Below are 57671 nucleotides of genomic sequence, written 5' to 3'. Positions count from 1 at the left end.
GCCAGGGCGCCCCGTACGACTTCGCGGTGCTGCATGTGACGCCGGAGAAGGGCGCGGGCGGCAAGTCGCTGGAGGAGACGGTCGGTTCGGCGCTGCCGGTCGAGTTCAACGCTCCCGCCGTGCCGGAGATCACCGGCATGACGGCCACGGGCTACCCGGCCGCGCCGCCGTACGACGGTCAGAAGCTGCTCCAGTGCAAGGACAAGCCGGGCCGGCTCTCCGTCTTCCAGGACCAGCCCACGATGTACCGCGTCGGCTGCACGATGACCGGCGGTTCCTCCGGCGGCGGCTGGGTCGCGGCGGGGCAGGACGGCAAGCCCGCCCTGGTCTCGAACACCTCGATCGGCCCGGTCACCGCGGGCTGGCTGGCCGGACCCCGGCTCGGCAAGGAGGCCGAGGGCATCTACCGCGCGGTGAGCGAGAAGTACGCGGGCCAGTAGGTCCCGGCCTTCGACGACGGGTCCTCCGCACGAGATCTCGATCGCGGCCCCCGGTACGGCAGTCGCCGGCCGGGGGCCGCGATCGGTCCCCGGCGTACCCCGGAGTCATGCATGACAAGCACATGACAGAATGCACGACCGCGCACGCGTACAAGCGCACGTCCGCGTAGGCGCACAACCGCACGACTCAGGTGTTCAGGGGGATCTCTTCCATGCGATCGATACGTCCGCTGCTGGCCGCTACCGGCCTCGTCGCGGCGCTCACACTGACGGCCACGGCCTGCGGACCGGACGAGGACGCCGCCGCTGCCAAGCCGTCCGCCACCGGCCCGGCAGCGGAGAAGGACCCCGCCGCCGGTCTTCCCGGTGATCTGGGCGACGCCCTGGAGAAGCACGGGGTGGACCCGGAGAAGTGGAAGGGCGGGGAGTGGAAGAACTGGGACAAGGACAAGTGGCTCCGCAAGGCCGAGGACTTCGTCAACCCGGTGATCGACGGCCTGTGGAAGCCGGACCGGATGGCCTCGGCCGACGAACCCGCCAAGACGATGGCGGCCGGTGACCTCTCCGCCGGGCAGGACGTCAGCGATCCGGAGCCGGCCCCGGTGCCCGCCAAGCCGGAGAAACTGCCCTACCACCGGCACGCCGCCCCGGTCGGCAAGGTCTTCTTCGACTCTCCCGAGGGATCCATGGTCTGCTCGGGCACGGTCGTGAAGGACCCGAAGAACCCCGGGCGGTCGAACCTCGTCTGGACCGCCGGACACTGTGTGCACGCGGGCGCGGGCGGCGGCTGGTACCGCAACATCGTCTTCGTGCCCTCGTACAACGACCAGGGCAAGAACGCGGCGCAGCTGCGGACCGCGCAGCCGCAGGAGATCGCCCCCTACGGCACGTACTGGGCCGACTGGGCCGCCTCGTCCGGCGCATGGATCTCCGGCGGCGGCCCGACCGGCGGAGCGGGCGCGCCGTACGACTACGCGATCCTGCACGTGAAGCCCGAGAAGGGCACGAAGTCCCTGGAGGAGACGGTGGGCAACGCGCTGCCGGTCTCCTTCGACGCTCCGGAGATCCAGCAGATCAGCGGCATGGGCGCCTGGGGCTACCCGGCCGGCCCGCCGTACGACGGCCTGCTGATGCACCAGTGCGTCGACCGGCCCGGGCGGCTCTCGATCGCCCCGGGCACCCCGACCATGTACCGGATCGGCTGCACGATGACCGGCGGTTCCTCCGGCGGCGGCTGGTTCGTCGCCGGGCCGGACGGTAAGTCGATGCTGGTGTCCAACACCTCGATCGGCCCGGTCACTTCGGGCTGGCTGGCCGGACCCCGGCTCGATGACGACGCCCGGCGCACCTTCACGATGATGAGCGACAAGTTCGCCGGCCGGTAGCTCCGGCCGCCGACCGCACGCCGAAGGCCCGGCCCCTCCCCACTCTCAGAGTGGGGAGGGGCCGGGCCTTCCGGTCGTCGTGCGGTCCCGCGTCCGTCAGTGCGCGGCGGGGACGAAGGTCCCGAGCTCCGCGGCCAGCTCCTCGTGGACCTGGGCCTTGAGCAGGGTGCCCTCGGCGGTGTGCTCCTCGGAGAGCACCTCGCCCTCGGCGTGCACCCGGGAGACCAGAGCCCCCTGGATGTACGGCACGAGCACCTCGATCTCGACGGACGGCCGGGGCAGCTCGGCGTCGATGAGCGCGAGCAGCTCGTCGATTCCGGCGCCGGTCCTGGCCGAGACCGTGATGGCGTGCTTCTCGTTGCGCAGAAGCCGCTGGAGGACCAGGGGGTCCGCAGCGTCCGCCTTGTTGATCACGACGATCTCGCGTACGTCCACCGCACCGACGTCCCGGATCACCTCGCGCACCGCGGCGAGCTGCTCCTCCGGCACCGGGTGGGAGCCGTCCACCACGTGGAGGATGAGATCGGACTCGCCGACCTCCTCCATGGTGGAGCGGAACGCCTCGACGAGGTGGTGCGGCAGGTGCCGGACGAACCCGACGGTGTCGGCCAGGGTGTAGATGCGGCCGCTCGGCGTCTCGGCCCGGCGGACGGTCGGGTCCAGGGTGGCGAACAGGGAGTTCTCCACCAGGACACCGGCCCCGGTCAGGCGGTTGAGCAGCGAGGACTTGCCCGCGTTGGTGTATCCGGCGATGGCGACGGAGGGCACCTTGTTGCGCTTGCGCTCCTGCCGCTTGATCTCGCGGCCGGTCTTCATCTCCGCGATCTCCCGGCGCATCTTCGCCATCTTCTCGCGGATCCGTCGCCGGTCCGTCTCGATCTTGGTCTCACCGGGACCACGGGTGGCCATGCCGCCACCGCCGCTGGAACCGCCGCCGCCCATCTGACGGGAGAGCGACTGACCCCAGCCGCGCAGCCGAGGCAGCATGTACTGCATCTGGGCCAGCGAGACCTGCGCCTTGCCCTCGCGGGACTTGGCGTGCTGGGCGAAGATGTCGAGGATCAGCGCGGTCCGGTCGACCACCTTCACCTTGACGACGTCTTCCAGGTGGATCAGCTGGCCGGGGCTCAGCTCACCGTCGCAGACGACGGTGTCGGCGCCGGATTCGAGCACCATGTCCCGCAGCTCCAGCGCCTTGCCCGAGCCGATGTAGGTGGCCGGGTCCGGCTTGTCGCGCCGCTGGTACACCGCGTCGAGCACCTGGGCGCCCGCCGTCTCGGCGAGTGCGGCGAGCTCCGCGAGGGAGATCTCCGCGTCGTGCACCGTCCCCGAGGTCCAGACGCCCACCAGCACCACGCGCTCCAGGCGCAGCTGCCGGTACTCGACCTCGGTGACGTCCTCGAGCTCCGTGGAGAGACCCGCCACGCGTCGCAGCGCGGCACGCTCGGAGCGGTCCAGCTGATCGCCGTCCCGCGCTCCGTCGATCTCCTGGCTCCAGGCGACGTCCTCTTCCATCAGGGCGTCGGCCCGAAGGCTCTCGGTGAGGCTCTCGGTGGTGTTCTCCGTGGCGCTCTGCGCGTCCTGCGCGTCCTGGGGAAGGGAAGAAGAGGAGGTCATTGGATCCTTACGTCGATAGAAGTCTTTACGTCAGTCACAACGTGTGATCTTCCCGGATGATTCCCTGCCGGGACCTCCGGTGCGGTCCGCCGCGCCGACGCGTCGATAGTGGCACGGCCCCACCGGGCCCGTCACGCGGGTTTCGCGCTGCTCCAGTCCGGGTGGCCGGGCATCGGCGGGGTCTTCTTCCCGTACAGCCAGCCGTCGAAGAAGGCGGACAGGTCCCGTCCCGCGATGCCGGACGCCAGTCGCGTGAAGTCCGCGGTGGTCGCCGTGGAGTCCCGGTGCACCCGGACCCAGGTGCGCTCCAGCCGGTCGAAGGCCGCCTCGCCGATCTCCTGGCGCAGGGCGTAGAGCACCAGAGCGCTGCCGTCGTACATGACCGGCCGGAACAGGCTGAGCTTCTGCCCCGGGGCCGGGCCGTCCGGGTGCGCCGGAGGGCCGCCGTCCGCGCGCCAGCCGTCGGAGAGCCTGTACGCCTCACGCATCCGCCGCACCAGGGTCCCGCCGCCGTTCTCCTCGGCGTACCGGGCCTCGTACCAACTGGCGTGTCCTTCGTTGAGCCACAGGTCGGACCAGCTCGCGGGCGAGACGCTGTCGCCGAACCACTGGTGGGCCAGCTCGTGGATCATCACCGAGTCGACGTACCACTCCGGGTAGCCGGGCTCGGTGAAGAAGGACTTCCCGAACAGGGACAGCGTCTGGGTCTCCAGGGCGAAGCCGATGGGGCTGTCGGCGACGAGCACCCCGTACGTCTCGAAGGGGTAGCGGCCGACCTGCTCCTCCATCCACTCCAGCTGGGCGGGGGTCTTCTTCAGCCAGGGCTCCAGCTTCTTCCGGTCGGCGGCCGGGACGACGTCGCGCACCGGCAGTCCGTGCGGGCCGGTGCGGTGCAGGACGGCGGAGCTGCCGATGGAGACCTGGGCCAGCTCGGTCGCCATGGGGTGCTCGGTGCGGTAGGTCCAGGTGGTCGTGGCCCCGCGCCGGGTCTTCCCCGCGGGCAGACCGGCCGCGACGGCCGTCAGCTTCTCGGGGGCGGTGATCCGGAAGGTGAAGTACGCCTTGTCGGACGGGTGGTCGTTGCCGGGGAAGACCCGGTGGGCGGCGTCGGCCTGGTTGGCCATGGCGAGGCCGTCGGCGGTGCGGACCCAGCCGCCGTCGTCCCCGGATCCGCTCGGGTCGCTGGTGTGCCGGACGGTGATGTTCAGCGGTACGCCCGCGGGGAGGCTGCGGGGGGCCTGGACGACCAGGTCCTCGCGCTTGCTGCCGAAGTCGGCGGCCAGCCCGTTGACCTCGACCCCGTGGACGGCGCCCCGGGCGAAGTCGAGGTTGATCCGGTCCAGCGGGGCGGTGGTGCGGGCCCTGATCTTCGTGACGGCGTCCAGGGGCTTGGTGTTGCTGCCGTGGTACGTGAACGCGATGTCGTACGCGAGGACGTCGTATCCGGGGTTGCCCAGCTCGGGGAAGAGCCGGTCGCCGATGCCCAGGGGCTCGGGGGCGGGCAGGGTGGCGGCGACGAGGGTGGCCGAGGCGGTCGCCAGCAGGGCGGCGCGCAGGCGGCGGTTGAGGAGCGGCATGGACTACCGCTATCAGCGCATCGCCGCCCGGCCGGGGAGCCGCGCGCCGCACCACTCGAACGAGAACGCCCCACCCGTGGGAGGAGCGGTTGGGCCGGCCGGGAGGCGCTCCTCGGGCCGGGCCGCATCCGGGGCTTCCGGGGCGGGCTCAGCCGGCGGGGGCCGGGTGCTGGGCGCGGCTGACGTCGTAGACCCCGGCGACCTCGCGCATGGCGCGCATCAGGGCGGGAAGGCCCGCGGCGTCGGGGAGCTGGAGGGTGTAGGTGTGGCGGACGCGCTGCTCGCTGGGCGGTTCCACGGTGGCGGAGACGATCGCCGCCTCGGCGGTGGCGATGGCCTCGGTGAGGTCGGCGAGGAGCCGGGGGCGGCCGAAGGACTCGGCGACCAGGGTGACCCGGCAGCCCGCGTCGGACTCCCGGCCGCCCGCGTCGGCCCAGCGGGCCCCGACCGGGGCGCGGCCGATCTCCTGCATGGCGGCCACGGCGGGGCACTCGCGGCGGTGCACCGTGACGGCGCCACCGCGGACGACGAAGCCGGTCAGCTCGTCGGGGGGCACCGGCGTACAGCAGCCGGCGAGGCGCACCGGCGCGTCCGGCCCGTCGACGACGACGCCGGTGGCGCGGGGGCCGGACCGGGTGCGTGCCGGTGCGGTGGCCTGGGCGGCACGCTCCGGGGCGGCGGGCTCGGCCGGGCCGGGTCCGCCCGGGTCCATGGACGTCATCGTCGAGGGGGTGGGCTTTGCCTCGTCGGGGTGGTCGGTGAGCCAGCCCGTGATCGCGATCCGGGCGGCGGGGGTGCGCGCGTGGTCGAGCCAGTCGGGCGAGGGACCGGATGCGGTGTCCTGGGCGAGCAGCAGCTGCACGGTGTCGCCGTCGCTGAGGACGGTGCTCAGGGTGGCGAGGCGGCCGTTGACCCGGGCTCCGATGGAGGTGTGCGCCCGGTCGCCGTACTGCGCGTAGGCGGCGTCGACGCAGCTGGCCCCGGCGGGCAGCCCGAGGGTGCCTCCGTCGGTGCGGAACACGGTGATCTCACGGTCCTGGGCGAGGTCGGCGCGCAGGGTGGTCCAGAAGGTGTCGGGGTCGGTGGCGGACTCCTGCCAGTCCAGCAGCCGGGAGAGCCAGCCGGGCCGGGTCGGGTCGGCGCGCTCGTCCGACGGCTCGGTCTGCGGGGCGGCGGCGTGGTCCTGGGCGTACGGGTTGCCCAGCGCGACGACGCCCGCCTCGGCGACCTTGTGCATCCGGTGCGTGCGGATGAGGACTTCGGCGACGGCGCCACCGGGGCCGACGACCGCGGTGTGCAGCGACTGGTACAGGTTGAACTTGGGGGCGGCGATGAAGTCCTTGAACTCGGAGATCACCGGGGTGAAGCAGGTGTGCAGCTCACCGAGGACGGCATAGCAGTCGGCGTCCTCGGTGACGAGGACGAGCAGCCGGCCGAAGTCGGTGCCGCGCAGTTCGCCGCGTTTTCTGCGGACCCGGTGCACGGAGACGAAGTGGCGTGGCCTGATGAGGACTTCGGCGCTGATGCCCGCGTCGCGCAGGGTGCCCCGTACGTTGTCGGCGATGGTGTCGAGGGGGGCGTCCGGGCCTGCCGCGGCGGCGATCAGGGCACGGGTCTGCTCGTACTCCTCGGGGTGCAGGATCGCGAAGACCAGGTCCTCCAGCTCGGTCTTGAGCGCCTGCACGCCGAGCCGTTCGGCGAGCGGGATGAGGACGTCCCGGGTGACCTTGGCGATCCTGGCCTGCTTCTCGGGGCGCATCACGCCGAGGGTGCGCATGTTGTGCAGCCGGTCCGCGAGCTTGATCGACATGACCCGGACGTCGTTGCCGGTGGCGACGAGCATCTTGCGGAAGGTCTCCGGTTCGGCGGCGGCCCCGTAGTCGACCTTCTCCAGCTTGGTGACGCCGTCGACGAGATAGCAGACCTCGTCACCGAACTGCTCGCGCACCTGGTCGAGCGTCACCTCCGTGTCCTCGACGGTGTCGTGGAGCAGGGAGGCGGTGAGGGTGGTGGTCTCGGCGCCGAGCTCCGCGAGGATCAGGGTGACGGCCAGCGGATGCGTGATGTACGGCTCGCCGCTCTTGCGCATCTGGCCTCGGTGCGAGGACTCCGCGAGGACGTAGGCCCGGCGCAGGATGGTCAGGTCGGCGTCGGGGTGGTGGGCGCGGTGCGCCTCGGCGACATGTCCGATGGCGTCGGGCAGGCGGTCGCGGGAGACCGGGCCGAGCAGTGCCACCCGGCCCAGTCTGCGCAGATCGATCCGGGGGCGGCTCCGCCTGCGAAGGGGAGCGCCCGGATCGGCGGCCTCTGCACTCATGGGCACCTCCGGCGACGTCGACCGGCGCTGGGGAGGAGCGGATGCCCCTCGGGGCCGGTGCTTGATGCTATCGACCCCACCACGTGGCGCAGTCCAGCTCTCGCCCAGCGTGAAACGGATCACCCATTCGAGCGAAGCTCGGGCCGGTCATCGTTTCGAGCCGGCCATTCCTCAGGAGGTTTCGAGCCAGACCGGGTCGATGACGCCCTCGGCGACGATCACCGCGGGTCCGGTCATGTCGATCGCGCCGTCGGGGTGCTCGGTGATGACGAGGGTGCCGCCGGGGAGGTCCACCCGGTAGGTGGCGGGGAGGCCGGTCCTCGCGGGGTCGGCGCCGTCCCGGCGGGCGGTGGCGACGGCGACCGCGCAGGCGCCGGTGCCGCAGGAACGGGTCTCGCCGGAGCCCCGCTCGTGGACGCGCATGCCGACGTGGCGCGGGCCCCGGTCGACGACGAACTCGACGTTGACGCCGTCGGGGTAGACGGTCCCGGGGCTGACGGGCGGGGCGGTGTACAGGTCGCCGGCGTGGTCCAGGTCGTCGACGAAGGCGACCGCGTGCGGGTTGCCCATGTTGACGTTGCGGGCGGGCCAGCTGCGGTCGCCGACGCTGACCGTGGCGCTCTCCTCGGGCAGCAGGGCGTGTCCCATGGAGACCGTGATGTCGCCGTTCTTGGCGAGGTGCACGCGCTTGGGGCCGCCCCGGGTGGCGACGGTGAGGTCGCCCTCCTCGACGAGGCCGGCGCGCTGGAGGTAGTGGGCGAAGACCCGCACGCCGTTGCCGCACATCTCGGCGATCGAGCCGTCCGCGTTGCGGTAGTCCATGAACCACTCGGCCGCGTCCGCCATGTCCCGGGCCTCGGGGTGTGCGGCGGACCGCACGACGTGCAGCAGGCCGTCCCCGCCGATGCCGGCCCGGCGGTCGCAGAGCCGGGCGACGACGGCGGCGGGCAGCGGGAGGGCGTTGTCCGGGTCCGGGACGATCACGAAGTCGTTCTCGGTGCCGTGACCCTTGAGGAAGGCGATCTGCGAGGTGCTCACACGCCAACTGTACGAGGCGGCGCCGACAACCCGCACGGGCGGACCCGGCGGCCCGGCCCGTGACCCGCGCGGGCGGACCGGGCGCAGCGCGGTCCGGCCGTCAGCGCAGCCGGGCCACGCGCCAGACGGCGAGGGCGACCAGGGCGGCGCCGGTCGCCACGTACAGCGCGATCACTCGCCAGTCGGGGCGGTCACCGGAACCGCGCGAGGGCAGTCCCGGCCAGGTGTGACCGACGCGGCGGGCGGCCATCATGCCCCAGCCGGCCGCGCAGCAGCTGATCAGAAGCCCCAGCATGGCGACGATGGCGCCGCCGTCGCCGAACTCGAAGGCGAGGGGGAAGGCGAACATCAGCGAGCCGACCGCGGCCAGCACGACGATGGGCGCGAGCTGCCAGATCCGCAGCTTGCGGGTGGGCCGCAGCTCGACCTCGACCTCGGGGGTCACGTCCTGCTCGTCGGGCCCGTCAGGACTCAGCCGTCCCGCGGTCTCCCGCGGTGACGGCACGTCGTGCTCTGTGTCGCGCTGCTCCGTGTCGCGAGGGCCGGCCTCCATCGCCACGCGCCCTCCCAACTCGGACTCCACTGGTGGATCGATGCTCGATGATGGCACGATCACGGGTGCCGAATTGACGGGCGGAGCTTCCCGATGCCATCACGTGATCAGGCTGTGACCGCTCGTTCGACCAACGTCAGCGCCCGGTGCGGGAGTTCCCCCCGGTCACGGTGTCCGCCGCCGAGCCACACGACACGCGAGTCACGGCGGAACCACGAGTCCTGGCGGCGGGCGAAGCGTTTGGTGGCGCGCACGGTCTCGGCCCGCGCGCCGTCCTCGGTGCACTCCCCCGCGAGCGCCGCGAGGATCTGCTGGTAGCCGAGGGCGCGCGCGGCCGTGAGGCCCTCGCGCAGCCCGGAGGCCTCCAGGGCGCGCACCTCGTCCACGAGCCCCGCCTCCCACATCCGGTCGACGCGCAGGGCGATGCGCTCGTCCAGTTCGGGGCGGTCCACGTCGACGCCGATCTGCACGGCGTCGTAGACCGGCTCGTCGCCGGGGAGGTTGGCGGTGAAGGGCTTGCCGGTGATCTCGATGACTTCGAGGGCGCGGACGATGCGGCGGCCGTTGCTCGCCAGGATGGACCGGGCGGCATCCGGGTCGGCGGCGGCGAGGCGTTCGTGCAGGGCGCCCGAGCCGCGCTCGGCCAGCTCCGCTTCGAGGCGGGCGCGCACCTCGGGGTCCGTACCGGGGAACTCCAGGGCGTCGATGGCGCCCTTCACGTAGAGCCCGGAACCGCCGACCAGGATGGGCGTGCGCCCCTCGGCGAGCAGCCGGTCGATCTCCAGGCGGGCCAGTCGCTGGTACTCGGCGACGCTGGCGGTCTCGGTGACGTCCCAGATGTCCAGCAGTCGGTGCGGCACGCCGTCGCGCTCGGGGAGCGTCAGCTTCGCGGTGCCGATGTCCATGCCCCGGTAGAGCTGCATGGAATCGGCGTTGATCACCTCGCCGCCGAGCCGCTGGGCGAGAAAGACCCCCAGATCCGACTTTCCGGCTGCGGTGGGGCCTACGACGGTGATGACGCGGGGGGCGGAAGCGGGAGGGGTCACCCGGACAGTCTCCCAAATATCCGGGACCTCCCGAACATGCCGGGTGTCCATGGGGACACGGCCGGAAGCGGAGAGCGACGTCAAGGATGCGCCGGGAAGCGTAATAAGGCGAGTAAAAACGGCAGGAACGGACAGGTGACGGACAATGGGGGCGGGAGAACGCTCCCGCGAACAGTCCTCACTGCACGGAAGGTGACCCAATGGGGTTCCTGGACAACCTGAAGGCCAAGCTGGGGCCGGCCAAGGACAAGGTCGGCGACCTCGCGCAGCAGCACGGGGGCAAGATCGAGCAGGGCCTCGACAAGGCCGCGCGCACGGTCGACCAGAAGACCAAGGGCAAATACAGCGACAAGATCGATTCGGGTACGCGCAAGGCCAAGGAGGCCGTGGACAAGCTGGGGAACAAGGACGGGGGCACGCCCGGTACGCCCGGCGCCCCCGGTACGCCCGGCACCCCTGGTACGCCCGGGGGTACGCCCGGCAACACTCCTCCTCCGCCGCCGCCCGCTTCCTGAGCACGGCGGCAGGGGACCGGCGGCGGGTACGGGGCCGAGCGCTCCGTACCCGCCGCCGGTCTGTTCAGGACCAGGCGGCCACGGTGTAGCCCACGCCGTACGGGGCGTCCTCGTACAGCAGCCGGCCGGCCAGCCCGGCGTCCCGCGCGGCGCCGCCGAGCAGCTGCCAGGGGGCCCGTCCGGCCGCCTTGAGTTCACGGGCGAGCGCCGCGTCGAGCGCCGCGAGGGCGTCGAGGTCCGCGGAGCCGAGCGCTTCGGTGGCGCGGGCGTCGAAGGCGGCGGCCCGCTCGTCGAGGTAGCCGGGGGCCTTGAGGGTGCGGCAGGCGCTGCCGTCGCCCATCACCAGGAGTGCGACCCGCTCGGCACGTCGGGCGAGGGAGCGTCCGGCCTCGGCGCACTCCCGGGTGGCCTCGCTCTCCGCCACGGCGAGCCCTTCGACGGGAGCGCCCGTCCATCGGGCCCGGCCCAGCAGCCAGGCGCCCACCGTGAGGGACTGCGGCAGCGGCCGGTCCGGGGCGGCGGCGTCCTGCGGTACGTCGCCGAGCGTCACGTCGAGGTCCACGCCGACGCCCCGGAAGGAGCCGCGCGCCCCCGCCGGGTGGGGTCCGGCGGACCGGTCGTCGCCCGGCCCCACGACGACGAGCAGATCCGGGCGCGAGGCGGCGAGCACTCCCACGGCGTCGAGGCACGCGTCCCGCGCGGCGTCGAGCTCGGGGGCGGCCCCGGCGGCGACCTCGGGCACCAGGAGCGGCGGGCAGGGGCACACGGCGGCGGCGACAAGCATGCCGGTCAGCGTACTTGCCGAAGGTCGGAGCGGGCGGGCCGGTCGGCCGCACGGGACCCTGGGACGAGGCCGGCCGACCGCGCGGGACCCGCGGGCCGGAAGCCGGGGCTGTCGGCCGCGCGGGGCCATGGAACGGAAGCCGGCGGCTGAGCACTCCGGGCCGTCGGCCTGCCCCGGCCGTCGGCACCGTCCGGCCGAGGCCGCTGCCCGGCCCCGAGACGTCAGCCGATGCCGCAGGCCGGGGCCGTGGCGGCCGGGAGCGGGTCCGGGGCGCCGATGCCGGGGAGGCCGAGCATCACCCCGGCGGGCTTGGCGGCCGCCTCGGTGGTGCGCCTCTCCCAGGCGTCACCCGCGCGGGTGGACCGTACGGCGAGCGGCGTCCCCTCGGCGAGCAGGTGGTGCGGGGCGGCGTAGGTGATCTCGACGGTCACGACGTCGCCGGGGCGCACGGCCTTCTCGGGCTGTGTGAAGTGGACCAGCCGGTTGTCGGGGGCACGGCCGGAGAGGCGCCGGGTGGCACCGTCCTTGCGGCCCTCGCCCTCCGCGACCATGACGTCCAGGGTGCGGCCGACCTGCTTCTTGTTCTCGTCCCAGGAGATCTGCTCCTGGAGGGCGGACAGACGCATGTACCGCTCCTGGACGACCTCCTTGGGGATCTGGCCGTCCATGTCGGCGGCGGGGGTCCCGGGGCGCTTGGAGTACTGGAAGGTGAACGCGTTGGCGAAACGGGCCTCGCGGACGGCGTGCATGGTCTGCTCGAAGTCCTCCTCGGTCTCGCCGGGGAAGCCCACGATGATGTCGGTGGAGATGGCGGCGTCCGGCATCGCGGCGCGCACCTTCTCGATGATTCCCAGGAAGCGATCCTGGCGGTAGGAGCGGCGCATCGCCTTCAGGATGCTGTCCGATCCGGACTGCATCGGCATGTGCAGCTGCGGCATCACGTTGGGCGTCTCGGCCATGGCGGCGATGACGTCGTCGGTGAAGTCCCGGGGGTGCGGCGAGGTGAAGCGGACGCGCTCCAGGCCCTCTATGGCCCCGCAGGCGTGCAGCAGCTTGGAGAAGGCCTCGCGGTCGCCGATGTCGGAGCCGTACGCGTTCACGTTCTGGCCGAGGAGGGTGATCTCGGAGACGCCCTCGGCGACCAGGGCCTCGATCTCGGCCAGGATGTCGCCGGTGCGGCGGTCCTTCTCCTTGCCGCGCAGCGCCGGGACGATGCAGAAGGTGCAGGTGTTGTTGCAGCCGACCGAGATGGAGACCCACGCGGCGTAGGCGGACTCGCGGCGGGTGGGGAGCGTGGAGGGGAAGGCCTCCAGGGACTCGGCGATCTCGATCTGCGCCTCCTCCTGGATGCGGGCGCGCTCCAGGAGGACCGGCAGCTTGCCGATGTTGTGGGTGCCGAAGACGACGTCGACCCAGGGGGCCCGCTTGACGATGGTGTCGCGGTCCTTCTGCGCGAGACAGCCGCCGACGGCGATCTGCATCCCGGGGCGCTTGGTCTTCATGGGCGCGAGGCGGCCGAGGTTCCCGTACAGCTTGTTGTCGGCGTTCTCCCGCACCGCGCAGGTGTTGAAGACGACGACGTCGGCGTCGCCGTCGGAGCCTTCGGGAGCCCGGACGTAACCGGCGCCCTCCAGGAGACCCGACAGCCGTTCGGAGTCGTGGACGTTCATCTGGCACCCGTAGGTGCGCACCTCGTAGCTCTTCTGGACGTCCACTGCTTCGCTCCGGTTGCCGCTGCTCATGGGACAAGGGTAGGCGGTTGCCGGGCGGCTCCCTCCCGTCCCCTTCCCCCGCCCCGCCCGTCCGCCGCCGTCCCGGCCCACTGTGGGGCGGGCCTCACGGGGAAGCCTGGTCAGGGGGGCGGGTGAGCTGGCAGGATCGCGCGCATGTTCCACGCTCTGTCCCGATTCGGCCGCCGACGCACCCTGCAGACGGGCGCCGTCCTCGCGGTCGTGCTCGGGCTGCTCGCCTGGTGGCTGCAGCCCGAGGGGGACGAGGGTGACCCGAGCGGGTCGCTCACCTTCTCCACCGGTGTGCCCAGCGGCGTCTACCAGCGGTACGGGGAGCGGCTGGAGGTCGCGCTCGCCAAGGACATACCCGAGGTGTCCATACGGCTGCGGACCAGTGAGGGGTCGCAGCAGAACCTCGCCCGGGTGGCGACCGGCGAGGCGGACTTCACGATCGCCACCGCCGACGCCGTGGCCACCTATCTGCGCGACGGCAGGCCGGGAGCCCAGCGGCTGCGCGGCTGCGTCCGGCTCTACGACGACTACGTCCAGCTGGTCGTCCCCCGCGACTCCGACGTCCGCACGGTCGCCGACCTGCGCGGCAAGCGGGTGGGCGTCGGGCAGGAGGGCTCGGGGGTGCGGCTGGTCGCGGACCGGCTGCTGGCGGCGGCGGGGCTCGATCCGGCCGCCGACGTCACACCGGTGCCGGTGGGTATCGACACCATGCCCGTACGGCTGACCCAGGGCCGGCTCGACGCGTTCTTCTGGTCGGGCGGACTGCCGACCGCCGCCGTGCAGGAGCTGTCGCAGCGCTTCGACATCCGGCTGGTGCCGCTGGAGGCCGAGCTGGTCGCGAAGTTGCAGGCGGCGACCGGTCCCACCCGCTTCTACCGGTCGGCCATGATGCCCGCCGACGCCTATCCGCAGGCCCAGCAGGGTCAGGCTGTGCCCACGGTCGCCGTCGCCAACCTGCTCGTCACCACCGACCGTACGGACGCGGCCATGACCGAGGCCTTCACCCGGACGGTGATCAACAGCCGGGACCGGATCGGCCGCGAGGTTCACGCGGCGCAGTTGGTGGATCTGCGAACGGCGATCTACACGGACCCGCTGGACGTGCACGACGGGGCCAAGGACTACTACCGCTCGGTGAAGCCGTGAGACCCCGCCGCTCCTGAGGCCCGACGGCCCGCCCCCGCCGGCTCCGCTTCAGCTCCCCGGCAGGTCGCGGGGGACCGAGACGGTCACCCGGAGGCCGTGCGGTGCGTGGTGCTCGTACGCGATCGAACCGCCGCCCGCCGCGAGCAGCACCCGGGAGATGGAGAGGCCGAGGCCCGATCCGCTGACGTTCTGGTGGCGGGTGCTGCGCCAGAAGCGGTCCCCGACGCGCTCCAGCTCCGCTTCGGTGAGACCGGGACCCCGGTCGGCGACCACGACGGTCGTCACGAGGGCTCCGGCGGCGACGGTGACGGTGACGTCCTCTCCGGCGGGGGTGAACTTCAGGGCGTTGTCGATCACCGCGTCCAGGGCGCTGGAGAGCGCGACGGGGTCGGCCCAGGCGGTGGCCGCCGGGGCCCCGTCCAGGGTGAGGTTCACACCTTCCCGCTCCGCCATCGGGCGCCAGGAGGCGACCCGCTCGGCGGCGAGCGGGACGATGTCGATCAGCTGGAGATCCGCCTCGGCGTGCTCGGCCAGCGCGAGGTCCAGGAGGTCGTCGAGGACCCGGGCCAGCCGCTTGCCCTCGGTGCGCACGGCCGCGATCTCCTCGCTGTCCTCGGGCAGCTCCAGGGCGAGGAGCTCGATGCGCAGCAGCAGGGCGGCGAGCGGGTTGCGCAGTTGGTGCGAGGCGTCGGCGACGAAGGCGCGCTGCTGTTCCAGCACGTCCTCGACGTTGTCCGCCATCTCGTTGAAGGAACGCGCCAGGCGTCTGAGTTCCGGCGGCCCGGCGGAGGCGGCGACCCGGGAGCGCATACGGCCGCCGGCGATGTCGTGGGTGGCCGCGTCCAGGGTCCGTACGGGCAGCAGGACCCAGCCGGTGAGCCGTACCGCCGCGCCGACCGCCACCAGCAGCGCCAGCGCCTCGCCGAGGCCGATGAACAGCCACGTCCGCAGGATCCGGGACCGCATCTCGCCGGTGGGCGAGTCGAGGACGACCACGGCGACCACATCGCCGTCGCGCACGACGGGCGAGGCGACGACGACGCGGCCGTCGCGCCAGGGCCAGACCTGCGGGGGGTCGTGCGAGCGGCGGCCCAGCAGCGCCTCGTTGAAGGCCGTGCGCCCCTCCCCCTCGGCGGGCAGGTTCCAGAAGCCGGGAGCCTTGGCCAGGGCCCGGTCGTCCCGGAAGAAGACGCCGGCGCGGATGTCGTACACCGAGGCGTAGAGCTCCAGGTCGGTCTGGAGGGTGCGGCGGCGTTCCTCGCTGTCCGGGGAGGTGTCGGTGATGGACTGCGCCAGGGCGGCGAACCGTGCGGTGTCGTCGATCCGGTCGATCACCAGGCGCTGCTGCTCGGCGGCGGCCACGCTGATCGCGAGGGGGAAGCCGAGGGTGAGCAGGACGGCGGCCATCAGGACGATGAGCAGCGGGAGCAGACGGGAGCGCACCGGGAGACGTACCCGCCGGTTACGCGGACGGCGCGACGAGCCGGTAGCCGACGCCCCGCACGGTCTCGATCAGGGCGGGCAGCCGCAGCTTGGAGCGCAGGGAGGCGACGTGGACCTCCAGGGTGCGTCCGGTGCCCTCCCAGCTGGTACGCCAGACCTCGCTGATGATCTGTTCGCGGCGGAAGACGACGCCGGGGCGCTGGGCGAGGAGGGCCAGCAGGTCGAACTCCTTGCGGGTGAGCTGGACTTCGGCGCCGTCGACGCTGACCCGGCGGGTCGGCAGCTCGATGGAGACCGGCCCGAGGCGCAGGGCGGCGACGGGGGTCGGCGCGGTGTCCTCGCCGCTGGAGGTGCGCCGGGCGACCGCGTGGATACGGGCGAGCAGCTCGCCGGTGTCGTACGGCTTGGTGACGTAGTCGTCGGCGCCGAGGTTGAGTCCGTGGATGCGCGAGCGTACGTCCGCGCGGGCGGTGACCATGATCACGGGGGTCGCGGTGCGCTTGCGGATCTTCCCGCACACCTCGTAGCCGTCCTGGTCGGGCAGGCCCAGGTCGAGGAGGATCACCCCGAAGGGCTCCTTCTCGGCGGGCAGCAGCGCGCGCAGGGCCTCCTCGCCGTTGCGGGCGTGCACGACCTGGAATCCGTGCCGGGCGAGCACGGCGGACAGGGCCGCCGCGACATGGTCGTCGTCCTCGACGAGCAGCAGTCTCATGGCCCTCCTCTCCGTGTCTCCCGGGGCCGTGCGGCTCTCGGGTCTCCGTGCTTCCCCGGGGCGCCGTGCGGCTCCTCGGGCTCGTTCGCTTCGTCGTCCCGTTCGTGATCACCGTCGCACGGCGTCACCGGGCAGAGCCCGAGATTAACCCGCGCTTCATCCGCGAGATCCCCCGAGAGCCCCCGAGAGCCCCGATGAGACTTCCCGTTCTGCGGTGTTTCACGTCTTCCTCGCTCAAGGCATCCACGCCGATGAAGGGCACACCAGTCAAGAGCCTGCCGGTTACAGCAGGGTTTCCGTTATGCACCCGGTACGCCCTCGGGGCGTGCGGGGCGTCCCGTTCACGCGGAGTGTCCGGTTGCCGCCGGATCGTTATGCTCAATTTCCGCTCAGATGTAATGACGCTGGTAGCACTGCGTCATTACTGTCCTTGTTCAACCGAGGAGGACGGAGCAAGAAGCCGATGAGCGGAGTTTCAGTGACCAAGGCCGCAGAGGATGCCGCGCCTGCGGCGAACGACCTGGTCGTACTGAGCAACGTCAACAAGCACTTCGGCGCGCTGCATGTGCTCCAGGACATCGACCTGACCATCGCCCGTGGCGAGGTCGTGGTCGTCATCGGGCCTTCCGGGTCCGGCAAGTCCACGCTGTGCCGCACGATCAACCGCTTGGAGACGGTCGATTCGGGAGCGATCTCGATCGACGGCAAGCCCCTGCCCCAGGAGGGCAAGGAGCTGGCCAGGCTGCGTGCCGACGTGGGCATGGTCTTCCAGTCGTTCAATCTCTTCGCACACAAGACGGTGCTGGAGAACGTCATGCTGGGCCAGGTCAAGGTCCGCAAGGCCGACAAGAAGGCGGCGGAGGAGAAGGCCCGGACCCTGCTCGACCGGGTGGGCGTCGGCGTACAGGCCGACAAGTACCCGGCTCAGCTCTCCGGTGGCCAGCAGCAACGCGTCGCGATCGCACGGGCGTTGGCGATGGACCCGAAGGTCATGCTCTTCGACGAGCCCACGTCGGCGCTCGACCCGGAGATGATCAACGAGGTCCTGGAGGTCATGCAGCAGCTGGCCCGGGACGGGATGACGATGATCGTCGTCACCCACGAGATGGGCTTCGCCCGTTCCGCCGCCAACCGCGTCGTGTTCATGGCCGACGGGAAGATCGTCGAAGAGGCGACCCCCGACCAGTTCTTCAGCAACCCGCGCAGCGACCGGGCCAAGGACTTCCTGTCGAAGATCCTTCACCACTGACGACAACGACCTACGACCTAAGGATTGTTCACATGAAGCTCCGTCAGTCCGCCGCTGTCGCGGCCATCGCCGTCCTCGCCCTGACCGCGACCGCCTGTGGCGGCAAGGAGGGCTCCGCCGGTGACAAACCGGGCGGCACGAAGCCCGGTTCCTCCGAGGCTCCCGCGCTGCCCACGTACACCGCGGCCAAGGACGTCGCCCTGGACTCCCCGGTCTTCAAGAAGGCCAAGGAGCGCGGCAAGCTCGTCATCGGCGCCAAGGCCGACCAGCCGTACCTCGGCTTCGAGGACCAGTCGACCAAGGAGCGCTCGGGCTTCGACATCGAGATCGCCAAGATGGTCGCGGCCGACCTCGGCTTCTCCGACAAGCAGATCGAGTGGAAGACCGTCGACTCCGGCGTCCGTGAGACGGCCATCTCCAAGGGCCAGGTCGACTACTACGTCGGCACGTACACGATCAACGACGAGCGCAAGAAGCAGGTCGGATTCGCCGGGCCGTACTACAAGGCCGGCGCGGACCTCCTGGTGCGCTCGGACGAGAAGTCGATCACCAGCAAGGACACGGTGAAGGGCAAGAAGGTCTGCTCGATCGTCGGCTCCACGCCGCTCCAGGAGATCAAGAAGCCCGAGTACGGCGCGAGCGTCGTCGAGCTGGCCAAGTACTCCGACTGCGTGCAGCAGCTGCTGACCAAGCAGGTCGACGCCGTCACCACGGACGACTCGATCCTCAAGGGCTACGCGGCCGCCAACTCCGGCAAGCTCAAGGTCGTCGGCGACCCGTTCACCGACGAGCCCTACGGCGTCGGCCTGAACAAGGACGACAAGGTGCTCCGCGAGGCCATCAGCAAGTCGCTGGAGGAGCGCGTCAAGGACGGCACGTACAAGAAGATCTACGAGGCCACGCTGGGTCTGTCCGGTTCGGACTACGTCGAGCCGCCGGCCATCGAGCGCTACTGACGCCGTCGGCTCCCGGGCCGACCGCGGGCTCCGGCCCGCCGTCCGAGAGCCGGCACCCCGTCATCCCGTCACGACGCCCCGCGAGTGACCCAGGCGTCCCGTACGCCACCGCCGTCCCGGCTCCCCCGGGCACGGCGGGCGTACGGGGCGCCCCTTCCCCTGCCCTGATGCCGCTGACCGCCGACGCGGAGACCTCATGAACGTACTGCTCGACAATTTCCCAGAGTTCCGCGACGGCTTCATAGGAACCGTGTCGATCACCGCCGTCAGCTCGGTTATCGCCCTGGTCCTCGGTGTGCTCATCGCCGGATTCCGGGTCTCGCCGGTGCCGCCGCTGCGGTACTTCGGCACCGCCTGGGTGACGCTGATGCGCAACACCCCGCTGACGCTGCTCTTCCTGATCTTCTTCTTCGTCGTGCCCGAGATCCTCTTCCCGGGGATGAGCCCGTTCGTGCTCGGCTCGCTGGCGCTCGGCTTCTACACCTCCTCGTTCGTGTGCGAGGCGGTCCGCTCCGGTATCAACACCGTGCCGCTGGGACAGGCCGAGGCCGCACGCTCCATCGGCATGACGTTCGCCCAGACGCTGCAGATCGTGGTGCTCCCCCAGGCGACCCGAACCGTGATCCCGCCGCTGAGCAGCATCTTCATCGCGCTGACGAAGAACTCCGCGATCGCCGGCGCCTTCAGTGTCGCCGAGCTGTTCGGCTGGCAGAAGCTGATGAGCGACAAGGGCTACGACATCGTCCCCGTCTTCATCTGGGTGGCCATCGGCTACCTGATCGTCACGTTTACCATCAGCGGCCTCTTCCGGCTGCTGGAGCGTCGCATGGAGGTCGCCCGATGAGCGCCAGCGTTCTCTACGACGCCCCGGGTCCCAAGGCCGTCGTCCGCAACCGCCTCTACGCGGTCGTCGGCAGCCTCGCCATCGCGGCGCTGATCGCGATCAGCATCATGCGGCTCGCGGACAAGGGGCACCTCGCCCCCGAGATGTGGGACATCTTCAACTACGCGGGCATCCGGCAGAACATCGCCGACGCCCTGCTCGCCACGCTCAAGGCGTTCGGTCTTGCCGCGATCGGCTCGCTGGTCCTGGGCGTTGTCCTGGTGGTGGGCCGCCTCTCCGACCACAAGCCGATCCGCTGGGCGGCGACCACCTTCATCGAGCTGTTCCGCTCGCTCCCGCTGCTGATCACCATCTACGCCATCTGGGTCGGCTTCCTCACCGACTACTCGATGTGGGCGCTGGCCGCGGGTCTGTCCGTCTACAACGGCTGCGTCCAGGCCGAGGTGCTGCGGGCCGGCATCAACTCGGTGCCCAAGGGCCAGAGCGAGGCGGCGTACGCGCTGGGCATGAGCAAGACGCAGGTCATGGTCAGCGTCCTGATGCCGCAGGCCGTCCGGTCGATGCTGCCGACGATCATCGGTCAGCTCGTGGTGACCCTCAAGGACACCTCGCTCGGCTTCATCATCCTGTACCCGGAGCTGCTCCAGACCGCGCGTCTGATCGCCTCCAACACGCAGGTGAACGGCCAGTACCCGTACGTCTCGACGATCGTCGTCATCGGCACGCTCTACATCGCGATGTGCCTGCTGCTCTCGGCGCTGGCGACGTGGATCGAGAAGCGCGGCCGCCGCGCCAAGACCGGCATCAAGGTGGCGCCCGGCGCCCCGGCCGCCGGCATCCCCACCGTCGAGGCCGTTCCCGGCCCGGACGCGGGGGGCGCAGGGGGCGCAGGCCCGACGGCCGGCGGTGCCGGTGGGACCGGAGTGACGAAGGACTGACCGCCCCGGGCCCTTCCCGGCCCTGGCGAGCAGGAGCATTCGAGGCAGCGGCGCACGCGTCGCTGCCTCGGTCACTTGACGCAAGCACCACCAGTGGGTTGCATACGTTCTGTGATCACGCACCCGGCTTCCTATGCCACGTTCCGCATGACCGTACGGGCCGGAGGGTACGCGCCGTGGACCCGGTGATCGTCGTCGGCGCCGGGCCCGTCGGCCTGACGCTGTCGCTGGCCCTCGCCGCCCAGGGCGTCCCCTCGGTCGTTCTCGACGAGGGCCCCGGCACGGAGGAGCCCCGTCCCGCCCGCACGGTCGTGCTGCGCGAGGACACCGCCGACCTGCTGGGCCGCCTCGGCTGCCGGGAGCTGGACCGGGTCGGGCTGCGCTGGGCCGGGTGGCGTTCGATGCGCCGGAAGCAGCTGGTCCGGAACGTGCCGCTGAGCGGGGGCCGGAGGGACGAGGACGAGGTCCCGCTCCCCGGGCTCCTTCCCGCACCGCTCCATGTTCCGCAGCATGCGCTGAGCGGCGCGCTGCGTGCGGCGGTGGACAAGGCGCCGCTGGTCCAGCGGGTGCCGATGAGCCGGATCGACACGCTGGAGCAGGACCCCGACGGCATCACGGTGCACACCAGGGAGCCGGGTTCGACCTGGTGGCGCGGGAGTTATCTGGTCGGCTGCGACGGCGCCCGGTCGACCGTGCGCAAACTGCTGGACATCCGGTTCCCCGGCCGTACGGCGGTGGAGCGGCATGCCGTCGCCGCGCTCCGGGCCGAACTGCCCTGGCCCGACGAGGCCGTTCTGCACCGGCAGCCTCCCTGGCGGACCGGGGGCGCCGAGGTCTCCGCCCGGCCGCTGCCGGACGGCGTCTGGCGGCTGGACTGGCTGCTGCCGCCGCGAGGCGAACTGGTCACCCCCGAAGCTCTGATCACCCGGATCCGGGACACCCTGGCCGGCTGGTGCGGCGAGACCCCGGCGTACGAACTGCTGGACACCGGAGTCCACACGCTCCACCACCGGCTCGCCCGGCGCTGGCGCAAGCAGCGTGCCTTCCTGGCGGGGGACGCGGCGCATTTGCTGGGCGCCGTGGGCACGCAGGGGCTGGACGAGGGGGTCCGGGACGCCGAGAACCTGGCCTGGAAGCTGGCCCACGCCTGGCACCACGGCCCGGCCGAGCACCTCCTCGACAGCTACCAGGCGGAGCGCCGGGCGGCGGTGGCCGCACGGCTGCGCGCCGCCGACCAGTCGCTGCCGATACTGCGCGGCGGAGGCGGTCTGCGGACCCTGGTCCCGGGCGCCGCACGCGGCCACGACACCCTGCTCTCCGACGGCCATCTGGGCTGCGGAGCCCTGGGTGCGCCCCCTTCGTACTCGCACTCCCCCCTTTCGCCGCCGCACACCGAGGCGCACACCGTCGTCGGTACGCCCCCCGGTGCGCCGGTCGCCGACGTGACGGTGACGGCGCCGGACGGAACGACGGCGCGTCTGCGGGAGCGGCTCGGTCAGGGCCACCCGCTGGTGATCCTGGTCGCGCCGGGGACCGGTGTCTGGGACCGGCGGCACTGGCAGACCGCAGGCGTCATGCCCCGGCTCACGGAGGCCGTGGCGGCGCTGCCCGGGGCGACGGAGCTGCTGGTCACCGAGAGCTACCCGGGGGCATCGGCCCACACCGTCCTGCTGGTCAGGCCGGACGGGCACCTGGTGGCGGCTTTCGGCGGTGTACGGCCCGCCGAGCTGTTCGCCGCGGCACAGGCCGCTCTGGGCGGTGCGCCCCGCGAAGCGCGGGAGCCCGTGGAGCAGGGTGACGGCGCGGAGATGCGGGGCGCGGGACCCCAGCAGCGGTCCCGGGCGCGGGTCCACGCCGACGGCACCGCCGGGCTCAACTGATCGATTGACCGTCACGGGCGCGCGTGGTGTACTCCAGATCATGACCGACACCGATGTGCGCCTGTGGCGGAGGGTCCATATGGACCTCGTCCGTTACGCGGGCTGCGTGTGTCGCCCGTCCTGCTGAATCGCCTCCCTCTGCCGGCGCGTGCCGCTTTCCGCACGGCCGGAACCCCGCGCGAACTCTCAGGACGGTCCTCGTGTCTTCCCCTCGCTCCGCCGTGCCCACGGCTGCCGCTGTTCCTTCCCCTTCGGCCCCCGTCACCGGTGGCTCCGCAACCTCCCCCACCGCGCCGACGGTCGCGGAGCTGATGGACTTCGTCCGCAGCACCGCCCGGGACGAGGCGCTCATCGCCTCGCTCCCCCTCGATCCGGAGGGCCGCACCTGGATCCGGCTCGACGGACCGGGCGGCAGCGAAGCATGGCTGATCGGCTGGCCGCCGGGCACCGGCACGGGCTGGCACGATCACGCCGACTCGTTCGGCGCGTTCACCACCGCGGCCGGCGCCCTCAAGGAGCACTCACTGGCCGTGCGGCTGCCCACCGACGGCTGGAAGACGCTGGAGCTGACGGACGGGGTGGACCGGTCGAGGGAGTTGGCGACCGGTCAGGGCAGGGCCTTCGGGCAGAACCACGTCCATGAGGTCCTCAACGAGTCCGAGGTCGCGCACGCGGTCTCCGTCCACGCCTACTACCCGCCCCTGCCGCGGATCCGCCGGTTCAGCCGCACCGGTGCGGTGCTCCGCCTGGAGCAGACCGAACGCCCGGAGGACTGGCAGTGAGCGAGGACCGGAACACGAGCCGGGACGAGACCGTGCCGGACGCCCCGCCGCCCCTGGGCATCGACGAACTGCTGGAGCGGGTCAGGGCCGGCTACGACCGGATCGGCCCGCCCGAGGCTGCCGCGGCGGCGGAGACCGGGGCCCTGCTGGTGGACATCCGGTACGCGGCGCTCCGCGACCGGGACGGGCTGATCCCGGGCGCGCTGGTCGTCGAACGCAACGAACTGGAATGGCGGCTCGACCCCCGGGGCAGCCACCGCGCCGCCGAAGCGGTCGGCCACGACCTCCAGGTCGTCGTCGTCTGCAACGAGGGATACGCCTCCAGTCTCGCGGTCGCCTCGCTGCGGCAGCTGGGACTGCACCGGGCCACCGACCTGATCGGCGGCTTCCAGGCGTGGCGCGCCGCAGGACTCCCGGTCACACCCCCCGACCCGACGCCCGGGATCTGACGTCCGGGATCTGACGCCCGGGATCTGACGCCCGGGATCTGAACATCCGGCACTTGACGCCCGGCACCTGAGCTCAGGTGCCGGGCGTCAGTCCGTTCGGATGTCACACCCGAACGCCACGTTCCACTGGAGCAATCGCCGTACGTGACCGACATTCGCCTCACACAGAGGGTCGAAATGTACGGAGATGACGCACTTATGGCGACCGCTGTCCTCACCCCCGACCAGCTCGACGGCCAGGCTTCCCGGCTGCACGACACCCAGGCGTGGCAGCAGATCGTCACGGGCTGGGACCACACCGTCCCCGAGCCCGCGTTCAGCCCGGCGGAGCCGACGTCCGCACGGCCTGCGGAACCTTCGGGTCCCCCGTCCGCGGGGCACTCCGACTGGCGGAGCCTGCTGTCCGTCCCCGTGGACCGGCTCGTCGACGACACCCTGCGGACACTGCCCGCGGCACCGCCGCACGAGCGCCCGCTTCCCGGGCGGCTGGGCGCGATGCTGCCCGACCGCGTCCATCTCTGGCGGCGGGTCGGGCAGGGCGATCTGCGCCCCTCGACCCATCTCGGCTACGCACGGCAGATCCTGGCCGAGTGGGGCTGGCAGAACACCCCGTACCGGCTGCGGAACGTCCGTGGCGCACGCTGCGTCTGCGGCGCCCTCATCTCCGCGCACCGCCTCGGCTACGGCTCCCTCGACACCGTGGACCGGGCCGGCGCCTGGCTGATCACGGAGCTGCGCGCGCAGGGGTGGCCCGGGCTGATCGGCCCCTGGAACCGCCATCCCGGCCGCACCGCCGCGGACGCCCTGGCCCTCTTCGACGCCACCATCCGCCGCGCGTCCCTGGCGGGACACTGACCTTGGACCGCTGACCGCTAGCCGTCGGACGTTAGCCATCGGCCTGTGGCCGCTGGCTGTCGGCCGCCGACATCTCCGGGTCTCCGGCCCGCGACTTCAGAAAGGCTCGTCCAGGCCCTCCGTGTCCTCGCCCTCCTCCTCCAGCGCCTGACGCACCACTCGCAGGGCCATGCCCTCCCCGTATCCCTTGCGTGCGAGCATCCCCGCCAGGCGACGCAGCCGCTTGTCCCGGTCCAGGCCCCGCGTGGAGCGGAGCTTGCGGGCCACGAGCTCGCGCGCCGTCTCCTCCTCCTGATCCGGGTCGAGCTGACCGACCGCCTCGTCGATCACGGCGGATTCCACGCCCTTCGTCCGCAGCTCACGGACGAGGGCGCGGCGCGCGAGCCCCCGGCCGTGGTGCCGGGACTCCACCCATGCCCCGGCGAACGCCGCATCGTCGATCAGCCCGACGTCCACGAAGCGCGCAAGCACTTCCTCGGCCGCCTCGTCCGGGATCTCCCGCTTGCGCAGGGCGTCCGCGAGCTGTTTGCGCGTTCGCGGCGTCCCGGTGAGCAGCCGCAGGCAGATGTTGCGCGCCTGCTCGACCGGGTCACGCGGCTCCCCCTTCTCGGCCCTCGACGAGGAGGGGGAGCCGCTGCTTCTGGTGCCGGAGCGGGCACGGCGGCCCGCCCCTTCGCCGAATCCGCTCCCGGCGCCCGCTCCACCGCGTGAGCGGCGCCCGGGCCGCGCCCCGGCACCCGCCTCCGGCTCGGCGGGCCCGTAGCCGGATTCAGGGTCGCCGCCGGGCTCGGCAGGGCTGCCCGACCACTCCGTACGACGTGTCACGGCCTAGCTCTTGGCCGCCGCGGTCTTGGCCGGCTTGGCCTTGGCCGCCGCGGTGGTCGCCGGCTTCGCCGCCCCGTCGGCCGCCGGTGCCGCAGCCGCTGTCGCAGCGGCGTCCGCTGCCGGCTCGCCCGTAGCGGCGTCCGGACGGACACCGATCCCCAGCTTCTCCAGGATCTTCTTCTCGATCTCGTTGGCGAGGTCGGGGTTGTCCTTGAGGAAGTTGCGGGCGTTCTCCTTGCCCTGGCCGAGCTGATCGCCCTCGTACGTGTACCAGGCGCCGGCCTTGCGGACGAAGCCGTGGTCCACGCCCATGTCGATCAGACCGCCCTCGCGGCTGATGCCCTGGCCGTAGAGGATGTCGAACTCCGCCTGCTTGAACGGCGGGGCGACCTTGTTCTTGACGACCTTGACGCGGGTGCGGTTGCCGACGGCGTCGGTGCCGTCCTTGAGCGTCTCGATCCGGCGGATGTCGAGGCGCACCGAGGCGTAGAACTTCAGCGCCCGGCCACCGGTGGTGGTCTCCGGGGAGCCGAACATCACGCCGATCTTCTCGCGGAGCTGGTTGATGAAGATCGCGGTGGTCTTGGACTGGTTGAGCGCACTGGTGATCTTGCGGAGGGCTTGGCTCATCAGACGGGCCTGGAGACCCACGTGCGAGTCGCCCATCTCGCCCTCGATCTCCGCACGGGGCACCAGGGCCGCCACGGAGTCGATGACGATCAGGTCCAGCGCGCCGGAGCGCACCAGCATGTCGACGATCTCCAGCGCCTGCTCACCGTTGTCCGGCTGGGACAGGATGAGGTTGTCGATGTCGACGCCGAGCTTCTTCGCGTACTCCGGGTCCAGCGCGTGCTCGGCGTCGATGAACGCCACCGAGCCGCCGAGCTTCTGCGCGTTCGCCACCGCGTGCAGCGTCAGCGTCGTCTTACCGGAGGACTCCGGCCCGTACACCTCCACCACACGGCCGCGCGGCAGACCGCCGACGCCCAGTGCGACGTCCAGCGCGGTCGATCCCGTGGGGATGACCTCGATGGGCTCGTTCGGTCGCTCGCCCAGGCGCATCACCGCACCCTTGCCGAACTGCCGTTCAATCTGTGCGAGTGCGGCGTCCAGCGCCTTCTCGCGGTCGTTACCTGCCATGGGTTCCACCCGATTTGCTTGAGTCGATCGCTTCACGTCTCAGACGCTAACCCCTGCCACTGACAATGGGCCTCGACGTCCTCCCTGCCTGTGGACAACTCCACGGCCGGGCCCGGGAAAACCCGGCCAGAATTCCATCAGAATGGATGTTCGATTTCTGTGTCAAGCGCACCACGCACCCCGCGGCCACCCCTCGACCGAACGCGGTCGCGCCTGCACACCTGAGCGTATCGCCCTATATTCGATCGATATGGGAGCGATTGCGGAGCCTGGAGCACCCTCCGGAGGGCAGGCCCCCGGATCCGATCTGGCCGGCCGCGTGGCACTCGTCGCCGGAGGCACCCGCGGGGCCGGGAGAGGCATCGCCGTCCAGCTCGGCGCCGCCGGGGCGACCGTGTACGTGACCGGCCGCACGAGCGGTTCCGAGCGCTCCGAGATGGACCGTCCCGAAACGATCGAGGAGACCGCGGCCCTGGTCGACGCGGCGGGCGGACGGGGCATCGCCGTCCAGGTCGACCATCTGGTCCCCGACCGGGTCAGGGCGCTCGTGGCCCGCATCGCGAGCGAGCAGGGCGCCCTGCACATCCTGGTGAACGACATCTGGGGCGCCGAGATCGAGTGGGACAAGCCGGTGTGGGAGTCGTCGCTCGACACCGGGCTGCACACCCTGCGGCTGGCCGTCGACACCCACGCCATCACCAGTCACTTCGCGCTGCCGCTGCTGATCGAGACACCGGGCGGCCTGGTCGTCGAGATGACCGACGGGACGGACGAGTACAACGCGTCCCACTACCGCGTCTCGTTCTTCTACGACCTGGCCAAGGCAGCGGTGAACCGGATGGCCTTCGCCCTCGGCCATGAACTCGCACCGCACCACGCGACGGCCGTGGCTCTCACACCGGGATGGCTCCGCTCCGAGGCCATGCTCCAGGCCCACGGAGTGACCGAGACCACCTGGCGGGACGCAGTCGCGCACGCGCCCCACTTCGCGATCTCCGAGTCCCCCGCGTACGTCGGCCGCGCTGTGTCCGCACTCGCCGGCGACCCCGAGGTCGCCCGCTGGAACGGCAGGGCGCTCTCCAGCGGGCAGCTCGCCCAGGTGTACGGATTCACCGACGTGGACGGGAGCAGGCCCGACGCCTGGCGGTATCTGACCGAGGTCCAGGACCCGGGCCTGCCTGCCGACGTGACGGGCTACCGCTGAGGCGGCCCGTCCGGCGTGCCCTCCGTGCCGCCGCGTCCGGCGGCCCGGGGGCCGTTCACCAGACGCCGTATCCGTGACGGCAACGGCCTCCCGGGCGCTCGGCTGCTCCCCCCGTGCACGCGTGGGTCGTCGGTGACGTCGTACCGCTTCACATAGGCGCCGAGGAACGCCTGGAGCGTGGCGATGGCGGGAATGGCGACCAGCGCGCCGACCGCGCCGAGCAGGGCCGTGCCGGCGATGACCGACCCGAAGGCGACCGCGGGGTGGATGTCGACGGTCTTCGCGGTCAGCTTGGGCTGGAGCACGTAGTTCTCGAACTGTTGGTAGATCACGACGAACCCGAGCACCCACAGCGCGTACCAGGGATCGACCGTGAAGGCGATCAGCATGGGCAGCGCGCCCGCGAGATACGTGCCGATGGTGGGGATGAACTGCGAGACGAGTCCGACCCAGACGGCGAGTGCCGGGGCGTAGGGCACCCCGAGGATCACCAGCAGGACGTAGTGCGCGGCACCGGAGATCAACGCCATCAGACCGCGCGAGTAGATGTATCCGCCGGTCTTGTCGACCGCGATCTCCCAGGCGCGCAGCACCTCGGTCTGCCGGGCCGGCGGCAGGACGGAGCACAGGGCGCGGCGGAGCCGGGGACCGTCGGCCGCGAAGTAGAAGGAGAACAGGAAGATCGTCAACAGCCGGAACAGCCCGCCGAGGACCGTCGTGGAGACGTCGAGCACTCCGGTGGCGCTGTTCTGGACGTACTTCTGCAGCCAGTCGGAGTGCAGCAGGCTGTCCTGGACCTCGACCCGGGAGAGTTCGGTGTGGAAGGTCTGGTTTACCCAGTTGATCACCGAGTCGATGTACTTGGGGAACTCGTCGACCATGTCGACGATCTGGCCCGCGAGCATCGACCCCAACAGCACCACGAATCCGACGCCGAAGATCATCAGGCCGAGGAAGACGAGGAACGTGGCCAGCCCTCGGCGCATGCCGCGACCCGCCATCCGGCCGACCGCGGGCTCGATGGCGAGCGCGAGGAAGAACGCGATCAACACGTTCGTCAGCAGCCCGATGAGCTGGTCGAACGCCCAGCTGCCGAGCTGGAAGCAGGCGTAGAGCGCCAGGGCCAGCGCCATCGCGCGCGGCAGCCAGCCGGGCATGCGGACCCCACCGGCGCCGGAGGGCGGCGCGGGTGGCGCGGCCGGCGGGGCGGGCGGGGCGGCGGACGGCTGGGCCGGGGCGGTCTCGTCTGTCGATGACACGGGACAAGTCTGGCCTATGCCGCCGGCCACCGGCCCCCCGCCCCGAGTCGCCCCTTCCGGTCCCGTTCCCGCCCCGAACGGGATCAGCGGCGTTCAGCCGTTGTCCACCGGACGCGCACGGGTTCAGCTCCCGTCCGCCAGTACGCGCACGGCTTCAGTGCCCGTCCGCCAGTACGCGCACGGCTTCAGTGCCCGTCCGCCGGTACACGCACGGGCTTCAACGCTTGTCGGCCGGGACGTCCATGGCCGTGCAGACCCGGCGCCAGACGTCCTTGGCGTCCCAGCCCGCGTCCAGGGCCTGGTGCACCGTGCGGCCGCCGAGTTCGGCCATCACATGGTCACGGGCGAAGGAGTCCGCGTACGCCGCACCGAAGTGGTCGGCCATCCGCTCCCAGAAAATCGTCAACCGCATGCCACCAGTATCCCGCTCCTGAGAGTGCAGCCGGTCCGCCCGGCACCTGCCGGGCTTCTTTCCCCTCTACGGTCGGTCCATGGCTGGAACCGGAGCAAACACCCTCGCCCGCGCCGAGCAGTTCATCTGGCTCACGGCCCGAGTCCTCGAACAGCGGAGGTTCGCGCATGGCTTCCTGGGCGGAGATCCCGACACCGTCGAGACGGCCCTCTCCGCCTATCTGAACGAGGACGGCGGCTACGGTCACGCGCTGGAACCCGACCTCCGGGGTCCGGTCAGCCAGCCGTTGCACACCGCCCACGCGCTGAGCGTTCTTGATTCGATCGGCCGCTGCGACGGACAGCGCGTCGAACGGATCTGTCGCTATCTGACCGATGTGTCAACCAAAGAAGGCGCATTGCCCGCCCTGCTTCCCACGCAGCGCGGCTATCCCGCGGCACCGTTCATTCCGATCGTGGACAACCCGCCGGCGGAGCTGCTCGCGACCGGCCCGGTCGTCGGGCTGCTGCACGGCAATCAGGTATGGCACGCCTGGCTGTTCCGGGCGACGGACTTCTGCTGGAGTGCCGTCGAGGCTCTGGAGCAGTCCCATCCCTACGAGGTCGAGGCCGCGGTCGCCTTCCTGGACGGCGCCCCCGACCGGGCCCGCGCCGAGGCGGCGGCCGACCGGCTCGGCCGTCTGGTGCGCGAACAACGCCTCGCGGTGCTCGATCCCTCCAGACGGGCGGAGTACCCGGTGGCGACGGGCTACGCACCGGGCGAGCACCACTTCCCGCACGACTACGCCCGTACACCCGGATCCCTGGCCCGCCGCTGGTTCACGGACGAGGAGCTGGAGCGCTCGCTCGACCACCTGGCCGCCGAGCAGCAGGACGACGGCGGATGGCCCGTGACCTGGCGTCAGTGGGCACCGGGAACCGCGCTGGAGGGGCGCCCCCTGGTGACGCTCAGGGCCTTGGGGACGCTCCGCTCGTACGGTCGTCCGCTGGGCTGACCGCGTATCCGGCGGGCCCACCCCGCGGCTGCGCCGCCAGGTACCCGATTCTCAGGCCAGCGCGCGTACGCCCGCCGTGACCAGAACGCCCGCGCCGACGACGACCAGGAAGGGAGCGCGAAGGACCAGGGCGAGTGCCGCCGCTCCGAGACCGGCGGCACGGGCGTCGAGGACGAGCTGCTGGCCGTCGCCGAAGGTCTGCTGCGCGGTGAGAGCCGCCAGCAGCGCCACGGGCAGCAGGGCGGCCATCCGCTGGACGAGCGGTCGCTCCAGCACGCCCGCGGGCACCAGCAGGCCCAGGAGTTTGGCGAGGTAGCAGCCCGCCACGGTCAGTCCGATGGCAATCCAGACGTTCATGAGCGCCGCTCACCCTTCTTCCGCTGTGTCGCCGAGCCGTCCGCGGCGTTTCCGGCGTTCGGTCCCCGCTTCGTCCGCCCCATGAGGAAGAGGACGACGGGCGCCGCGAGCGCCGACAGCAGGACGGGGACACCCGCCGGCAGTACGGGCAGCAGCGTCAGGGCCAGCAGGACGGCCAGCCCCGCCGTGACACGTTCGGTGGTGCTCTTGAGCATCGGCGCGAGCAGCGCGAGGAACACCGCGGGACTCGCCGCGTCCAGGCCCCACGCGTCGGTGTCGCCCAGCGCCTCGGCGCCCAGGGCGCCCACCAGGGTGGTGAGGTTCCACAGCACGTACAGGGTGAGTCCGGTGACCGTGAAGCCGATGCGCGCGGCCCGCCGGGTGGGCTGCGGCAGGGTGACCGCGGTCGTCTCGTCGATGACCCAGTGGGCGGCGAAGGGGCGTACCGCACGGGGAAGGGCGAGCAGCTGGGAGAGCCGCAGACCGTAGAACGCGTTCCGGACGCCCAGGAAGAACGCCCCGGCCGCCGCGGTGTACGGGTTGCCGCCCGCGGCCAGCGCGCCGACCAGGGCGAACTGCGAGGCGCCGGTGAAGACGAGAAGACTCAGGACGCAGGTCTGCAACAGGCTGAGGCCGGAGCCGGCGGAGGTGACGCCGAAGGCGAAGCCGGAGAGGCCGACGGCGATGCCGACGCCGAGCGCGTCCCGGACGACGGCCGCGTCCGGCTTGTCCGGCCGGGCCTCGGCCGCCGGGCCGGGCGGACCGGCGGAGACGGCGCCGGGCGGGCCAGTGCTCTCTGGGGGTGCTGTCTGTTCTGCCACGCCCGGCACGCTACGGGGATCGTTCGGTCCGGGTCTTGTACGTTCTTGCGCACCCGCCGGTACGGTCTCGCACCCTCACCGGTCCGACCGCGGCACTCCGCGCTCGCGCTGGTAGGCCCCGGGCGGCACACCGACGATCCGGGTGAAATGGCGATTGAGGTGCGGCTGGTCCGTGAAGCCGACGGCGGTCGCGGCCTCGGCGGGCGCGACACCGGCGTCGAGCATCCGGCGGGCCCTGCGCACCCGGGCATCGGTGAGCCACGTGTGGGGCGGCATCCCGTACTCCTTCTTGAAGGCTCTCAGCAGCGCGAACGGACCGGTGCCCAGCTCGGCGGCGAGCGTCTCCAGCGTGGGCGGCGCGGCCATGCGCTCCTCCAGCGCGGCGCGGGCGCGCACGGCGTTCCGGGCACCCCCGGCGTGCGCGGCCAGTCCGGGCAACGGGCTGCCGTGCCGGCTGAGGAGCCGGGTGACCAGGACCCGCAGCAGGCTGTCGGCGGCCAGCGCGTTGCCCTCCTCCGCCGCCCGGTGCACCTCGGTGATCAGGTGGGAGGCGTGGGGGTCGGTCACCCGGGTCTCGGCGAAGCCGACCGTGCCGCGCAGGGACGTCACCTCGGCCGCGATGTCGTTGACGACCTGGGCCGACGGGTAGAGCGTGGCGTACGCCCAGCCCTCGGGCGCCCCGGAGCGGGCGGTGTGCGGCACCTCCGGGTTGATCATGACGACGGTTCCGGGGAGGGCGTGGACCGTGCCGCCCGGCAGCCCCACGTCCTCCACCCCACCGGTGACGGCGCCGAAGACATAGCCCTCGTGGCTGTGCCGGGGGAAGGTGTGGCGGACGTACCGGGCGCGCAGCAGATCGAGGTCGGGCAGCGCGGCGTACTGCCAGTGCCGTGCCCATTCCTCCGTGCCGTCCGCTCCCGTCATGGGGCCATTCTCGCAGGTCCCGGTCGTGCGCCACCGGCTGAGCCGGCCACCGCGGGCGGTGTCACCGGCCCGTTGTCAGTGCCGGGGTGCACGATGGGGAGCATGACCGGATCCGCGCTCGAAGCGTTCTCGCCCGCGACCCGCAGCTGGTTCGCCGGGGCCTTCAGCGCGCCCACCGCGGCGCAGGAGGGCGCCTGGCGGGCCATCGGCGAGGGCAGCGACGTCCTGGTCGTCGCGCCGACCGGTTCCGGTAAGACGCTGGCCGCCTTCCTCGCCTCGCTGGACCGGCTGGCGGCCGAGCCGCCGCCCGCCGACGCGAAGAAGCGCTGCCGCGTGCTGTACGTGTCCCCGCTCAAGGCCCTCGCGGTCGATGTCGAGCGCAACCTCCGCTCGCCGCTGACCGGCATCCGCCAGGAGTCGGTGCGCCTGGGCCTGCCGGAGCCGGAGGTGCGGGTCGGCATCCGGTCCGGGGACACCCCGCCCGCCGAGCGGCGTTCCATGGTGACCAGGCCGCCGGACATTCTGATCACCACGCCCGAGTCGCTGTTCCTGATGCTGACGTCCTCCGCCCGGGACGCGCTGGCCGGCGTCGAGACGGTGATCCTCGACGAGGTGCACGCGGTCGCCGGGACGAAACGCGGCGCCCATCTCGCCCTGTCCCTGGAGCGTCTCGACGAACTGCTGACGCGTCCCGCCCGGCGCATCGGCCTGTCCGCGACGGTCCGGCCGGTCGACGAGGTGGCCCGCTTCCTGTCCCCGCAGCGCAAGGTGGAGATCGTCCAGCCCCGTTCCACCAAGGAGTTCGACCTCTCGGTCGTCGTCCCGGTCGAGGATCTGGGCGAGCTGGGGGGCTCGCCCGCCACGGACGGTGATTCCGGCCAGGCGGACAAGCCCTCGATCTGGCCGCATGTCGAGGAGCGCATCGCCGATCTCGTGCAGTCGCACCGCTCCACCATCGTCTTCGCCAACTCCCGGCGGCTGGCGGAGCGCCTGTGCAACCGGCTGAACGAGATCGCGTACGAGCGGGCGACCGGCACCGCGTTCGACCCCGACAACCCGGCCCCCGCCCTCCCGGAGGCGCACGCTCCCGCCGAGGTCATGGCCCAGTCCGGCGCGGGCAGGGGTGCTCCCGCCCTGCTGGCCCGCGCCCACCACGGCTCGGTCTCCAAGGAGCAGCGGGCCCAGGTCGAGGAGGACCTCAAGGCGGGCCGGCTCCCCGCCGTGGTGGCCACCTCCAGCCTGGAGCTGGGCATCGACATGGGCGCGGTCGACCTGGTGATCCAGGTGGAGTCCCCGCCCTCCGTCGCCTCCGGCCTGCAGCGGGTGGGCCGGGCCGGACACCAGGTGGGCGCGGTCTCCACCGGGGTGGTCTTCCCGAAGTACCGGGGCGATCTGGTGCAGGCCGCCGTGGTCACCGAGCGGATGCGCCAGGGGGCCATCGAGGCGCTCCGCGTCCCGTCCAACCCACTGGACGTCCTGGCACAGCAGCTCGTCGCCATGGTGGCCCTGGACAGCTGGCAGGCCGACGATCTGCTGTCCCTGGTGCGGCGGGCCGCCCCGTTCGCCTCGCTCCCCGAGTCGGCGTTCACCGCGGTGCTCGACATGCTCGCCGGACGCTATCCCTCCGACGCCTTCGCGGAGCTGCGCCCCCGGGTGGTGTGGGACCGCGTCGGGGGTACGGTCACGGGCCGCCCCGGCGCGCAGCGGCTCGCCGTCACCTCGGGCGGCACCATTCCCGACCGGGGACTCTTCGGGGTCTTCCTCGCCGGGGCCGACCCGAAGAAGGGCGGCGGCCGGGTCGGCGAGCTGGACGAGGAGATGGTCTACGAGTCCCGCGTCGGCGACGTCTTCACCCTGGGCACCACGTCCTGGCGGATCGAGGACATCACCCGGGACCGGGTCCTCGTCTCGCCCGCCCCGGGCGTCCCGGGCCGGCTGCCGTTCTGGAAGGGCGACCAGCTGGGCCGCCCCCTGGAGCTCGGGCGGGCCCTGGGTGCGTTCCTCCGCGAGATCGGCGGGCTCTCCGACGAGGACGCCCGGCTGCGCCTGCTGGCCGCGGGGCTCGACGCCTGGGCGGCGGACAACATCCTGGCCTACCTGGACGAGCAGCGCCGGGCCTGCGGCCACGTCCCGGACGACCGGACGATCCTGGTCGAGCGGTTCCGGGACGAGCTGGGCGACTGGCGGGTCGTCGTGCACTCCCCCTTCGGCGCCCAGGTGCACGCCCCCTGGGCGCTCGCCCTCTCCGCCCGACTCGGTGAGCGCTACGGGATGGACGCCCAGGTCATGCACGCCGACGACGGGATCGTGCTGCGGCTGCCCGACGCGGACATGATGGGCCTGGACCTGCTCGATTTCGACGCCCCGGGGGCCCCGGACGCCGGGAACGGCGGACCCGCGCCGGGAGCCGTGGCGTACGACAGCGACCAGCCCCCGGTGGCGGCCGCCGACGTCGTCTTCGACCAGGGCGAGGTCCAGCAGATCGTCACCGACCAGGTGGGCGGATCAGCCCTGTTCGCCGCCCGGTTCCGGGAGTGCGCCGCGCGCGCCCTGCTGCTGCCCCGGCGCTCCCCCGGCAAGCGCACCCCGCTCTGGCAGCAGCGCCAGCGGGCCTCCCAGCTGCTCCAGGTCGCCTCGGAGTTCGGCTCGTTCCCGATCGTTCTGGAGGCTGTCCGCGAATGCCTCCAGGACGTGTTCGACGTCCCCGGACTCACGGAACTGATGGGCGACCTGGAGGCGCGCCGGGTCCGGCTGGTCGAGGTGACCACCCAGGAGCCCTCGCCGTTCGCCCGCTCGCTCCTCTTCGGTTACGTGGCCCAGTTCCTGTACGAGGGCGACTCGCCGCTCGCCGAACGGCGCGCCGCCGCCCTCTCCCTGGACTCCCATCTGCTCGCCGAGCTGCTGGGCCAGGCGGAGCTGCGCGAACTGCTCGACCCCGAGGTCCTCACCGAGCTGGAGCGGGAGCTGCAGTGGCTCACCGAGGACCGGCGGATCAAGGACGTCGAGGGGGTCGCCGACCTCCTGCGCGTCCTGGGCCCCCTCACCGACGCCGAGCTGGCAGAGCGGGGCGCCGAGCCGTCCTGGGCGCCGGAGCTGGCCTCGGCCCGCCGGGCTGTCCAGGTCCGGATCGCCGGCGCCGATCACTGGGCGGCGATCGAGGACGCGGGCCGGCTGCGCGACGCCCTGGGCACCGCGCTTCCCGTCGGCGTTCCCGAGGCGTTCACCGAGCCGGTGAAGGACCCGCTCGGCGACCTCCTCGCCCGCTTCGCGCGGACCCACGGCCCGTTCACCGCCGCGAGGGCCGCCGAGCGCTTCGGGCTCGGCACCGCCGTCACCGACGGGGCGCTGCAACGGCTGTCGGCCTCCGGCAGGACCGTCCAGGGCGAGTTCCACCCGGCGGGCATCGGCCAGGAATGGTGCGACGCCACGGTGCTGCGCCGGCTCCGCCGTCGTTCGCTGGCGGCGCTCCGCCAGGAGCTGGAGCCGGTGCCGCCCGCGGCCCTCGCCTCCTTCCTCCCCCAGTGGCAGCACTTCGGCTCCAACGGCCTGCGGGGCATCGACGGGCTGGCCCGCGCCGTCGAGCAGCTTCAGGGCGCACCCGTTCCCGCGTCGGCACTGGAGAAGCTGATCCTGCCGAGCCGCGTCATGGGCTACGCCCCGGCGATGCTCGACGAGCTGACGACCACGGGCGAGGTCGTCTGGGCCGGTGCGGGCGCGCTGCCCGGCAAGGACGGCTGGGTCTCCCTCTACCTCGCCGACAGCGCGCCGCTCCTCCTGCCTCCCCCGCATCCGCTGGAGCTGTCGGCGCTCCACGAGTCCGCGCTCACCACGCTCTCCGGCGGGTACGGCCTCTTCTTCCGACAGATCGCCGACCAGGTCCGGGCCACCACCCACCCGGACTGCACGGACCAGCAGCTGGCCGACGCCCTGTGGGACCTGGCCTGGTCCGGGCGGCTCACCAACGACACCCTGGCCCCGCTGCGTTCGCTCCTGGGCTCGGGACGGACGGCGGGCTCCACCGCCCACCGCTCCCGGCGCAGCGTCCCGCGCGGGCGCTACGGCTCGCTCACCGCAGCGGCCCGCCCCGCGTCCCGGACCGGCCCGCCGACCGTATCGGGCCGCTGGTCCCTGCTGCCTCCGGTCGAACCGGAACCGACCCACCGTGCCCACGCCCTGGCCCGTACCCTCCTCGACCGGCACGGCGTGGTGACCCGCGGCGCGGTGCAGGCCGAAGGGGTGGAGGGCGGCTTCTCCGCGACGTACCGCATCCTGGCCGCCTTCGAGGACAACGGGCAGGCGCGGCGCGGCTATGTGGTCGAAGGGCTGGGGGCCGCCCAGTTCGCGATGGACGGCGCGGTGGACCGCCTGCGGGCGGCCTCCACGGCCCGCGACCGCCGGGATCCGGGCACCGCGCCCCAGGCTCTGGTGCTGGCCGCGGCCGACCCGGCCAACGCGTACGGCGCGGCCCTGCCGTGGCCCGAGCCCCCGGACGGCGCCGGACACAAGCCGGGCCGTAAGGCGGGGGCGCTGGTGGTCCTCGTCGACGGCGAGCTGACGCTCTACATGGAGCGGGGCGGGAAGACCCTCCTGGCCTGGCCGTCCGACCCCGAGGCCCCGGCCCTGCGGGCGGCGGCCGAGGCCCTGGCCGCCTCGGCCCGCGCCGGCGCCCTGGGCACGGTGACGGTGGAGCGGACGAACGGCGTCTCCTCCCTCACCTCGCCGCTGGGCCGGACGCTGGAGGCGGCCGGGTTCCTCGCCACCCCGCGAGGCCTGCGCCTGCGCGCCTGATCCAGGGCCGATGATCCGAGGTGCCCGCCCCGGCCCGGACGGGCACCTCGGCGAACGCCCCCTCCCCTCGGCGAACGCCACCGACCCGCGACCCACGGCACCCGGCCCGGCGGTGGAACGGGACGGCGGCGGTCCGGGACGGCGGCGGTCCGGGACGGTGGCGGTCCGGGACGGTGGCGGTCCGGGACGGTGGTAGCCCGGGCCCGGCGGCGGACCCGGATCGACGCACGAACGTCCCGGCGCGCCCATCATGGAGGCATGCCCGAAGGAGACACCGTCCTCCAGACCGCCACCCGGCTGCACGAGGCGCTGGCGGGGCAGGTGCTGACCCGGTCGGACCTGCGCGTCCCCCGTTTCGCCACCGCCGACCTCTCCGGCCGGACCGTCCTGGACGTCACCGCGCGCGGCAAGCACCTGCTGACCCGCATCGAGGGCGGCCTGACCCTGCACAGCCACCTCCGAATGGACGGCGCCTGGCGGGTGTACGCCCCGGACGAACGCTGGCGGGGCGGCCCGGGACACCAGATCCGCGCGATCCTCGCCAACGCGGAGCACACCGCGGTCGGCTACCGGCTCCCGGTGCTGGAGCTGCTGCGCACCAGCGAGGAGGACCGGGCCGTGGGCCATCTGGGCCCGGATCTGCTGGGCCCAGACTGGGACCCCGGCCGGGCCCTGGACCGGCTGCTCGCCGCACCGGAGCGCCCCCTCGGCGAGGCGCTCCTGGACCAGCGCAATCTGGCGGGCATCGGCAATGTCTACAAGTGCGAGCTGTGCTTCCTCGCCCGCGTCACCCCCTGGCTCCCCATGGGCGCCCTCCCCGACGGCGCGCTCCCCCGGCTCGTCACCCTGGCCGAGCGCCTGCTGAACGCCAACCGCGACCGGCCCACCCGTACGACGACGATCACCTCCGAACTCCGCACGCCACCGGGCCCGCCGAGTCCGCCCAGCTCCACACCCGCACCGAGCGCCACGGCCGCCACACCGGCCCCGGCGAGGGCCCCCGCCCGGCCACGCGCCCCGCAACCCGTTCGCGTACAGGAGCGCCTGTACGTCTACGGGCGGGCCCGTCGCCCCTGTCTGCGCTGCGGCACTCCGATCCGTCTCGCCGACCAGGACGACCGGCCCACCTACTGGTGCCCCGGCTGCCAATCAGGGCCGACCCCCTAGTTGACGCCTCGTCAGATACGGTCGTACGGTCCCGTCATGCCTCTCTCCGCGTACAACCTCACGGGCCGCGCCGTGTTCATCACGGGCGCGGCGAGCGGCATCGGGCGGGCGAGCGCCCTGCTGCTCGCGGAGGCCGGGGCCACGGTGCACTGCGCGGACCGCGACGAGACGGGACTGCGCCGGACCTACGACCTGATCGCCGACGCGGGCGGCAGCGCCCGGACCCATCCCCTCGACGTCACCGACCGCGACCAGATCCGAGCGGCCGTCGACGCGGCCGGGCATCTCGACGTCCTGGTCGCCTCGGCCGGGATCATGCACACCAGCAGCGTGCTGGAGACGGCGGACGAGGACCTGGCCCGGGTGCTGGCCGTCAATTTCACGGGGGTGCTGTACGCCTGCCAGGAAGTGGCCCGCTCCATGACGGCCCGCTCCGCCCCCGGCTCGCTGATCACGATGGCATCCGGCGCCGTGGACTCCGCGAGCGCGGGCCTGCTCTGCTACAGCGTCGCGAAGGCCGCCGTGGTGCAGCTCACCAAGACGCTCGCCACGGAGCTGGGGCCCCACGCCATACGGGTGAACGCCGTCGCGCCCGGCTGGATCCGTACGCCCATGACCGACCGGCACGACACCGCGGACCGGCGCCGGACGGAGACGACCATGGCCCGGATCTCCCCGCTGGGCCGGGTCGGTGAACCCGAGGACGTCGCACACACCGTGCTGCACCTGGCCTCGGACGCCTCGGCCTTCATGACCGGTCAGATTCTCCGGCCGAACGGCGGCGTCGCCATGCCCTGGTAGACCGCCGCTTCACCAACGACCCCAACGAGCCCGACGGGCCCGACCGCCCCGACCGCCCCAACGGGCCCACCGGCGCCACCGGTGCCACCGGCACCACCGACGCGACATGGACCGGCAACAGGCTCAGCCCCCAGCCCCCAGCCGCCACCGCCCCCTCCACCAGCCCTGCCTGTTCCGGGTGCAGCACCAGCCGGAGCACTGCCCACCACCACAGCCCGCCGAGAACCAGCGCCGGCACCCACCGCCGTATCACCGCTGCCTCCTCGGCTTCATCGCTGCCTCCTCGACCGGCGTCCTTTCCGGCAGTTTCCCCTGGCAGCGGCGGCGGTGCATCCAGAACGCCCGACCGAGGGGTCACCCACACAGGAGTGCCCCCGCCGTAACGGCGGGGGCACTGGAACCCTGGGGCGGTGGCTCCGAAGGCTCAGGACTACGTGTGTCGTCGTCAGGCTCAGGACTACTTGTCGTCGTCCCGGCGGAGGGAGTCCTTCACGCCCTTGGCGCGGTCGCCGATTCCGCCGGCCGCGTCCTTGGCTCCGCCCTTGGCCTGATCGGCCTTGCCCTCGGCCTCCTTGCGGCGGTCGCCGGTCAGCTTGCCGACCGCCTCCTTGCCCTTGCCCTTCATCTTGTCCATGGCTCCGTCGCTCATGATGTCGCTCCTTCTGCTCGGGATGTATCTCGTTCGCCGGCCGGGCGCCGGTTCAGGCGCTCTCGGCCTGGAACATCCACGCGTGTTTTTCGAGCTCCGCCGTCAGCCCGATCAGCAGGTCCTGGGTGATCGGATCCGGCTCGTCGGTCGCCTCGATGCGCTCCCGCATCCGGCCGATGACCACGCCCAGTGCGTCCACCAGGATCCGCACGGCGTCGGTGTCCTTGATCCAGCCCTCGGGCACGGACGCGATGGCGGTCTCCTTGGCCACCGTGCCGGAGCGCCCGTCCGGATTGACCCCGACCGCCGAGGCGCGCTCGGCGACCGTGTCGGAGTGCTGCCGGGCTGTGACGACGACGTCGTCGAGCTGAAGATGTACGGAGCGGAAGCGCGGACCGACCACGTTCCAATGGACCTGCTTGGCCACCAGGGAGAGGTCCACGAGGTCCACCAGAGCGCCTTGCAGCGCCGTTCCCACGACCTTGAGGTCGCTCTCGGACAACGTGCTCTTGACCACAGACATATCCACTGCTCCCATCCGTCGACCTCTTCACTGACCGTCTCTGCGCATCACCCACGATGGCACATATCAAGCAAAACGGTCATGTGGGCCTTGTCCTCCGTCTGCCCACCGACCGACGGCTCACACATGCCTCACGCAGACAGCGCAGAAGGAGGGCCCGGCGGCACACGCAGAAGTCCCGGCCGGCCCCGGTAGGGGCCGACCGGGACTCCGGTCGAGCAACTGTGCCGCGTGGATCAGGCGGCGACGACGTCCACCGCTTCTGCGGGCGCCTTGATGGTCACCCGGCCCGACGGCACACCTGCGACCGACGAGACGGAGACGGAGTTGAGCATGGGACGAACCGGTACTGGGACCGGATCACTGGCAGCTGCCGACTCGGCCAGCTCAGCGAGCGAGAGCTCGTCGCTCACTTCACGCATGAGCTCGGACATCCGTACGTCAAGCGCGTCGCAAATCGCGGAGAGCAGCTCGGAGGATGCCTCCTTCTGCCCCCGCTCCACCTCGGAGAGATAACCGAGCGAGACCCGGGCGGACGAGGAGACTTCGCGCAGAGTACGGCCTTGGCGCTGGCGCTGCCGACGCAGCACGTCACCCAGCAGGCGACGGAGCAGAATCATCGGTGGCTCCCTCCTCGGACCGCGTAGCCGCATCCTTCACGCCCTACCGTACCGCCTTGTGCTGCGGCCGTGCGGGGAGCGATGTCGTGTTCACTCAGGGCTGCAAACATCAATTCCCCCCGTTCTGTTCCGTATCCTGTGCCCGCGCATTCTCACCGAGTTCGCCCGCGAGCAGTTCGAGGGCGCTTCGCACACTCTCACTACGGATATCCGCCCTCCCACCATTCAACCGCAGAGCTGTCACTTTCTCGACGCCGGAGGGCCCGGCCACGGCCACGTAGACCGTCCCGACCGGCTGCCCGTCCTGCGGTTCCGGTCCCGCGACCCCCGTGGTGGAGACGCCCCAGTCGGCGTCGAGTACCCGGCGCACGCCGACCGCCATCCGCAGCGCGACCTCGGGGTCCACCGCTCCGCGCTCCGCCAGAAGGCTCTCGTCGACGCCCAGGACGTCCCGCTTCAGGGAGGTGGCGTACGCCGTCACCGATCCGCGGAAGGACCGGGAGGCGCCGGGTACGGAGGTCAGGTCGGCGGCGACCAGGCCGCCGGTCAGCGATTCGGCGACGGCGAGCGTCTCGCCCCGCGCTCCGAGAAGCCGGAGCACCCGGGCAGCGGCTGTCACCGCTCGGCCTCCGCGGCGTCGCGCGCCTCGGCAGCAGCGTGTACGTCCTTCGCGCCGGCCACGGCTCCGGCGGCCGGACCGGCGTCGGCCGCGGCGCCGGCGGTGGCCTGGAGGGCCTCCGCGGTCCGCTCGGCCGCGGCGGCGCGCTCGGCGGCGAGGCCCTGACGACGCAGGACGACGGCTTGGCGTACGTAGTCGAGTCCGGTGACGACCGTCAGCACGACGGCGACCATCATCACCCAGAAGCGCAAGGTCGCCAGGGGTCCGGTGAGCACCAGGACGTACATCCCGGCCGCCGTCCCCTGCGCGAGCGTCTTCAGCTTGCCGCCTCTGCTGGCCGGGATCACCGCGTGCCGGATGACCCAGAACCGCATCAGCGTGATGCCCAGCTCACGGGCGAGGATCACTCCGGTGATCCACCACGGCAGATCGCCCAGGACGGACAGCGAGACCAGCGCCGCGCCCATGATCGCCTTGTCGGCGATCGGGTCGGCGATCTTCCCGAAGTCCGTGACCAGGTTGTACGCCCGTGCCAGATGACCGTCGAACAGGTCGGTGATCATCGCGACGGCGAAGGCCGCCCAGGCGAACGCGCGCCAGACCGGGTCGTATCCGCCGTCGTGGAACAGCAGCAGGACGAACCCGGGCACGAGCAGCAGCCGCACCATGGTCAGGATGTTGGCGATGTTCCACAGGCTGGCCTGGTTGACGGCCGCAGTGCCCAGCTTGCCGCCGCGGACCGGCTTCGCGCCGGAGCCGCCTGCCGCGGATGCCGGGACTCCGGTCATCTGGCTACCTCCGCAAGCTCGTGGTGTTCGGCCACCAGGTCGACGCCCTCGGTGCCCACTGCCTTTGCCTCGACCATACGGCCCGGCACGAGTCCCTCGCGTGTGGTGAAGACCACCTGGCCATCGGTTTCGGGAGCCTGGTGCGCCGCGCGGCCGATCGCGACCTCGCCGTCCTCCTCCGACTCCACGGACTCCACCAGCACCTGGAGGGTCTCGCCGACGCGCTCCTCGGCCCGCTGCGAGGTCAGCTCCTCGGCCAGCTGGGAGATGTGGGCGAGGCGCTCCGCGATGGTGTCGGCGTCGAGCTTGTTCTCGTAGCCGACCGCCTCGGTGCCCTCCTCGTCCGAATACCCGAAGACGCCGATCGCGTCGAGACGGGCACCGGTGAGGAAGCGTTCCAGCTCGGCGAGGTCGGCCTCGGTCTCGCCGGGGAAGCCGACGATGAAGTTGGAGCGGGCACCCGCCTGGGGGGCCTTGCTCCGGATGGTGTCCAGGAGCTCCAGGAAGCGGTCGGTGTCGCCGAAGCGGCGCATCGCGCGCAGCACGCCGGGGGCGGAGTGCTGGAAGGACAGGTCGAAGTACGGAGCGACCTTCGGCGTCGAGGTGAGGACGTCGATGAGGCCCGGGCGCATCTCGGCGGGCTGGAGGTAGCTGACCCGGATCCGCTCGATGCCGTCCACGTCGGCCAGCTCGGGCAGCAGGGTCTCCAGGAGGCGGATGTCGCCGAGGTCCTTGCCGTAGGAGGTGTTGTTCTCGGAGACGAGCATGACCTCCTTGACGCCCTGCTCGGCCAGCCAGCGGGTCTCCTGGAGCACGTCCGAGGGGCGGCGCGAGATGAACGAGCCGCGGAAGGAGGGGATGGCGCAGAAGGAGCAGCGGCGGTCGCAGCCGGAGGCGAGCTTCACCGAGGCAACGGGGCTGGTGCCGAGCCTGCGGCGCAGCGGCGCCCGCGGCCCGGAGACCGGCGCGACCCCCTCGGGGAGGTCCTCGGGCGCGGGGGCGGGCGCCTCCTGGGCGTGGCCGGGCAGCGCCACGGCGGCGTCCTGCCGCTCTGCGGGGCTGATCGGCAGCAGCTTGCGGCGGTCCCGCGGGGTGTGCGAGGCGTGGATGCCGCCGTTGAGGATGGTCTGGAGCCGGTCGGAGATGTCGGCGTAGTCGTCGAATCCGAGGACGCCGTCCGCCTCCGGCAGGGCCTCGGCGAGGTCCTTGCCGTAGCGCTCGGCCATGCAGCCGACGGCGACGACGGCCTGGGTGCGGCCGTGATCCTTCAGATCGTTGGCTTCGAGCAGGGCGTCGACGGAGTCCTTCTTGGCGGCTTCGACGAACCCACAGGTGTTGACGACTGCGACATCCGCGTCGGAGGCATCCTCGACGAGGTCCCAGCCGTCCGCTGCCAAGCGGCCTGCAAGCTCCTCCGAGTCCACCTCGTTACGGGCGCAGCCAAGAGTGACAAGGGCGACGGTACGGCGTTCGGGCATGGACTCAAGACTACTTTGTTCCGGCGGCCCCCCTGCCGTGCAGGGTTGCCTGCCCCTGCCACCGCCCCTTCCCCGCTACGGGGAGTAACAGAGTCCGGGCCGGGGAACGCCGACGGGCGCCCGGCGCGAGGCCGGACGCCCGTCGGGACGTGCGTGGAAACGGAGGTGCGGCGGATCAGCCGGCCTCGGGGTCGCCCTTGGTGTAGGAAAGCCGTTCGACCTGGCCCGGACCGAAGCGGTCCTCGACCTGCTTGCCGTTGACGAAGAGTTCGATCGCCCCGGCGTCGCCGAGGACGAGGTCGATGCGCTCCTTGTCCTGGAAGGTCTTGGACTCGCCCTGGAGCAGCAGCCCGTCGAAGAGCAGCCGTCCGTTGTGGTCCTTGGCCGAGATCCAGCTCTTGCCCCGGTCCGCGCTGAGCTTGACCGTCACCTTGTCCCGGGGGGCGGCGGCGATGGCGCTCTCGGAGGGCACGGGCTTGGGGTCGGAGGGCTTGGTGGCGGTGGGCTTGGCCGCGGTCTTGTCGGGCTTGGAGCCCTCCGCGATCTGCGCGGTGTTCGAGGGTTCGTCCTCGCCGCTGAAGAGCGTGAAGCCGACGAACCCGATGACGGCGACGATGGCCGCGACCATCGCGGCGGTCCAGTTGGGCCGTCGCGGTTCGGAGCGGATGCGTTCCGCTTCGAAGAGCGGAGCCGCGGGGGTCGGTGCGGGACGGCCGCCGTGATCGGCGTCGTACTCCTCGACCAGCGGTTCCGGATCGAGGCCGACGGCACGGGCGAGCGTGCGGATGTGGCCGCGGGCGTAGACGTCGCCGCCGCAGCGGGAGAAGTCGTCCTGCTCGATCGCGTGCACGATGGGGATGCGCACCCGGGTGGAGCTGCTGACTTCCTCGACCGTCAGAGCTGCGGCGATACGAGCCTGCTGAAGGGCACGACCGATCGAAGGCCGGTCGTCTTCGGGGGAGTTGCCGATGGACACGGGGGCGCCTTTCGAGCGTGAGCCACCTGCTGGATGTTCAGTCTAGGGGGGGTACGAAAGGGAGGGGCAACCGGGAGGGACGACTTTGTACGCCATCGGGTTCGCCGGACGGCCCCGCCGCCGGCTCCGGGGCGGAGCGGGGACGGAGCACAGCCCCGATCGAGGACTGGTCAACCTGTAGTGGGCCGAACGGGGTGGGAGTACGGGTGAGGTGACGACGGAGCGAGCTGCGGGGAGGAGCACGGTTCCGTCCCTCCCTTCAACTGGACGTACGACCGTACGAAACGGTTGCCCACAAAACCTTTACGGAGCGGATTCCCCGCGGATGACGGCCAACACCCCGTCGAGCTCGTCAGGCTTCACCATGACGTCGCGCGCCTTGGAGCCCTCGCTGGGTCCGACGATGTTGCGGGACTCCATCAGGTCCATCAGCCGGCCCGCCTTCGCGAAGCCGACCCGGAGCTTGCGCTGGAGCATCGAGGTCGATCCGAACTGGGTGGAGACGACCAGTTCGGCGGCCTGGCAGAGCAGGTCCAGGTCGTCGCCGATGTCCTCGTCGATCTCCTTCTTCTGTTTCGTTCCCACCACGACGTCGTCCCGGAAGACCGGGGCCATCTGGTCCTTGCAGTGCTGGACGACGGCGGCGACCTCGTCCTCGGTGACGAACGCTCCCTGCATACGGGTGGGTTTGTTGGCGCCCATCGGGAGGAAGAGCCCGTCGCCCTTGCCGATGAGCTTCTCGGCGCCGGGCTGGTCGAGGATGACCCGGCTGTCGGCGAGGGAGGAGGTGGCGAAGGCGAGCCGGGAGGGCACGTTGGCCTTGATCAGGCCGGTCACCACGTCGACCGAGGGTCGCTGGGTGGCGAGCACCAGGTGGATGCCGGCCGCGCGGGCCAGCTGGGTGATGCGGACGATCGAGTCCTCGACGTCGCGCGGGGCCACCATCATCAGGTCGGCCAGCTCGTCGACGATCACCAGCAGGTACGGGTAGGGGGACAGCTCCCGTTCGCTGCCCTCGGGCGCCTTGCACTTGCCGTTGCGCACCGCGTGGTTGAAGTCGTCGATGTGCCGGTAGCCGAAGTTGGCGAGGTCGTCGTAGCGCAGGTCCATCTCCCGCACGACCCACTGGAGCGCCTCGGCGGCCTTCTTGGGGTTGGTGATGATCGGGGTGATGAGGTGGGGGATGCCCTCGTACGCGGTCAGCTCGACGCGCTTGGGGTCGACGAGGACCATCCGCACGTCGTCCGGGGTGGCCCGCACCATGATCGAGGTGATCAGGCAGTTGATGCAGGAGGACTTGCCGGAACCGGTGGCGCCGGCGACCAGGACGTGCGGCATCTTGGCGAGGTTGGCCATCTCGTAGCCGCCCTCGACGTTCTTGCCGAGCGCCACGAGCATCGGGTGGTCGTCCTCGGCGGCGTCCGCGAGGCGCAGCACATCCCCGAGGTTGACCATCTCGCGGTCGGAGTTGGGGATCTCGATGCCGACGGCGGACTTGCCGGGGATCGGCGAGATGATCCGCACGTCCGGGCTCGCCACGGCGTACGCGATGTTCTTGGCCAGTGCCGTGATCTTCTCGACCTTCACGGCGGGGCCGAGCTCGATCTCGTAGCGGGTGACGGTCGGGCCCCGGGTGAAGCCGGTGACCGCGGCGTCGACCTTGAACTCGGAGAAGACGTTGGTCAGCGAGGCGACGACCACGTCGTTGGCGGCGCTGCGGGTCTTGCCCGGTCCGCCGCGTTCCAGCAGGTCGAGCGAGGGCAGCGAGTACGTGATGTCGCCGGACAGCTGGAGCTGCTCGGCGCGGGCGGGCAGGCCCTCGGAACGCTCCGGTGCGGGCTTCGTCAGGTCGGGAACGGCGCCGGACCGGCCGGAGGTGTCACCGCCGGTCGCGTCGTCGGCGTCGTCGGACCGGTCCGCCCGGCGCCCCGTCCCGGACGTCCCCGCACCGTCCCGCTCGGCCTCCCGGGCCCCGGGCACGGGCGTCCCGGTGCGCTCCCGGTCCACGGAGACGCCCTGGGTCAGGTCGGCGACGATCGGCGAGGGCGGCATGCCGTTGAGCACGGCCCCGTCGAGCGCGGCGGCAGCGGCCGCGGCGACGTCCACCGCGTCCAGCGGCCGGTTCATCGCGGGCTGCGCGGAGGGCCTGCGGGGCCTCCTGCGCTTGGTGAGCGCTTCCGCCTCGGCCTGGTCGTGGTCGTAGACCGGGTCCGCGTCGGTACGCCGCGCGCCGCGTCGGCGGGTCCGCTCGGGCAACGCCTCGCGCCACTGTTCGTCGTAGCGCTCGTCGTCGTCCTCGTACCCGTCGCCGGTCTCGGGCTCCGGTTCCACGATGCCGAGGCGGACGCCGAACTGACGCAGCCGCTGCGGAATGGCGTTGACCGGGGTGGCGGTGACGACGAGGAGCCCGAAGACGGTCAGCAGCACCAGCAGCGGTACGGCGAGGACCTCGCCCATCATGAAGATCAGCGGCTTGGAGGTGGCCCAGCCGATCAGCCCGCCCGCGTCCTGCATCGCCTCGGTGCCATCGTCCCGGCCCGGCGAGCCGCAGGCGATGTGGACCTGGCCGAGGACTCCGATGACCAGGGCGGACAGCCCGATGACGATGCGGCCGTTGGCATCGGGCCGCTCCGGGTACAGGATCAGCCGCACCGCCATGGCGCCCAGCAGTATCGGCGCGAGCAGGTCGAGCCGGCCGAAGGCCCCGGTCACCAGCATCTCGACCAGGTCGCCGACCGGTCCCTGGAGGTTGGACCAGGTGCCCGCGGCGACGATCAGCGCCAGGCCGAGCAGCAGCAGCGCGAGCCCGTCCTTGCGGTGGGCGGGGTCAAGTCCCTTGGCCCCGCGCCCTATCGAGCGGAACAGCGCGCCGACACCGTGCGCCGCCCCGAGCCAGACCGCCCGCACCAGCCGGTAGACGCCCCCGGTGGGTGACGGTGCGGGTTTGGGCGCGGGCTTCTTGGCCACCGCCTTCTTCGCGGGAGCCTTCTTCGCGGGAGCAGCCGACTTCTTGGGCGCGGTCTTCTTGGCGGGCGCGGCTTTCTTCGCCGGGCCCGAGGTACGGCCGACGCGCTTCGCGGTGCCCGCCGTGCCCTGGGAACCCTTGCCGGACGTACGTGAGGCCATGGTGCCGAGGTTACCGCTGTCGTCGCCCGTGAACACGTTCGCCTACTGGTTCACCCGACCGTGTCGCCTTCGACGGGCCGGGAACTGACGTCGCCTCACGGCGGCGGCCGGCGCGGGCCGAGCCGGAGGGGCGGGAGGCGTCAGCTCTGTGCGGGCAGCACGCCCGTACCCCCGCCGGTGCCCGGCTCCAGCGCGTCGAGCGCGCGGCGCAGGCCGGTCAGCTTGCGTTCGAGGTGGGCGGCGGTGGCTACCGCAGCGGCGTCCGCGGATTCGTCGTCGAGCTGCTTGGAGAGCGCTTCGGCCTGCTCCTCGACCGCCGCGAGCCGCGCGGAGAGTTCGGCCAGCAGTCCGGCCGGCTCCTTCTCGTGCTCGCCGCCCGCGTGGCCGTCGCCCTCCAACTGGAGTCGCAGCAGCGCGGCCTGCTCGCGGAGCTTGCAGTTCTTCATGTACAGCTCGACGAAGACCGAGACCTTGGCCCGCAGCACCCACGGGTCGAACGGCTTCGAGATGTAGTCCACCGCACCGGCCGCGTAACCGCGGAAGGTGTGGTGCGGACCGTGGTTGATCGCGGTGAGGAAGATGATCGGGATGTCCCGGGTCCGCTCCCGCCGCTTGATGTGCGCGGCAGTCTCGAAACCGTCCATGCCCGGCATCTGGACGTCCAGCAGAATGACCGCGAAGTCGTCCGTGAGCAGCGCTTTGAGCGCCTCCTCCCCTGACGATGCCCGGACCAGTGTCTGATCGAGCGCAGAGAGGATGGCCTCCAGCGCCAGCAGATTCTCCGGCCGGTCATCGACCAGGAGGATCTTGGCCTTCTGCACCATGGCCCGTCCTCCTCGCCCCGGAAATGCACCGGGTGCCGCCCCAGGGGACGACTCCCTTACGCCGTCCATCCTTGTGCCGGTCATGGTAGCCGCACCCCGCCCGTCACCACACCCTGTCACCGCGATGTCACTGTGCACATACCGCAAACGCGGTGGGAGACCAGAAGGTTCCCCGGATACAGCGCGTTCACACCCGTTCGAGCACAGTCGGTCAACAAATTACGCTCGTTCGTTCAATTCTCGATCACTCTCCGTGCATCCACTGCTCCATCACCGCGAGCAAGTGATCAGGGTCGACCGGCTTCGTCACATAGTCGGAAGCCCCGCAATCGATCGCCTTCTCCCGGTCGCCCTTCATCGCCTTCGCGGTGAGCGCGACGATCGGCAGCCCGGCGAACTGCGGCATCCGCCGGATCGCGGTCGTCGTCGCGTACCCGTCCATCTCGGGCATCATGATGTCCATCAGTACGACCGTCACATCGTCGTGCTGCTCCAGGACTTCGATGCCCTCGCGGCCGTTCTCCGCGTACAGCACCGCCAGCCCGTGCTGCTCCAGCACGCTGGTGAGGGCGAAGACGTTACGGATGTCGTCGTCGACGATGAGGACCTTCTCACCGCGGAAGCGGAACGTCCGCCGGGGCTCCTTCTTCTCCGCCGCCTGGCCCTGAACCTGGCTCTCGCCCTGGCTCCCCTGCACCCACTCCTCCTGCTGCGGGGAGCTTTCGGGCGTGGTCCGGCCGGCCGGCAGCGCGGCCCTGCGGGTCGCGTCCCCGAGCGCCTTGCGCCGCCGCCGGAACATCCCGGCGGAGTTGGCCGGGTCGCCGAACGGAGCCGACTGGCCCTGCGGGGACTGCAGGTGTCCCAACTCGCCCGTGCCGCCCAGCACCTCGGCGGAACCGGAACCCACCGGGGGGTAGCCCTGGGGCGGCAGTTCGGCGCGGTGCAGCGGCAGGTACAGGGTGAAGGTGGAACCGCGTCCCGGCTCGCTCGCCGCGTGGATCTCGCCGCCGAGCAGCCGTGCGATCTCCCGGCTGATGGAGAGCCCGAGGCCGGTGCCGCCGTACTTCCTGCTCGTCGTGCCGTCCGCCTGCTTGAACGCCTCGAAGATCACCAGCATCTTGCTGGACGCGATCCCGATCCCGGTGTCGGTGACCGAGAAGGCGATCAGATCGGCGTCCGCGTCCCGCAGCGAACCGGCCTCCAGCAGGTGCTCCCGGATCGCGTTGGGCACATCGGCGCCGGCCGGCCGGATCACCAGCTCCACCGCCCCGCTGTCGGTGAACTTCACCGCGTTGGAGAGCAGGTTGCGCAACACCTGCAGCAGGCGCTGCTCGTCGGTGTGCAGCGTCGCGGGAAGCTCCGGCGACACCCGTACGGAGAAGTCGAGCCCCTTCTCCGCGGTGAGCGGGCGGAAGGTCGCCTCCACGTAGTCGACCAGCTGGACCAGCGCGATCCTGGTCGGGCTGACGTCCATCTTGCCCGCCTCCACCTTCGACAGGTCGAGGATGTCGTTGATCAGCTGGAGCAGGTCGGAACCCGCCCCGTGAATCGTCTCGGCGAACTCCACCTGCTTCGGCGAGAGGTTGCCCTCGGCGTTGTCCGCCAGCAACTTGGCCAGGATCAGCAGCGAGTTGAGCGGCGTACGCAGCTCGTGCGACATGTTCGCCAGGAACTCGGACTTGTAGCGCATCGAGACCGCGAGCTGCTCGGCCCGCTCCTCCAGCACCTGCCGCGCCTCCTCGATCTCGGTGTTCTTCACCTCGATGTCGCGGTTCTGCTGGGCCAGCAGCTCGGCCTTCTCCTCCAGTTCGGCGTTGGACGCCTGGAGGGCCTTCTGCCGGTTCTCCAACTCCTGCGAGCGGTCACGCAGTTGCTCGGTCAGCTCCTGCGACTGCTCCAGGAGCTTCTCGGTCTTGGTGTTGACGCTGATCGTGTTGACGCTCGTCGCGATCATCTCGGCGAGCTGGTTGAGGAAGTCCCGCTGGATGTGCGTGAACGGCTGGAAGGAGGCCAGTTCGATCACGCCGAGGACCTTGCCCTCGAAGAGCACCGGCAGCACGATCACATGCGCCGGAGGGGCCTCCCCCAGTCCGGAGGAGATCTTCAGATAACCCGGCGGCACGTTGTCCACCTGGATCGTCCGCTTCTCCTCGGCCGCCGTCCCGATGAGCGTCTCACCGGGCCGGAAGGAGGTCGGCATCGAACCCGCCGAGTAGCCGTAACTCCCCCGCATCCGCAGCTCGTACGCGCTGGCCGCACCGTCGTCCGGCCCCACCTCGTCCGAGTCGCCCGCGGTCATGGCCAGGAAGAACGCGCCGTGCTGCGCCGAGACCACCGGCGTCAGCTCGCTCATGATCAGCGAGGCCACGTCGTCCAGATCGCGGCGTCCCTGCATCAGACCGGAGATCCGGGCCAGATTGCCCTTCAGCCAGTCCTGCTCCTTGTTGGCGAGAGTGGTGTCGCGCAGGTTCGCGATCATCGTGTTGATGTTGTCCTGGAGCACCTGGATCTCGCCGGCCGCGTCCACGTCGATCTTCAGGTTCAGATCGCCGCGGGTCACCGCGGTGGCGACGGCCGCGATGGCGCGGACCTGACGGGTCAGGTTCCCGGCCATCTCGTTCACCGACTCGGTGAGGTCGCGCCAGGTGCCGTCGACGTCGCGCACCCGCGCCTGCCCGCCCAACTGCCCCTCGGTGCCCACCTCGCGGGCCACCCGGGTCACCTGCTCCGCGAACGAGGACAGCTGGTCGACCATCGTGTTGATGGTGTTCTTCAGCTCCTGGATCTCACCGCGCGCGTCGATGTCGATCTTCTTGGTCAGGTCGCCCTTGGCGATGGCGGTGGTGACCGTGGCGATCTGCCGCACCTGGCCGGTCAGGTTGGAGGCCATCGAGTTCACGGACTCGGTGAGGTCCTTCCACGTACCGGCGACTCCCGGCACACGCGCCTGGCCGCCCAGCTCGCCCTCCGTACCCACCTCACGGGCCACGCGCGTGACCTCGTCGGCGAACGAGGACAGCGTCGTCACCATCGTGTTCACGGTGTCGGCCAGCTCCGCGACCTCGCCGCGCGCCTCCACGGTGACCTTCTTCGTCAGATCGCCGTTGGCGACCGCCGAGGAGACCCGGGAGATGTTGCGCACCTGGCTGGTCAGGTTGTTGGCCATCAGGTTGACGTTCTCGCTGAGGTCCTTCCAGATGCCGGTCGCCCCGCGCACCCGCGCCTGACCGCCGAGAATGCCCTCGGTACCCACCTCACGGGCCACACGCGAGACCTCGTCCGCGAAGTTCAGCAGCTGGTCGACCATCGTGTTGACGGTCGTGACCAGTTCGAGGATCTCGCCCTTGGCGTCGACGGTGATCTTCTTGGAGAGATCGCCCTTGGCGACCGCGGTCGTGACCTCGGCGATGTTGCGGACCTGGAGGGTCAGGTTGTTCGCCATGCCGTTGACGGACTGGGTGAGGTCCTTCCACGTACCGGACACGCCCTGGACCTCGGCCTGACCGCCCAGGATGCCCTCCGTACCCACCTCACGGGCGACCCGCGTCACCTGCTCCGCGAAGTTGGACAGCTGGTCCACCATCGTGTTGAGGGTGTTCTTCAGCTCCAGGATCTCGCCCCGGGCGTCCACGTCGATCTTCTGCGAGAGATCACCGCGCGCCACCGCCGTGGCGACCTGCGCGATGTTACGGACCTGAGCGGTGAGGTTTCCGGCCATGCCATTCACCGAGTCGGTGAGATCGCGCCATACTCCCGCCACGCCGGGCACCTGCGCCTGACCACCGAGACGCCCGTCCGTACCCACCTCGCGGGCCACCCGGGTGACCTGGTCGGCGAAGGCGGAGAGCTGGTCGACCATGGTGTTGATGGTGTTCTTGAGCTCCAGGATCTCGCCCCGGGCGTCCACGTCGATCTTCTGCGACAGGTCGCCCCGCGCCACCGCCGTCGTCACCTGCGCGATCTGCCTCACCTGGGAGGTGAGGTTCCCGGCCATGAAGTTGACGGAGTCCGTGAGTTCCTTCCACGTACCCGACACACCGTCCACGCGCGCCTGACCGCCGAGGCGGCCCTCGGTGCCCACGTCCCGGGCCATCCGCGTCACCTGGTCGGCGAAGCTGGACAGCTGCGCCACCATCGTGTTGACGGTGTTCTTCAGCTCCAGCATCTCCCCGGCCACGTTCACGGTGACCTTCTGCGACAGATCACCGTTCGCGACCGCTGTGGTGACCTGCGCGATGTCCCGGACCTGACCGGTCAGGTTGTGGAACGCGGTGTTCACCGAGTCGGTGAGGTCCTTCCACGTCCCCGCGGCCCCCGGCACCTCGGCCTGCCCCCCGAGCCGGCCCTCGACGCCGACCTCCCGGGCCACGCGGGTCACTTCGGAACCGAACGACTGAAGCTGGTCCACCATCGTGTTGACGGTGTTCTTCAGCTCCAGCATCTCCCCGGCCACGTCGACCGTGACCTTCTGCGACATGTCGCCGCTGGCCACCGCCGTCGTCACCTGCGCGATGTCGCGCACCTGGGTCGTCAGGTTCCGGAAGACCGTGTTCACCGAATCGGTGAGGTCCTTCCAGGTCCCCGCCGCGCCCGGCACCTGCGCCTGACCGCCGAGCAGTCCCTCGCCACCGACCTCGCTGGCCACACGCGTCACTTCGTCCGCGAAGGTGCGCAGCGTCTCGGTCATCTGGTTGATCGTCTCGGCGAGCTGCGCGACCTCGCCGCGTGCGCTCACCGTGACCTTCTGCGTCAGGTCACCACTGGCGACCGCCGTCGTCACCTCCGCGATCCCGCGCACCTGGGAGGTGAGGTTGCCCGCCATCGTGTTGACGGAGTCGGTGAGGTCCTTCCACACGCCCGCCACACCCGGCACGGTCGCCTGACCGCCCAGCTCGCCCTCCGTGCCCACCTCACGGGCGACACGCGTCACCTCGGAGGAGAACGAGGACAGCTGGTCGACCATCGTGTTGACGGTGTTCTTCAGCTGGAGCATCTCGCCGGCCACATGGACGGTGACCTTCCGCGACAGATCGCCCTTGGCGACCGCCGTCGTCACCAGCGCGATGTCCCGCACCTGGGCCGTCAGCCGGTACGCCATGGTGTTCACGGAGTCCGTGAGGTCCTTCCAGGACCCGGACATCCCGCGCACCTGCGCCTGCCCGCCGAGCTTGCCCTCGGTGCCCACCTCGACGGCGACCCGGGTCACCTGCTCGGTGAAGACCGACAGCTGGTCGACCAGGTTGTTGACCGTACGGGCGACCTTCAGGAACTCGCCGCGCAGCGGCCGGACCGTCTCGTCCGTCGTGTGCGACCGCAGCTCCATCCGCTGCTCCAGATCACCGTCGGCGACCGCCGACAGGACCCGGCCCACTTCGGAGACCGGTCGCGCGAGATCGTCGACGAGCTCGTTGGAGGCGTCGATCGCGGCGGCCCAGGAACCCTCGCAGGCGCCCGTCTCCAGCCGCTCCGTGAGCTTCCCCTCCCGGCCGACCACGCGCCGCACACGGGCCAGCTCACCGGTGAGGTGGAGATTGCGGTCCGCGACCTCGTTGAAGACCGCCGAGATCTCCGTCATCACGCCGTCGCCGGAGACGGTGAGCCGCCGACGGAAGTTGCCGTCGCGCATCGCCACGAGGCCCGCGAGCAGTCTGTTCAGAGCTGCCGCATCCACTTCGACGGTGCCATTGCGCTGCTTTTTCACGGACTGTCCGCCTTTTGTACGCGCCTTCGAACCCTGCGCCGCCACGCCAGACTCCACCGTGTCCCTCCCGCAGGGGTTGACCGTTTCACTCGGGCCTATCCGGAAGCTTGCCCAGTTCCACTTTGGCTCACCGCCACAGCACACCGTCAACGGGCGACCGGGCGGACGTCAAATCGTTGCAACGTACCAGGCCGGGACAGGTCGGCGGGCAACCTGTCCCGGTTGCCCCCCATCCCTTGCACCGGGAGTCCATACTTGTGCGCCCGCGCACCACTGCCGGACCGTTCTGTCCCGAACTCGGCCCTCGTGTAACCGACACCCTCGACGAACGTCTAGCCTGGCAAGCGAATCGAAGCGGCGATAAACGGGCACAGGACTCGGGGAAGCGACGAGACACCATATGGGGAGTGCTGTGATCACCGCGCGCGCGGCCGCCACCTTCGAACCGGTCGGGCGCTCCGTCGCGACCGCCCGCGCCTTCGTCCGGGACACGCTCCAGGGGTGGGGCTACAACGATGTCGTCGACGACGCCGTCGTCCTCACCAGTGAGCTCGTGACCAACGCCGTCGTGCACGCGGGAACGGCGGCCGACGTGCTGTGCCTGCGCAGCGGGGACGGCGTCCGCGTCGAGGTCGCCGACCACTATCCGGAACGCGAGGTCCCGCTCCAGAGCAACGGCCTCGACTTCGGCAGCCCCGACCGCGAGAACGGCCGCGGTCTGCTGCTCTGCGCCGCGCTGGCCTCCCGCTGGGGCGTCGAGTACTCCCCCACCCGTAAGCACGTCTGGTTCCAGCTGGACCTGCCCGACCGGCCGGTGGGCATCCGCTCGGCGGGCCCCGTCCTGCCCACCTCGCTCCTCCCCGTCACCGACCAGCGGGTCCGGGTCGCCGTCGTGCAGATCGACAGCACCGGCGCGATCAGCGCGTGGAACGACGACGCCGCGTACATCTTCGGGCACACGGCGGAACAGGTCACCGGCAAGCAGTTCACCGACTTCGTGGCCTGGCCGCACACCCCCGGGACCAACACCGGCATCGCCGACGCCCTCCAGCTCTCCCGCTGGGAGGGCAGCTACGGAATCCGCGGCGCCGACGGCCGGACCATCGCCGTCTACTCCTCGCACCTGCGGGTCCGCGACACCGACGGCGAACCCTCCACGGTCTGTCTCCTCGTCCGCGACGACGAGCGCGCCGTGCTCCAGTCCCCCGTCCGCGCCCCGGTCTCCGACGCCTCCTCCGACAACCGCACCGCGGACCCGTTCGAGGTGTTCATCGGCTCCCCGGCCCCTGACGACCTCGACGGCCTCCTCCAGCGGACGGTCGAGCGGGCACGCGACATGCTCGACGCCGACGCGGCGTTCCTCCTGCTCGCCACGGACGACGAGACGGAGCTGGAGGTCCGCGCCACGACGGGCCTCCCCTCGGCCCGCCAGCGCTTCGCCCGGGTCCCCGTCGAAGCCGGGACGGGACGCTACGGCTCCGCCCGGATGCCGGCCGTCCACGAGGACCTCACCGCCGTCCCCGGCGCCGTGCCCCTGCTCACCGACACCGGGATGCGCTCGGTCGTCACGGTCCCGCTGAAGGTCGAGGGCCGGCTCACCGGCTCCCTCGGCGTCGCGGCGGAGGGCGCGGGCCGCTACACCAACGAGGAGGCCCTGCGCCTCCAGTTCGCGGCGGACCGCATCGCGCTGGCCGTGGAGTCCGCCCGCCTGGGCGAGCTGGAACGGCTGCGCCGCGGCTCCCTGTCCTTCCTCGTCGAGGCCTCCGACCTGCTGGCCGGCACGCTCGACCGGGACCAGACCCTGGCGCTCATGGCCCAGATGACGGTCCCGACCCTGGCCACCTGGTGCGCCGTCTACACGATCGCGGACCAGTCCTCCGAGCCCTATCTCTCCTACGTGCTCCACGAGGACGAGGACCTCATCGACGGGCTCAAGGCCCTGCTCTCCAAGATCGCCCCGCCGGATCCGGTACCGACCCCGGGCGCCCGGGTCTGGGCCGCCCCTTCGGAGGCCGGTCACCGTGCCGCGCTGAGCACCTCGGCCCGCAGCCTCCAGCACGACGCGCCGCTGAGCATGAGCACGGCCACCCGCACCATCCTCGCCACGGCCCAGGCCGTCGGCGGCGAGACGGTGGTGCTCCCACTGGTCGCCCGGAACCGCGTGATCGGCATGCTGACGCTCGGGAAGCCCTCGGACGACCACTTCCGCCAGGAGATCCTGGAACTGGCCGAGGACCTCTCCCGTCGGGCCGCCCTGGCCCTGGACAACGCCCGGCTGTACTCGGAGCGCATGGCGATCAGCCAGTCCCTCCAGCGCAGCCTGCTGCCCCCGGGCCTCCCCGACGTGCCGAACGTCGAGATCGAGGTCATCTACCGCGCCGCGGGCGAGGGCAACGAGGTCGGCGGCGACTTCTACGACGTCTTCCCGATCAGCGACGGCGCGTACGGCTTCGCCATCGGCGACGTCTGCGGTACGGGGCCCGAGGCCGCGGCCGTCACGGGCCTGGCCCGCCACGCGCTGCGGCTGCTGGCACGCGAGGGCTTCGGCGGTCCGGCGGTCCTGGAGCGCCTCAACGCGGCGATCCTCGACGAGGGCGCCCGCAGCCGCTTCCTGACCCTCCTGTACGGCGAGCTGTGGCCCCAGGAGGACGGCAGCGCCCTGCTGAAGGTCGTCTGCGCCGGCCACCCGCTGCCGTTGCGCCTGCGCCAGGACGGCTCGGTCGAGTCCGCCGCGGAACCGCAGCCCCTGCTCGGCGTGATCGAGGACCTCGACCTGTACGAGCAGGAGGTCGTCCTCAACCCGGGCGACGTCCTCCTGTGCGTCACGGACGGCGTCACCGAACGCCGCGAGGGAAGCCGCATGCTGGGCGACGACGGTCTCGCGGACGTCCTGTCGACCTGTACGGGCCTGACGGCCGGAGCGGTCGCCTCACGCATTCTGCGGGCCGTGGAACGCTTCGCGGCCGAGCCGGCCTCGGACGACATGGCGATCCTGGCCATGCGCGTCCCGGAACCGCCCCTCGTCTGAACCCTTCAACGCGAAAGGCCCCCGCCAGTGGCGGGGGCCTTTCGCTATTCTCTGAGCCCCAATGCGGAATCGAACCGCAGACCTTCTCCTTACCATGGAGACGCTCTACCGACTGAGCTATTGGGGCCTCGTTGCGCTGTGGCAACGAGGTAAACCATACACGGGATCCGGGGATGCTCATAATCCCGGCCGGCCGGAGTCGCGGCTCTCGGGCACCCCTCGTTCGCGCAGGTCACGGGTCACGCAGGTGGCTCGGTGACACGGGTGGCGCAGGCGCCTGGCCGCTGATCGGTCCTGGAACGCAGAAAAGCCCCGCACCATAGGTGCGGGGCTTTCCCGGAAAAATTGTTCGGCGGCGTCCTACTCTCCCACAGGGTCC

At 71.5% G+C, this 57671-nt stretch carries 47 protein-coding genes and 1 tRNA gene (1 of these 48 running past the window's edge); 19 read left to right on the top strand and 29 right to left on the bottom strand.

Annotated features, from left to right (window positions below; all coding sequences use genetic code 11):
* A protein-coding gene (locus IE272_RS34275) for a trypsin-like serine peptidase (RefSeq protein ID WP_098892560.1) crosses the window boundary here: on the top strand, window positions 1–440 show its end. The gene continues 730 nt to the left of window position 1, outside the view; the window shows 440 of its 1170 coding nt (coding positions 731–1170); the start codon falls outside the window, past its left edge; its stop codon occupies window positions 438–440.
* A gap of 212 nt (window positions 441–652) precedes the next feature.
* Window positions 653–1825 carry a trypsin-like serine peptidase gene (locus tag IE272_RS34270; protein WP_050360292.1) on the top strand — a complete coding sequence of 391 codons (1173 nt, stop codon included), beginning with the start codon at window positions 653–655 and terminating at the stop codon, window positions 1823–1825.
* Between the two features lie 96 nt (window positions 1826–1921).
* Here the strand turns inward: IE272_RS34270 and hflX are convergent, their stop codons facing one another.
* From hflX to miaA, 6 genes are all read right to left on the bottom strand, one after another.
* Entirely contained in the window at window positions 1922–3442 is a 1521-nt protein-coding gene (gene hflX, locus IE272_RS34265; RefSeq protein ID WP_050360293.1) for a GTPase HflX, read from the bottom strand.
* 131 nt (window positions 3443–3573) lie between these two features.
* Window positions 3574–5019 carry a M1 family metallopeptidase gene (locus tag IE272_RS34260; protein WP_056698910.1) on the bottom strand — a complete coding sequence of 482 codons (1446 nt, stop codon included), beginning with the start codon at window positions 5017–5019 and terminating at the stop codon, window positions 3574–3576.
* 148 nt (window positions 5020–5167) lie between these two features.
* Window positions 5168–7336 carry a RelA/SpoT family protein gene (locus IE272_RS34255; RefSeq protein ID WP_056698913.1) on the bottom strand — a complete coding sequence of 723 codons (2169 nt, stop codon included), beginning with the start codon at window positions 7334–7336 and terminating at the stop codon, window positions 5168–5170.
* Window positions 7337–7507: 171 nt separating this feature from the next.
* Window positions 7508–8374: a diaminopimelate epimerase gene (dapF, locus tag IE272_RS34250; protein WP_050360296.1), complete on the bottom strand. Its 867-nt coding sequence runs from the start codon at window positions 8372–8374 to the stop codon at window positions 7508–7510.
* A 100-nt stretch (window positions 8375–8474) separates the two neighbouring features.
* A complete protein-coding gene (locus IE272_RS34245) occupies window positions 8475–8927 on the bottom strand; it encodes a hypothetical protein (protein ID WP_047179161.1) in 453 nt (150 codons plus the stop codon).
* Window positions 8928–9034: 107 nt separating this feature from the next.
* Complete coding sequence (gene miaA / locus IE272_RS34240) at window positions 9035–9973, bottom strand: tRNA (adenosine(37)-N6)-dimethylallyltransferase MiaA (protein WP_050360297.1); 939 nt, start codon at window positions 9971–9973, stop codon at window positions 9035–9037.
* Between the two features lie 200 nt (window positions 9974–10173).
* Here miaA and IE272_RS34235 point away from each other — a divergent pair, with 200 nt between their 5' ends.
* Window positions 10174–10488, top strand: a complete 315-nt coding sequence (locus IE272_RS34235) for an antitoxin (protein WP_056711910.1) — start codon at window positions 10174–10176, stop codon at window positions 10486–10488.
* Window positions 10489–10552: 64 nt separating this feature from the next.
* Here IE272_RS34235 and IE272_RS34230 read toward each other — a convergent pair whose 3' ends face one another.
* Together IE272_RS34230 and miaB are read right to left on the bottom strand one after the other, a co-directional pair.
* A complete protein-coding gene (locus IE272_RS34230; protein ID WP_190009560.1) occupies window positions 10553–11272 on the bottom strand; it encodes a class III extradiol dioxygenase subunit B-like domain-containing protein in 720 nt (239 codons plus the stop codon).
* Between the two features lie 221 nt (window positions 11273–11493).
* Window positions 11494–13014, bottom strand: a complete 1521-nt coding sequence (gene miaB / locus IE272_RS34225; RefSeq protein ID WP_190009558.1) for a tRNA (N6-isopentenyl adenosine(37)-C2)-methylthiotransferase MiaB — start codon at window positions 13012–13014, stop codon at window positions 11494–11496.
* 144 nt (window positions 13015–13158) lie between these two features.
* Here miaB and IE272_RS34220 point away from each other — a divergent pair, with 144 nt between their 5' ends.
* On the top strand, window positions 13159–14160 hold the full coding sequence (locus tag IE272_RS34220) for a TAXI family TRAP transporter solute-binding subunit (RefSeq protein WP_190009557.1): 1002 nt from the start codon (window positions 13159–13161) through the stop codon (window positions 14158–14160).
* A 48-nt stretch (window positions 14161–14208) separates the two neighbouring features.
* On the opposite strand, the gene IE272_RS34215 is transcribed toward IE272_RS34220, so the two are convergent.
* Window positions 14209–15603 carry a sensor histidine kinase gene (locus IE272_RS34215; protein ID WP_050360303.1) on the bottom strand — a complete coding sequence of 465 codons (1395 nt, stop codon included), beginning with the start codon at window positions 15601–15603 and terminating at the stop codon, window positions 14209–14211.
* A 19-nt stretch (window positions 15604–15622) separates the two neighbouring features.
* Window positions 15623–16315: a response regulator transcription factor gene (locus IE272_RS34210; protein ID WP_047179155.1), complete on the bottom strand. Its 693-nt coding sequence runs from the start codon at window positions 16313–16315 to the stop codon at window positions 15623–15625.
* Window positions 16316–16778: 463 nt separating this feature from the next.
* Between IE272_RS34210 and IE272_RS34205 the strand changes: the two genes are divergently transcribed.
* From IE272_RS34205 to IE272_RS34170, 9 genes are all read left to right on the top strand, one after another.
* On the top strand, window positions 16779–17564 hold the full coding sequence (locus IE272_RS34205) for an amino acid ABC transporter ATP-binding protein (RefSeq protein WP_032794259.1): 786 nt from the start codon (window positions 16779–16781) through the stop codon (window positions 17562–17564).
* Window positions 17565–17596: 32 nt separating this feature from the next.
* A complete protein-coding gene (locus IE272_RS34200; protein WP_050360305.1) occupies window positions 17597–18520 on the top strand; it encodes a glutamate ABC transporter substrate-binding protein in 924 nt (307 codons plus the stop codon).
* Window positions 18521–18716: 196 nt separating this feature from the next.
* A complete protein-coding gene (locus tag IE272_RS34195) occupies window positions 18717–19364 on the top strand; it encodes an amino acid ABC transporter permease (protein WP_007458744.1) in 648 nt (215 codons plus the stop codon).
* Window positions 19361–20302 carry an amino acid ABC transporter permease gene (locus IE272_RS34190; protein WP_050360307.1) on the top strand — a complete coding sequence of 314 codons (942 nt, stop codon included), beginning with the start codon at window positions 19361–19363 and terminating at the stop codon, window positions 20300–20302. The genes IE272_RS34195 and IE272_RS34190 overlap by 4 nt, the downstream gene beginning before the upstream one ends.
* Window positions 20303–20478: 176 nt before the next feature.
* Window positions 20479–22182, top strand: coding sequence for an FAD-dependent monooxygenase (locus IE272_RS34185; RefSeq protein ID WP_190009554.1), 1704 nt, complete (start codon window positions 20479–20481; stop codon window positions 22180–22182).
* Between the two features lie 40 nt (window positions 22183–22222).
* Window positions 22223–22309 (top strand): putative leader peptide, encoded by an 87-nt coding sequence (locus tag IE272_RS39385; RefSeq protein WP_311605579.1) that lies wholly within the window; start codon window positions 22223–22225, stop codon window positions 22307–22309.
* A 73-nt stretch (window positions 22310–22382) separates the two neighbouring features.
* Window positions 22383–22964 carry a cupin domain-containing protein gene (locus IE272_RS34180; protein WP_050360312.1) on the top strand — a complete coding sequence of 194 codons (582 nt, stop codon included), beginning with the start codon at window positions 22383–22385 and terminating at the stop codon, window positions 22962–22964.
* On the top strand, window positions 22961–23413 hold the full coding sequence (locus IE272_RS34175; protein ID WP_057666211.1) for a rhodanese-like domain-containing protein: 453 nt from the start codon (window positions 22961–22963) through the stop codon (window positions 23411–23413). Before IE272_RS34180 ends, IE272_RS34175 begins: the two co-directional genes overlap by 4 nt.
* A 198-nt stretch (window positions 23414–23611) precedes the next feature.
* Complete coding sequence (locus IE272_RS34170) at window positions 23612–24268, top strand: DUF6197 family protein (protein ID WP_050360314.1); 657 nt, start codon at window positions 23612–23614, stop codon at window positions 24266–24268.
* A gap of 96 nt (window positions 24269–24364) precedes the next feature.
* Here the strand turns inward: IE272_RS34170 and recX are convergent, their stop codons facing one another.
* Window positions 24365–25093 carry a recombination regulator RecX gene (gene recX, locus IE272_RS34165; protein WP_190009552.1) on the bottom strand — a complete coding sequence of 243 codons (729 nt, stop codon included), beginning with the start codon at window positions 25091–25093 and terminating at the stop codon, window positions 24365–24367.
* Window positions 25094–25096: 3 nt separating this feature from the next.
* Window positions 25097–26233, bottom strand: coding sequence for a recombinase RecA (gene recA, locus IE272_RS34160; RefSeq protein ID WP_032794262.1), 1137 nt, complete (start codon window positions 26231–26233; stop codon window positions 25097–25099).
* 319 nt (window positions 26234–26552) lie between these two features.
* Between recA and IE272_RS34155 the strand changes: the two genes are divergently transcribed.
* Complete coding sequence (locus IE272_RS34155) at window positions 26553–27437, top strand: SDR family oxidoreductase (protein ID WP_078961332.1); 885 nt, start codon at window positions 26553–26555, stop codon at window positions 27435–27437.
* Here the strand turns inward: IE272_RS34155 and IE272_RS34150 are convergent.
* Window positions 27428–28594, bottom strand: coding sequence for an AI-2E family transporter (locus IE272_RS34150; protein WP_190009607.1), 1167 nt, complete (start codon window positions 28592–28594; stop codon window positions 27428–27430). The two genes, IE272_RS34155 and IE272_RS34150, sit on opposite strands and share 10 nt — an antisense overlap.
* Before the next feature lie 319 nt (window positions 28595–28913).
* Window positions 28914–29108, bottom strand: coding sequence for a DUF3046 domain-containing protein (locus IE272_RS34145; protein WP_007458769.1), 195 nt, complete (start codon window positions 29106–29108; stop codon window positions 28914–28916).
* A gap of 79 nt (window positions 29109–29187) precedes the next feature.
* On the opposite strand from IE272_RS34145, the gene IE272_RS34140 reads away from it, so the two are divergent.
* Complete coding sequence (locus IE272_RS34140; protein WP_056698942.1) at window positions 29188–30102, top strand: hypothetical protein; 915 nt, start codon at window positions 29188–29190, stop codon at window positions 30100–30102.
* Window positions 30103–30153: 51 nt separating this feature from the next.
* Here the strand turns inward: IE272_RS34140 and IE272_RS34135 are convergent, their stop codons facing one another.
* The 3 genes from IE272_RS34135 to IE272_RS34125 form a co-directional block, all read right to left on the bottom strand.
* Window positions 30154–30459, bottom strand: a complete 306-nt coding sequence (locus IE272_RS34135; RefSeq protein WP_003965829.1) for an AzlD domain-containing protein — start codon at window positions 30457–30459, stop codon at window positions 30154–30156.
* Window positions 30456–31280, bottom strand: coding sequence for an AzlC family ABC transporter permease (locus IE272_RS34130; RefSeq protein ID WP_190009550.1), 825 nt, complete (start codon window positions 31278–31280; stop codon window positions 30456–30458). Before IE272_RS34130 ends, IE272_RS34135 begins: the two co-directional genes overlap by 4 nt.
* Before the next feature lie 75 nt (window positions 31281–31355).
* A complete protein-coding gene (locus tag IE272_RS34125) occupies window positions 31356–32204 on the bottom strand; it encodes an AraC family transcriptional regulator (protein WP_190009548.1) in 849 nt (282 codons plus the stop codon).
* Between the two features lie 102 nt (window positions 32205–32306).
* Here IE272_RS34125 and IE272_RS34120 point away from each other — a divergent pair, with 102 nt between their 5' ends.
* From IE272_RS34120 to IE272_RS34110, 3 genes are all read left to right on the top strand, one after another.
* Window positions 32307–36992, top strand: a complete 4686-nt coding sequence (locus IE272_RS34120; RefSeq protein WP_190009546.1) for an Lhr family ATP-dependent helicase — start codon at window positions 32307–32309, stop codon at window positions 36990–36992.
* A gap of 258 nt (window positions 36993–37250) precedes the next feature.
* Window positions 37251–38159, top strand: a complete 909-nt coding sequence (locus IE272_RS34115; RefSeq protein ID WP_190009544.1) for an Fpg/Nei family DNA glycosylase — start codon at window positions 37251–37253, stop codon at window positions 38157–38159.
* A gap of 36 nt (window positions 38160–38195) precedes the next feature.
* The gene (locus IE272_RS34110) at window positions 38196–38960 is read left to right on the top strand and encodes an SDR family NAD(P)-dependent oxidoreductase (RefSeq protein ID WP_190009542.1); all 765 of its coding nucleotides are present in this window, start codon (window positions 38196–38198) and stop codon (window positions 38958–38960) included.
* Here the strand turns inward: IE272_RS34110 and IE272_RS38940 are convergent.
* The 11 genes from IE272_RS38940 to IE272_RS34060 form a co-directional block, all read right to left on the bottom strand.
* Entirely contained in the window at window positions 38908–39213 is a 306-nt protein-coding gene (locus IE272_RS38940; protein ID WP_078961333.1) for a hypothetical protein, read from the bottom strand. The genes IE272_RS34110 and IE272_RS38940 overlap by 53 nt on opposite strands.
* Window positions 39214–39417: 204 nt before the next feature.
* A complete protein-coding gene (locus IE272_RS34105) occupies window positions 39418–39609 on the bottom strand; it encodes a CsbD family protein (RefSeq protein WP_050360322.1) in 192 nt (63 codons plus the stop codon).
* A gap of 52 nt (window positions 39610–39661) precedes the next feature.
* Window positions 39662–40132, bottom strand: coding sequence for a Dps family protein (locus IE272_RS34100; protein WP_032794264.1), 471 nt, complete (start codon window positions 40130–40132; stop codon window positions 39662–39664).
* Window positions 40133–40368: 236 nt separating this feature from the next.
* A complete protein-coding gene (locus tag IE272_RS34095) occupies window positions 40369–40752 on the bottom strand; it encodes a helix-turn-helix domain-containing protein (RefSeq protein ID WP_003965837.1) in 384 nt (127 codons plus the stop codon).
* Window positions 40753–40861: 109 nt separating this feature from the next.
* Entirely contained in the window at window positions 40862–41371 is a 510-nt protein-coding gene (locus IE272_RS34090; RefSeq protein ID WP_050360324.1) for a CinA family protein, read from the bottom strand.
* Window positions 41368–42159 carry a CDP-diacylglycerol--glycerol-3-phosphate 3-phosphatidyltransferase gene (gene pgsA / locus IE272_RS34085; protein ID WP_050360325.1) on the bottom strand — a complete coding sequence of 264 codons (792 nt, stop codon included), beginning with the start codon at window positions 42157–42159 and terminating at the stop codon, window positions 41368–41370. Before pgsA ends, IE272_RS34090 begins: the two co-directional genes overlap by 4 nt.
* Window positions 42156–43637: a 30S ribosomal protein S12 methylthiotransferase RimO gene (gene rimO, locus IE272_RS34080; RefSeq protein ID WP_190009529.1), complete on the bottom strand. Its 1482-nt coding sequence runs from the start codon at window positions 43635–43637 to the stop codon at window positions 42156–42158. The genes pgsA and rimO overlap by 4 nt, the downstream gene beginning before the upstream one ends.
* 175 nt (window positions 43638–43812) lie before the next feature.
* A complete protein-coding gene (locus tag IE272_RS34075) occupies window positions 43813–44613 on the bottom strand; it encodes a helix-turn-helix domain-containing protein (protein WP_007458786.1) in 801 nt (266 codons plus the stop codon).
* A 303-nt stretch (window positions 44614–44916) separates the two neighbouring features.
* On the bottom strand, window positions 44917–47739 hold the full coding sequence (locus IE272_RS34070) for a DNA translocase FtsK (RefSeq protein WP_190009527.1): 2823 nt from the start codon (window positions 47737–47739) through the stop codon (window positions 44917–44919).
* Between the two features lie 140 nt (window positions 47740–47879).
* The gene (locus IE272_RS34065) at window positions 47880–48563 is read right to left on the bottom strand and encodes a response regulator (protein WP_032794268.1); all 684 of its coding nucleotides are present in this window, start codon (window positions 48561–48563) and stop codon (window positions 47880–47882) included.
* 244 nt (window positions 48564–48807) lie between these two features.
* On the bottom strand, window positions 48808–54264 hold the full coding sequence (locus tag IE272_RS34060) for a HAMP domain-containing protein (protein WP_056698960.1): 5457 nt from the start codon (window positions 54262–54264) through the stop codon (window positions 48808–48810).
* Window positions 54265–54664: 400 nt separating this feature from the next.
* On the opposite strand from IE272_RS34060, the gene IE272_RS34055 reads away from it, so the two are divergent.
* A complete protein-coding gene (locus IE272_RS34055; protein WP_190009525.1) occupies window positions 54665–57292 on the top strand; it encodes a SpoIIE family protein phosphatase in 2628 nt (875 codons plus the stop codon).
* A 54-nt stretch (window positions 57293–57346) separates the two neighbouring features.
* On the opposite strand, the gene IE272_RS34050 is transcribed toward IE272_RS34055, so the two are convergent.
* Window positions 57347–57419, bottom strand: a tRNA-Thr gene (locus tag IE272_RS34050).
* Window positions 57420–57671 lie beyond the last annotated feature (252 nt).

Origin of the sequence: Streptomyces anulatus (assembly GCF_014650675.1) — a bacterium.
GTDB classification, from domain to species: domain Bacteria; phylum Actinomycetota; class Actinomycetes; order Streptomycetales; family Streptomycetaceae; genus Streptomyces; species Streptomyces anulatus.
The sequence above is the reverse complement of the archived record's forward strand: the minus strand, read 5'-3'. Positions and strand labels throughout refer to the sequence as shown.

Bases quoted from the DNA above. Each gene is read 5' to 3' on its own strand.
- IE272_RS39385 (WP_311605579.1), top strand. From the start codon at position 22,223: ATGACCGACACCGATGTGCGCCTGTGGCGGAGGGTCCATATGGACCTC.
- IE272_RS34270 (WP_050360292.1), top strand. From the start codon at position 653: ATGCGATCGATACGTCCGCTGCTGGCCGCTACCGGCCTCGTCGCGGCG.
- IE272_RS34135 (WP_003965829.1), bottom strand. From the start codon at position 30,459: ATGAACGTCTGGATTGCCATCGGACTGACCGTGGCGGGCTGCTACCTC.
- IE272_RS34245 (WP_047179161.1), bottom strand. From the start codon at position 8,927: ATGGAGGCCGGCCCTCGCGACACGGAGCAGCGCGACACAGAGCACGAC.
- IE272_RS34255 (WP_056698913.1), bottom strand. From the start codon at position 7,336: ATGAGTGCAGAGGCCGCCGATCCGGGCGCTCCCCTTCGCAGGCGGAGC.
- IE272_RS34195 (WP_007458744.1), top strand. From the start codon at position 18,717: ATGAACGTACTGCTCGACAATTTCCCAGAGTTCCGCGACGGCTTCATA.
- IE272_RS34200 (WP_050360305.1), top strand. From the start codon at position 17,597: ATGAAGCTCCGTCAGTCCGCCGCTGTCGCGGCCATCGCCGTCCTCGCC.
- recA (WP_032794262.1), bottom strand. From the start codon at position 26,233: ATGGCAGGTAACGACCGCGAGAAGGCGCTGGACGCCGCACTCGCACAG.
- IE272_RS34190 (WP_050360307.1), top strand. From the start codon at position 19,361: ATGAGCGCCAGCGTTCTCTACGACGCCCCGGGTCCCAAGGCCGTCGTC.
- IE272_RS34260 (WP_056698910.1), bottom strand. From the start codon at position 5,019: ATGCCGCTCCTCAACCGCCGCCTGCGCGCCGCCCTGCTGGCGACCGCC.
- IE272_RS34055 (WP_190009525.1), top strand. From the start codon at position 54,665: ATGGGGAGTGCTGTGATCACCGCGCGCGCGGCCGCCACCTTCGAACCG.
- IE272_RS34115 (WP_190009544.1), top strand. From the start codon at position 37,251: ATGCCCGAAGGAGACACCGTCCTCCAGACCGCCACCCGGCTGCACGAG.
- pgsA (WP_050360325.1), bottom strand. From the start codon at position 42,159: ATGACCGGAGTCCCGGCATCCGCGGCAGGCGGCTCCGGCGCGAAGCCG.
- IE272_RS34070 (WP_190009527.1), bottom strand. From the start codon at position 47,739: ATGGCCTCACGTACGTCCGGCAAGGGTTCCCAGGGCACGGCGGGCACC.
- IE272_RS34100 (WP_032794264.1), bottom strand. From the start codon at position 40,132: ATGTCTGTGGTCAAGAGCACGTTGTCCGAGAGCGACCTCAAGGTCGTG.
- IE272_RS34095 (WP_003965837.1), bottom strand. From the start codon at position 40,752: ATGATTCTGCTCCGTCGCCTGCTGGGTGACGTGCTGCGTCGGCAGCGC.
- rimO (WP_190009529.1), bottom strand. From the start codon at position 43,637: ATGCCCGAACGCCGTACCGTCGCCCTTGTCACTCTTGGCTGCGCCCGT.
- IE272_RS34220 (WP_190009557.1), top strand. From the start codon at position 13,159: ATGTTCCACGCTCTGTCCCGATTCGGCCGCCGACGCACCCTGCAGACG.
- IE272_RS34170 (WP_050360314.1), top strand. From the start codon at position 23,612: ATGGCGACCGCTGTCCTCACCCCCGACCAGCTCGACGGCCAGGCTTCC.
- IE272_RS34140 (WP_056698942.1), top strand. From the start codon at position 29,188: ATGGCTGGAACCGGAGCAAACACCCTCGCCCGCGCCGAGCAGTTCATC.
- IE272_RS34125 (WP_190009548.1), bottom strand. From the start codon at position 32,204: ATGACGGGAGCGGACGGCACGGAGGAATGGGCACGGCACTGGCAGTAC.
- miaB (WP_190009558.1), bottom strand. From the start codon at position 13,014: ATGAGCAGCGGCAACCGGAGCGAAGCAGTGGACGTCCAGAAGAGCTAC.
- IE272_RS34210 (WP_047179155.1), bottom strand. From the start codon at position 16,315: ATGAGACTGCTGCTCGTCGAGGACGACGACCATGTCGCGGCGGCCCTG.
- IE272_RS34235 (WP_056711910.1), top strand. From the start codon at position 10,174: ATGGGGTTCCTGGACAACCTGAAGGCCAAGCTGGGGCCGGCCAAGGAC.
- IE272_RS34110 (WP_190009542.1), top strand. From the start codon at position 38,196: ATGCCTCTCTCCGCGTACAACCTCACGGGCCGCGCCGTGTTCATCACG.
- IE272_RS34150 (WP_190009607.1), bottom strand. From the start codon at position 28,594: ATGCCCGGCTGGCTGCCGCGCGCGATGGCGCTGGCCCTGGCGCTCTAC.
- IE272_RS34145 (WP_007458769.1), bottom strand. From the start codon at position 29,108: ATGCGGTTGACGATTTTCTGGGAGCGGATGGCCGACCACTTCGGTGCG.
- IE272_RS34120 (WP_190009546.1), top strand. From the start codon at position 32,307: ATGACCGGATCCGCGCTCGAAGCGTTCTCGCCCGCGACCCGCAGCTGG.
- IE272_RS34230 (WP_190009560.1), bottom strand. From the start codon at position 11,272: ATGCTTGTCGCCGCCGCCGTGTGCCCCTGCCCGCCGCTCCTGGTGCCC.
- IE272_RS34105 (WP_050360322.1), bottom strand. From the start codon at position 39,609: ATGAGCGACGGAGCCATGGACAAGATGAAGGGCAAGGGCAAGGAGGCG.
- IE272_RS34205 (WP_032794259.1), top strand. From the start codon at position 16,779: ATGAGCGGAGTTTCAGTGACCAAGGCCGCAGAGGATGCCGCGCCTGCG.
- IE272_RS34065 (WP_032794268.1), bottom strand. From the start codon at position 48,563: ATGGTGCAGAAGGCCAAGATCCTCCTGGTCGATGACCGGCCGGAGAAT.
- hflX (WP_050360293.1), bottom strand. From the start codon at position 3,442: ATGACCTCCTCTTCTTCCCTTCCCCAGGACGCGCAGGACGCGCAGAGC.